A 56431-nucleotide genomic window follows, 5' to 3' on the forward strand; every position below is an offset into this window, starting at 1 on the left:
ATGGAGGGGGCGGGGCGGTCATGCCGCCAAGGATATCACCGGCCCCACCGGGTTTTTACTTATAGAACGCGTGATAGCTCCAGAACACGGCAATCACCAGCACCACCAGCGCCCAGGACCAGCGGGAGTTCGACAGGCCGCGCGGCTCGGGCTCGGGCGGCGGCGGGGGCGGCGCCAGCCGCGGCTGGGCCGCCATGTAGTCGATGAAGGCGGTGAAGAATTTCTCGATGATCTTTTCGCCGGCCTTCAGGATGAGGCCTTCGCCGCATTCGGCCAGTTTGCCGCCTGTCATGCCGGCGACCGTGTAGGCGACCCGCGTGCCTTCGTCTTTGGTCGACAAGTTGACCTGTGCGGTGCCGATGGCCAGGCAGGCGGCGCGGCCCTTGCCTTCGAACACCAAGGTGCAACTGTTGGGCGGATCGACGTCCGAGAGCAGGATCTCGCCTTCGTAGTCGGTATCCAGGCCGGCGACCTTGGCCCGCAGCGTGACGGCGTACTCAGTGGGACTGCGCTGGGTGACTTCGACGCAGCCGGGGATGCAACGCTGCAGCACGGCGGGATCGGTCAACGCATCCCAAGTCTGGTGCTGGGTTGAAGGAATCCACTGGGCATCTGCAATGCGCATGGTTGTCTCCTTTTGTCGGAATCCTTGTCCTTATTGTGGTTCCAAACCCTTTGATTGGCTACTGCTGAATTCCGATAAGCCCGATTCGTGGCAAATTTGTGAATAAATGATATTGATAATTAATTGAGGTTACGGGGGGCCCCGTTCATTGCATCGGCGCGATCTCGCCTGGCATCCGGTCCTGATCACGCGTGAATGGGGGCGAGAAATGGGGCCAATTAGGGCGTTGCCATTCTTAGGGAACGACCGTCAATCTGGATACAATGCGACTTTCGCTCAGAAAGAAAAGGGCATTCTCATGAAGCTTGCTGGTTCTAAGATTCTCGTCATCGGCGGTGCCGGTTTTATTGGCAGTTTTGTCGTCGCTGAACTCCTTAAGCACAATGTGGCTGAAGTCGTCATTTACGACAACTTCGCACGCGGGAAACACAGCAATATTGCTGAGTATCTCAAGGACCCCCGTTGCCGCATGTACCCCAACGGCGGCGACATTCGGGATATCGACCTGCTCAACGACGCCATGTATGGCATGGACGGCGTGGTTCACCTGGCCGCGATGTGGTTGCTGCACTGCAAGGACTTCCCGCGCACCGCGTTCCACGTGAACATCGAAGGCACCTTCAACGTGCTGGAAGCTTGTGTTCGCAACAACATCAAGCGCCTGGTCTACTCGTCGTCGGCTTCGGTGTACGGCGACGCCGTCGAGGTGCCGATGACCGAGGCTCATCCTTTCAACAACCGCAACTTCTACGGGGCCAGCAAGATTGCCGGTGAAGCCATGTGCCACGCGTTCCACGACCGCTATGGCCTGAGCTACGTTGGCTTGCGCTACATGAACGTGTACGGCCCGCACCAGGACCAGACCGCCGCGTACACGGGCGTGATTCCCATCATGCTCAACAAGATCGACGCCAACGAAGCGCCCGTGATCAACGGCGACGGCACGCAGGCGTATGACTTCATCTCGGTGGAAGACGTGGCCCGCTGCAACGTCCTGGCACTGGAGTCGGAAGCAACCGATGAGTTCTACAACGTCGGCACCGGCGTCCAGACCAGCATCAAGGAATTGTGCGACACGATTCTGGACATGAAGCAGTCCGACCTGAAGGTGGAATACCGTCCCTACAGCGCCGACGATGCGCGTCGCATGGTGCAGAACCGCATCGGCTGCCCGAAGAAGGCCGAGCAGGATTTGGGCTTCAAGTACAAGTTCGAACTGCGTGAAGGCCTGCAATCGCTGATCGACTGGCGTCAAAAGCACGGGGGCGAAGCTTAATCGTGTGTGGAATCGCCGGGTTTTTGAATCTTGACGGCGCCCCCGCGGCACCGGAACTCGTCAAGCGGATGACCGATGCCATTGCGCACAGAGGTCCGGATGGCGAGGGTTGTTGGACCGAGGGCCCCGTTGGATTGGGACACCGGCGATTGGCGATCATCGATTTGTCGCCGAGTGGACATCAGCCCATGCGCTCGGGAGATGGCCGCTATTCGCTCACTTATAACGGTGAGCTGTACAACTATCGAGAGCTGCGTGAGGAGCTCGAGGCGAAGGGGTATCGCTTCGGCTCCACCAGCGATACCGAGGTCGTGCTCTATGCCCTGGCGGCATGGGGCAAGGCCGCGCTGACGCGCTTCAACGGCATGTTCGCATTCGCCCTCTGGGATGGGCGTGAACGCCGCATGCTCCTGGCGCGCGATCGCTACGGCATCAAGCCGTTGTATTACTCCAAGGCCGAACAGTCGTTTCTGTTCGGCTCCGAAGCCAAGGCCATTCTTGCGCATCCAGCGTTGCGCGCGAAAATGAACCTGCCTGGCTTGCTGGAGTACTTCACCTTTCAGAATTTCTTCACCGACCAGACACTGTTTGAAGGCGTATCGATCCTGCCGGCGGGTTGCTCGGTGGAAGTCGATGCCGTCAAGGGTGTCGGGGCGATCGAACGTTACTGGGACTACTGCTTCCAGGAGCCGGAGAATCCCAAGTCGGATGCCGAGTACATGGAGGAACTGGACTTCCTCTTTCAACGGGCAGTCAAGCGCCAGTTGGTCTCGGATGTCGATGTGGGCGCCTATCTGTCGGGCGGCATGGATTCGGGCTCGATTACCGCGTTGGCCGCAAAACAGGTGCCGTATATGCGGACGTTCACCTGCGGCTTCGACATGACTTCGGCCTCAGGCGTCGAATTGAACTTCGACGAACGGCAGGCCGCGGAACGCATGTCCTACCTGTTCAAGACCGAGCATTATGAAATGGTGCTCAAGGCGGGGGACATGGAACGCATCATGCCGGCCATGGCTTGGCATCTCGAAGAACCCCGGGTCGGCCAAAGCTATCCCAATTATTACGCGGCCAAGCTGGCCAGCAAGTTCAACAAGGTCGTGCTGGCTGGCACAGGGGGTGATGAGATTTTCGGCGGCTATCCGTGGCGTTATTACCGCGCAGTGGTCAACGATGATTTCGAGCATTACATCGACAAATACTACGCCTATTGGCAGCGCCTGATTCCGAACACGCAGATTCGCGAAGTGTTTGCCCCGGTCTGGGGGGATGTCAAGCAGGTCTGGACGCGGGATATTTTCCGTGACGTGTTTGCCTCGCATGCCAGTACGCTGACCCGACCGGAAGACTACGTCAACCACTCGCTGTATATGGAGGCCAAGACTTTCCTGCACGGTCTGCTGGTGGTCGAGGACAAGCTCTCCATGGCGCACGGCCTGGAATCGCGCGTGCCGTTCCTTGATAACGACCTGGTCGACTTTGCCATGAAGTTGCCGACCCGCCTGAAGCTGGGACATCTCGAAGATGTGGTGCAGCTCAACGAAAACGAGCCGGGCAGCAAAACCGCGCGCTACTTTCAGAAAACGCGCGATGGCAAACTGCTACTGCGCAAAATGATGGCCCGGCACGTGCCACAGGATATCGTCGAACGCGAGAAGCAGGGTTTTTCAGCGCCGGACGCCAGCTGGTTCAAGGGCGAGAGCATGGACTATGTGCGTCGACAGCTCTTTTCCAGCAATGCGCGTATTTATGATTTTCTCGATCGCGGCACGGTGCAGAAGCTGGTGGATCAGCATTTGAACGGTGAGCAAAATCGCCGTTTGTTGATCTGGTCGTTGTTGAACGTCGAGAGTTTCTGTCAAGCTTATCTGGGCAAATAGCAATGCTGCTTACCGCACTGAATCCGGTCGCCAATTACAAGGCGGTGCGGCGGATCGTGGCGCTGTATGTCAAACAACGCCACCTGTTGATCGAGATGGTGAAGCGGGATATTCTGGACCCTCATGCAGGCCATGTGCTGGGCGGAGTCTGGACGTTCCTCCATCCGCTGTTCATGATGGGCGTCTACATGTTCCTGTTCGGCGTCGTCATGAAGGCGCGCGTCAACCAGTCGCATGAAATGCCGCTGGATTATTCCGCATACATTCTCAGCGGCATGGTCCCCTGGCTCGCCATCCAGCTCGCCATGGCGAAATCGGCGTCGGCGATCATCTCGAATGCGAATCTGGTCAAACAGACCATTTTCCCCATCGAAGTCCTGCCGGCGCGTGCGGTAATCGCTGCCATGGTGCCGCAGGCCATCTCGCTTGGGGTGCTGATCATCTATGTGCTGGCCACGCACGGCAGCCTGTTCTGGACCTATCTGCTGTTGCTGCCATTGCTGTTCATGCATCTGGCGCTGATGCTCGGCATCGCTTTCGTGCTGTCCGCAGTTTCGGTGATCGTGCGGGACATGAAAGAGTTCGTGCAGGTCTTTTCACTGGTCGGTATCTTTCTCGTTCCCGTCGTGTTTCTTCCGGATTGGGTGCCGTCGGTATTCAAACCGGTTATTTACGCCAATCCGTTCAGCTACTTGATCTGGTGCTACCAGGATGTGCTGTATTTCGGTCGAATAGCCCATCCGCTGGCCTGGGCGGTCACGTTCGTATTCGCCATTGTGTCGTTGGCCATGGGCAGCCGGTTGTTCGCTCGCTTCAAGGGCTTTTTCGGAGATGCGCTATGAGCACCGATATCGCCATCAGCGTCCGCAACCTGTCCAAGTGCTACCGGATCTACAGCAGTCCGGCGAACATGGTGCGTGAGATGCTTACCGGCAAGCCGCGTCATGCCGAGAAATGGGCGTTGCGCGATGTGTCGTTCGATGTGGCGCGCGGCGAAGTCCTTGGCATCATCGGATCGAATGGCGCGGGCAAAAGCACGTTGTTGAAGATCTTGACCGGGACGCTCGAGCATACCGGAGGCGAGGTACACATCAATGGCAAGGTGTCCGCCATTCTTGAACTGGGCACCGGCTTCAATCCGCAGTATTCGGGCCGTGAGAACGTCATCATGGGCGCGATGTGCATGGGAATGACGCTGCAGGAGATCCAGGCCAAAATGGATTGGGTCATCGATTTCAGCGAGTTGGGCGACGTGATCGACCAGCCGTTTCACACTTATTCGAGCGGTATGCAGGCGCGGTTGACGTTTTCGACGGCGATCTGCGTTGACCCGGATCTGCTTATCGTGGACGAGGCCCTTGCCGCCGGCGACGCCAGCTTCGTGCACAAATGCATGCGGCGCATGCGCGAGATTTGCGCCAGCGGGTCCACGGTGCTGTTCGTCAGCCACTCCGAAGCGACGGTCATGGAATTGTGCGACCGCGCGATCTGGATCGATGGTGGCAGGGTACGCATCGACGGGCCAGCCGAGCCGGTCTGCAAAGCTTATTCCCAAAGCGTGTGGGAAGTGGTGGACGAGCGCAACCGCCGTGAATCGTCGGCGGCGTTCGACCGCGTGAAAGAAACCGTGGAAGCGAATGGCAAGTACGAGCTTGCCGGCCAGGATGTCCGCATTACGGGCGTGCGCTTGCTGAATGCGGCAGGTGAAGAAGCAACGGTATTCACCGCCGGCAATCCGCTCACGCTAGCGATCGATTGGGAGGGCAGGACGGATCACCCGCAGGTCTATTGCAATTTCCGCATCGACGGCGAGACCACTCAGGCCGTGTCGGGTTATGACGCCGCCGATTTCAAGGTATTCATCAATAACGGTCAGCCCTTGAGGGGGCGGGGAACCGTGCATTACCGTATCGAGAGCCTGGATCTTGGCCTCGGGCGCTATTACCTCAGTGTCGGCTTGCGGTTCTACATGATCCCCAAGAACAAGACCGATGTATTGCATTATGTCGAGAAGGCTGCGATTTTTTCTGTCAAGCGCAAGGTGCTTTGGAATCAGAGTTTTCTGTATGAACCGACGGTTCATGCGACGTTTACATACGTCGAAGACACGGATACTGGCGGTGGATCGGCACTCAATGTGCATGCCGGGATAGATGATAGGGATACGAAATGAACTGGAAGGATGAGGCTCGGCAGTTTTTTTCCCACCGCGCCAAGGTCGTGGGTGAGCGGCCGGCCCTGCACGATCTTTGCTACGTGAGCGGGCGGGATCCCCGCGTGTGGGCCGATCAGTCGCGCTACGACGACATGATGGACAGTATTGTGCGCACTATCGGCGCCAACGCGTCCTCGCGGGTGCTGGAGGTCGGTTGTGCCGCGGGTTTCATTGCCTGCGGCGTCGCGCCCAAGATCGGCCAATATGTTGGTGTCGATGTAGCGGAAGGTGCAATCGAATGCGCTAGCAGCTTGAATCTGCCCAACGCGACCTTCCGGGTGGGCGATGGCGGTGCATTGCCTTTCGATAGTGGGGCGTTCGACAGTGTGTACTGTTATGACGTCCTGACCAACTTTCCGACGTTCGACAGCGTGAAAGGCCTGGTCCAAGATATGGTCAGAGTGGTGCGCCCCGGCGGCAAGGTTCTGTTGGGCTCCATTCCCGATGCCAGCAATGTCGATGCGTTTCTCGACGCCGTTGCACGATTTCAAGCTGAGCTTGCCCAACAAGCTCCGGCGACCGAGCCAGCTGTGACGCCTGTTTCCTCCGCTGCGAAGCCTGCCGCTCCGACATTATGGACGAAGGTGTGCGCAATTTTCGGAGGCGGACCCAAGACGGTGGCTTCTTCGGAACCAGCCCCGGCTCCTGCGTCTGTTCCGAGCGACCAAGGCGGTATTACCTGTTTCTATTTCGCGAAACAGGATTTCGAGTCCTTCGCCAAGGAGCTGGGTGTGGATTGCGTCATTGAAGAAGTGCATCTTCGCCATCCTTTCTACGGCTATCGCTATAACGTCGTGTTGACGAAACCGGCATGAGGCTGGTCGCATATCGCGATATCCCAAGTCATGACTGGGACGCTGTGTGTGATGCCTCCGGGCAGGCCTGGTTGTTTCATCGTAGCGACTGGATAGCCATCGAAGAGCGCTATTTCTCTGGGGAGAATCTCTCCGTCGGTTTTGAAAGCAAGGGCCGGCTGGTTGCGGTGCTGCCGCTCTATTTTTCAGATACCAGCAACGGTGCTGCCCAGGAAAACCTGCTCCATTCAGGCATACACCGGCACGCCGGTCTAGCGTGCGTGCCTGGACTAGATGCTGCCAGCCTAGCCGCTCTCAAGGCGCTGATGCGCAATTATATGTTTGAGCAGGCAGTGGCTAGGCAATGCCACCGGATTCAGCTTGCTTTCCAGAGCCTGGCGCCGGAAAGTCTGGATGGCGCACGCGGCCTGGAGGTTCCGTTCTGGGTGAGCGATTGGGGCTTTTTCCATGGTCTGGCTTTTGGCCCAGGAGGGATGTATCCGGCCCCCGCAATGAGCACGGTTGCCTGCGATCAGGTAGTCATGCTGGATGACGGCGACGAAGATGCCCTGTTCTCACGCCTGGCCGAAGCGTGCCGCCGCAATGTGCGAAAGGCACTCAAGTCGGGTGTCGAGATTCAGCGTGTGCAGGAGCCCGACGCGATCAATCTCTATTACGAGATGGCCAAGGTTTCGTCGCAGCGCACGGGCGAGTCCCTGGCGCCACTGTCGTACTACCGCGATATCTGGAATGCGCTGCATCCGTCGAATCGTTGCTGGCTGTTGGCGGCTTTGCACGATGGTGAAGCCGTCGCGATGTTGTTGGCCCTGATCGACAAGGGAGGCGCCAGTTATCTCGCAGGCGTGTCCACCGCCAGAGGCCTGGATCTTCGCGCGAACGACATGGTGCACTGGGGCTTGATCCGGACACTGAAGCGGGAAGGGCTGCGTTGTTATCGCCTGGGACCGGCGTTCCCGGGACTCCCCGATGATTGGCCGATCGTCCGCGTGTCGCGGTTCAAGACAAAATTCGGCGCGCGTTTTGTGCCATTGACGACGGGCAGCTATTTTCTGAAGCCCGGGCACTATCGAGAACGTGCGATTGAACTCGTCCGCTTGTTGTCCGCATCGTCGGAAGTGGAAAGGGAGTCCGCGGTCGTGGCGCCGGAGGTAGCCGAATCGTCGGCGGCGCGAAGCCGGGGGCTGCTGCGCAGGGCATGCCGCTATGCGATTGGCTTACTGGGTAGAAGATGAATTCCATCAACAGCACATATTTGGCGCGTGATGTCATCGCGCATCATCTTCGTTTGTTTGGCATCCGTGGCGCCCAGGCGCCCCGTATCCTGGTGGCGCCGCATGCCGAGGAACTGGCGCAGCTCGATCCTGACGGGGTGCTTGTCATTGTGCAGCCGCAGGAGAGCGCCTGTGCCGTGCTAGGCGTGCACCGGAAGATCGTGACAGGTATTGTGCCGCGGGTTTTTGTTGGATATCAAGGATTGCCCGCTGCAGCCCGGCTGCGTTCACTCCATGATTTTCATGCCTATGAGGCGGCCGGTGATGTGTTGCTGAGCGATGCGCAACATGGTCCTGTCTGGCTCGTGCTTCGGCATGGCCGGTCAACGGTGATTCTGGTCGGTACGGAATTGGCGGCCGACCTGATCCGGTATCGGCAGGGCGATCCGGCGCAAGTGATGGGGGACCGCGGTGGCGATCTATGGGGCATCGCGGGGGAGCGCCCGGTCTATCTCTATGCCGCGCAGCGCGAGGGCGAAGATGACCATTGCCGGCACGCAGATTATTGGGCGCTCTTGTTGGCGACTGCGCTGGAGCGCCACACTCAACTCGTGCGTGAACCGATGTTTCCCTGCAATGCGCCTGGCGCCGTTGTGGTCACCGGTGACGACGACCAGGCATTTCTCGACAAGTATGCGGAACAGCAACGGGTGCTGGGCGATACGCCAATCACCTATTTGCTACATCCCCTGACCAAGCACACCCGCAAGACGCTGCGACAGATGCGGCGCGCGAATCCGCGCGTCGACCTGGGTATTCATCCTGATGCGTTGGAAACGCCGGACGAATATGGCGACAGGCTGCAAGAGCAGGTTGAGTGGTATCGCGGCCTTGTTGGCGAGCAGCCGGAGTCAGTGCGCAATCATGGTTTCCTGAATGATGGCTATTGGGGACATTTGCCCTCCTGGGAGCGGGAGGGCATTGTCTTCAGTTCCAATTTGCCCGGCGTCGGCGGCACCGTCCTGAATGGGTCGCTTTTGCCGGCGCGCATGGCCATGCCTGAGGGGCTGACCGGGCACTGGTCGCTTCTGACGACATTCGGCGACGGGATGTGCTCGATCTACGGCTGGTCCCAAGAAGAGGCCAGGCAGCGCATATTGAAATACGGGCAGGCTGTGCGCGATAGCGGCTTGCCGGGAATCCTGGTTTTCAATCTACATCCTCAGAACATCAGCGAGATGCCGGGCCTGCACCAGGCAGTGCATGACCTAATCGCCGAAGGGTTCCTGGCATGGAACATGCGAGATTGCCTGGACTGGGCATTGGCCGCTGATGGTCAGGCCCCGCGCCGGCGGGCGCGCCAAGGAGGTCTCTCGCGGTTGCTGGCCGGACTGAAATTCTGGGAAGCCAGGGGTAAATAGGTTTGGGATGTCTATAAAGAAATTGCTCGCGATATTTAAGCGGCAGCGGCCCGCCCCCGCGTTCCGGGAGGCTTGGCATAGCTGGGATCCGCATCCCTGGAAGCACCCTTGGCTGACATCGAGGAACCTGCGCAAGATGCGTGACTACAGCCACGAGTTTTTCGAACGCGAGATTCGGAAAACGGTTGGTATGGATTCGCGCAAGCTGAAGATCGGCTTCTGTGGCAATTTGGCGAACAATCTGTACCTTCGGGCACGTGCGCTTCGTCGAGAGGGACTCGATATCGATATTTTCCTCCATCCAGATGACAAATTTGTGATGGGGCAGCCAGCTTGGGAGGAGTTTGACGGCATCCTCGAAGGCCCGGCCACTGTCGAAGAGCTGGATGCTGCTGGCGTGTGCTTGGGAAAGGTACCCGGGGTGTATGCACGGTTGCCGGACGAAGCGGATACATCGCTTCCACTTCCTTTCCTGCGCGATTACGACAAAAGCCATTTCCTGCCTTACGTGGAGGGGCCATATCGGGCCACGCTGCGGGCGTTGCACGGCAAAGATGTGCTGTGGGGAGCGCAGTCGACTTATTTGTCATACTTGGCGAACCGGCCTTATGTCGTGTCCCAGACCGGGGGCGATATCTGGTTGGAAGCGGCGCGTGATGACATGCTGGGCCATCTGCAACGGTTGGCGTATGCCAATGCACGGGTGTTCGTGGTTTCCAATCCCTGGAGCTACGCGCATGCCCGCCGATACGGCTTCAGGAATCTTATCTACCTGCCCATGACGCTGGACCAGACGCAGTATCGTCCTGGCCATGGAGATTCCCGTCAGGGTTGGGAGGCGCGCAGTGGCGGCAACTTCTTCGTACTCACCACCTCGCGGCTGGACGAAAAGAATAAAGGCTCGTCCCTCGCGATTGAAGGTTTTGCCGAATTTGCGAAACACTGTCCGGGAGCCCGGCTCGTTGCTCCCAGCTGGGGCAATGACCGTGAGCTCGCGGAAGACGCCCTTACCAAGTTGGGTATCGCTGATCGCATGGTCTGGTTGCCGCTGTCCGGCAAGGAGAAAGTACGGGATTACTTGCGCAGTGCCGATGTGTTCATAGACCAGTTTGTCCTGGGTTACTTCGGGGCGGCCGGGCTGGAGGCCATGGCGACGGGGCTTCCAGTAATCGGACGCACGGAAGTGGCCCAATATGAGGCGCTATGCGAAACGGGTGCGCCGCCGATCCTGCAGGCGATTAACGCCGAGGAGGTCGCGCAAGCGTTGCTCGGGCTGCAGTCCAATCCGGCCATGCGCAAGCAGGCCGGCGAAATTTCGCGAAAGTGGTTCTTGGAAAACCACGGGTCCGATCTGTGGTTTCCACAATACCAAGCGTTGCTCAACGCCACCGCCGCCAATCATCGGGTGAGCTGGCGGCGCTCTCCCTTGAATGCCCCTCTTGGCGGGGAAGAGCTCGAGTACCATCGCGCCGGACTCGCTACCGCACCGCCATTTCCCAACTATCAGTGGTAGCATCTGCCGTCGTGACAAGCACTTAGCCAGAACATATTTCCGTACGTTAAACGCCAATCGCGTTCGGCATTCCCAATGCCGAATCGAGCAGGAGAATGAGGAAATGGGTGGTCGCTGGACGCAGGGATTCAAATCAAGGATCGGACAAGCGATACGCCGCCGGCTGTATCGCGTCAGGGACCGCATCATGGGTCCGGACCCGGCAGTGGCGGCGGCAGTGCAAAGCGAGGTCCATACTCTGGAAGAGCGCCTCGCGGAACGACTCACCTATCTCCAGAACGAGATAAGCGAAGCGAGACAGTATCTTCGATTCCTATTGGGTGAATCCGAGCGGTATCACCAATGGATGAGCCAGACCCGGGCCAGTTTCAATACGCAATGGGATATCCTGCCTGAGGGAGCCCATCTGGTCACCGATGAAGCTTTTGTGACCAATGCCAGCCAGTTGATCGAAACCTACACGCAGCTGCCGGCTGCATGGTTCAAGGGTAAATCGATCCTGGATGCGGGTTGCGGCAATGGCCGATGGGCTTATGCATTTTCCAGACTGGGGGCCAACGTCATGGCCGTAGACCAGTCGGAACATGGGCTGCAGAACGTGCGGCGCCTGTGCGAAGAATTCCCAGGTTTTCGCCATCAGGCGGTGAATCTGCTGGAACCCCTTCCGTTCGATGACCAGTTCGATCTGGTGTGGTCATACGGCGTTTTGCACCACACCGGAGACACCAAGCGGGCCTTCGACAATATCGTTCCCGCCGTGAAGTCCGACGGCTCGATGTTCCTTATGCTCTACGGCGAGCCATTTCGGCCCGGAGAATACGGCGAGATCAACACGTACGTGCAACATCGTCGCGCTACGGTTGCGATGACCTTTTCCGAAAAGGTGGATTACCTGAAAGGTATCTACCCAGCGGAGTTGGTACACGGATACTTCGACGCGATCAGTCCCGCCATCAACGATTTATATCGGTATGACGAAATCCTCGACTGGTTGAACCTGTGCGGTTTTTCCCGTGTAACCCGTACGTTGGACAATCGCAATCTGCATATCATGGCGCATCGGAAACAGGTCTGACACGACTGGAGCGGTGCATCTTTCGCAGGTTCCGTCAGCGCCCGGGCTAGTGAGGGGCGGGGAGGCGTTCCAGTTGCTTCAGCAAGGTGGCGGCCAACGCCATCGCCTGCATGCGGAGCTCGGGCACCGCGGTGGTCTCCCACAGCCGCCCTTTCATGGGGGGGCCGATTGTGAACAATGCGGGTGAAGCTTGCCCGGTGGCATCGATCAGGGCGCCCGAGGCGTTCGTGGCAAGGCCAAAGCCGACGGGATTGGTTTGTACCCGGCCTTCCGCGAACAACTGTCGGAGCAGGGGGACATCAAGCTTCTGGAGATCGGGTTCGGGGCCTGTGCAATAGACAATCCGATCGACCTCCAGCTGCCGGGGCGGCAGGCCACAGCCCCGGAGCGTGGCAGTGACTCCGCCCGTAGCGCTGACCTCGTATCCCGTCACGCGTGCGCGGTGCAGGAGGATCGATCCGTCCGTCATCGCAGCGCGAAAGATGTCATCGATCGGCGCGGCGGTTCGATGCCGATGGTTATCCCAGTAGGGCCGGACATGCCGCATGAATGTCCTTCGATCGGACAGGGAGAGGGACAGCCAAAGGCGGGCACTGTGTGGCCGCATCGCGTCGATGACGCTGCGCCAGTCGCCACCCTTATCCATTTGGGTGGCGATACGCTGACGAACTTCGCGCACGAGCGCGCGCAGATTACCGCCTTTCAATGCGTCATGGTCCAGCACGGCGGTCTGTCCGTAAGCGCGATGGCGCTGCGGAGTCAGGCCGCGCCGTGAAACAATGTGAATTTTTCCGGCGTAGCGATTCGTGCGCAGCGCGACAACCAAATCCAATGTAGTCAGGCCGGAGCCAACCAACAGGCATTGTCGGGTCTTCAGCAGGGTTTCGAGTACGTCGGGCGCCCATGGGTTGCGGTGGCACACGGGAGGGTCGGCAGGGCGCATCTGGGCAAAATTGCCCAGGGCGAGCACACAGAGCTCGGTGTGCCACCACGCGCCGAGGCGCGTCCGAACATCGTAGCCTTCACCTGACGGCGTGACGGAGGTGACTTCGTCCGTCAGAATTTCAATGGCATGTCGGCCCTGGGCGGCGGTGATGGCATCGCGCAAGACCTGGGCCAGGTAGAGGCCATACCAGGCCCTGGGCAGAAAAGCCGTTGGAGAGATCTCTGGCACCCAGGGAGCTTCGGCGCGGCAGTTGGCCCGGGCCCAGTTGAGAAAATGGTCAGGCTCGTCTGGAAACGCGCTCATAGAGCCGGCAGGTACGTTGAGCAAATGGCAGGTCTGCGTGGTGTTGTAGGCTAGGCCCTTTGCAACTTGGTTTGCCGCTTGCTCGATCAGGCGAATGTGCAGCGGTATGGGGGCACCGCGTAGCAGGTGCACCGCCGTCAATGAGCCGCTGAAGCCGGCCCCTACAATCGTGATTTGCTTCATGGTAAAGGGGGTGCCGCTTTGCGAGGCGAAGATGTGATGGTCGCAATTTGCAAATTTCTTGGATATTCTACGCGAAATATAAAGATCAAGCGGTTGTTTTGGTAAGATAGAGAAAAATTTCGCATATTGCGACAGGATTGGCGGAAAATGGTGACAGACAATTTGATGGGCCTGGATGCGATCCAGGTCTGGGACACCGACCAGGCATTCCATCATTTGAAGGGGCAAGGACAAGCGGCCACCAAGCGCACGGCCGAACGTCGGCTGCATGAACTGGGAATCCTGCCGCCTGCCCTGACCGTCGAAGCCCTGCGGAGCGACGGTGGGGAGCCGCCCCTGCCCCAGGTGTTGGCACAAGAACTGGAGCGTGCTCGCGCCAAGCGCAAGTTGGTCCTGTTCGCCCAATTGTCGAACTTGCCGAATCAGCGAGCCTGCTTGCATGCCAACGACGCGCGCGGCGCGCACTATTGGGTGCCACTGGAGGCTATCGGCAAGCCGAGCCAGGCCGACGTGGACGGCGGCTTGCACCGTCTTGGCCTGTATGTCGGCAAGCCCGTTGTCGTCTTTCCGCACGGATGGTTGTTGCCCTATTGCCGGGCATTCAGGCCCACTGGGCAGCTGGAAGTCAGCGTGCTGAGCTATCCGTCTCCGCTGATCTTGAGCGGACAGCGGGGACATGGCGGTCAGGCCGGGGAGCATCGGCAATCAATGCCGCATCTTGACCAACTCGAAGCCGAGAGCATTCATATCATCCGCGAAGCGTTTGCCGAGTCGGAGCACCCTGCGATGTTGTATTCAGTGGGCAAGGACAGCACGGTCATGCTGCACCTTGCCCGCAAGGCGTTCTATCCCGCGCCGCCACCCTTTCCGCTGCTGCACGTCGATACCCGCTGGAAGTTCCGGGAGATGTACCAGTTCCGCGACCACATGGCGCGCGAGAGTGGCATTGAGCTGCTCGTCCATACCAACCCTGAAGCCATCGCGAAGGACATCAATCCTTTTGACCACGGGTCGGCGCTGCATACGGACATCACCAAGACCGAAGGCCTGAAGCAGGCGTTGGACAAATTCCAGTTCGATATGGTGTTTGGAGGCGCCCGCCGAGACGAAGAGAAGTCGCGCGCAAAAGAACGAATTTTCTCGTTCCGCACGCAGACGCATCAGTGGGATCCGAAGAACCAGCGGCCCGAACTCTGGAATCTCTACAATGCGCGCAAACGCAAGGGTGAGAGCATCCGCGTATTTCCTCTATCGAACTGGACCGAACTGGATATCTGGCAGTACATCTACCGCGAGAACATCCCGGTGGTGCCGCTGTACTTTGCCAAGGAACGTCCGGTGGTCGTGCGCAATGGCATGCTGCTGATGGTTGATGATGCCCGCATGAAGCTGTTGCCCGGCGAAGTCGTGGAGAAGCGCAAAGTACGTTTTCGCACCCTCGGCTGCTATCCGTTGACGGGTGCGATCGAATCCGATGCAGAATCGCTGTCCGAGATCATCCTTGAGTTGATCGGCGCGCGCAGTTCGGAACGGCAGGGGCGGGCCATTGATGCCGACGCCTCGGCCAGCATGGAAAAGAAAAAGCAGGAAGGATATTTCTGATGCCCCGCAAAATACCATCTGCCCAAGCGTCGCGCGCTCCCGCAGTGACCATGGAGGAGTTCCTGGCGTCGCAGCAAAACCAGGACACGCTCAGATTCATTACCTGCGGCAGCGTCGACGATGGCAAGAGTACCCTAATCGGACGGTTGCTCTGGGACTCCCAGCAATTGTTCGACGACCAGTTGGCGACGCTCAGGAGCGAGTCGCTCAAGTATGGCACGCAAGGCGAGGGCATCGACTTTGCGTTACTGGTCGACGGCCTAGCGGCAGAGCGGGAGCAGGGCATCACCATCGATGTCGCCTATCGGTATTTCGCGACCCGGCAGCGCAAGTTCATCGTCGCAGACACCCCGGGGCACGAGCAGTACACCCGGAATATGGTGACGGGAGCCTCGACAGCCGATGTGGCCATCTTGCTGGTCGATGCGCGTCAGGGCGTGCTTACACAGACGCAGCGGCACAGCTATCTGGTGTCCCTCATGGGCATACGGCACGTGGTGTTGGCGGTGAACAAGATGGATCTGGTCGACTACGACCAATCGGTGTTTCAGCGCATTGTGGAGCGCTTCAAGGCATTTGCGGAACCGTTGGAGTTCGAACAGATCGTCGCCGTGCCGTTGTCCGCATTGAAGGGCGACAATGTCGCGCAACGGTCAGCGCAAATGTCTTGGTACGGGGGGCCGACACTGATCAGCTACCTGGAGACCGTCAAGGTGCGCCATGCGCAGTCCTCGCGCCTGGTGTTTCCCGTGCAGTGGGTGAACCGGCCCGACTCTGCATTCCGCGGGTTCTGCGGCACCGTGGCCGAAGGGGTCGTCAAGGTTGATGACGAGATCCGGGTGACCGCGTCGGGCCAGACCGCGAAGGTCGCGGAGATCGTCACGATGGACGCCTCATTGCCAATGGCACGGGCCGGACAGGCGATTACATTGCGGTTGGATCGAGAAATCGACGCTTCCCGGGGCGATGTCATTGCGGCCGCGGACCAGCCGCTGGAGATGACAGATCAGTTTGAAGCGACGCTCGTCTGGATGGGCAATGAGGCGGGCCTGGTCGGGCGCAGCTATGACATCAAATTGGCTACTACGTGGACTACGGCGTCCATCACGGCGATCAAGTACCGCGTGGACGTCAATACGCTCACGCACGATGCCGCCAAAGCGCTGGACCTGAACGATATCTGCGTGGTGAATATCGCCACGAGCAAGCCACTGGTCTTTGATCAATACACGACCTCGAAAACACTGGGAAGCTTCATACTCGTCGATCGCTACACGCACGCGACCGTTGGCGCAGGAATCATCCGGCACACATTGCGCCGGGCGCAGAACGTGCATCGGCAGGCGCTATCCATTTCCCGTCAGGACCGTGAACGATTGAACGGCCATCGCGGGAAGGTGATTTGGTTTACCGGACTGTCCGGATCGGGCAAGTCCACACTCGCCAATGCACTGGAAATCGCGCTATTCGAAAGAGGCCGGAGGACTTATATATTGGACGGCGACAACGTCCGCCAGGGGCTGAACCGGGACCTGGGCTTCACCGAAGCCGATCGGGTCGAGAACATCCGGCGTATTGCTGAAGTGGCCAAGTTGATGATGGATGCGGGCCTGATTGTGTTGACCGCGTTCATTTCGCCCTTTCGCCAGGAACGGGATATGGCTCGTGAATTGATTGGAACGGACAACTTCATCGAGATCTATGTCAGCACGCCCCTGGAGGTGTGTGAGCAGCGCGACCCCAAAGGCTTGTACAAGAAGGCTCGTTCCGGGCAATTGCCGAATATGTCGGGCATCGGTAGCGCCTACGAGCCGCCAGTCGATCCTGACATATCGGTAAATAGTGTCGACACGCGGCAGATCCATGCACTGACAGCGGATGTCCTGGCGTGGCTGGACAAGGAAGCCAGCGAATCAGGCGTGCCGTAGCGAATCAAGCCTGGCTTTCCACACGAACACGGAAGGCGGGATAGTCCTCGAGCGCTCGCTCCAGCAGACGCCATTCGGCGGCCTGCAATCGGCGCACATCCGTGCTTTCGAACGCTTCCGGGCAGGTGCGCTCCAGCTTCAGCCTGGCGCCGGCGCTCTCACATCGTTCCACGACCTCGGCGACGATCCGCCGAGGTTCGGCGCACAGGCGCTCGTAGGGAGCGTGAACAAGTCGATGTGGCGCGATCAGGCGCAGTTCGTCGTCCATCTCGCGCTGGATCTCGAGCGCCTGGAAGACGACCTGCTGCTGCGGGGAGTACTGGATGATGGTCTCATAGGTCGACGGACGCACGGACCACCATTGCCTTTCGTCGCCATAGCGCTCGCGCCGCGCCATCAGTATGGACTGCGCGATGAACAACGGATTGCGTCTGCAGACCACGAAGAGCGAGGTGGGCAGTGTGCGCGCAAGATAGGCGGCCTGCAGCGTGCACCAGGTATTGTTCTTGAAAACGAAAGGCAGGTGCCGGACGGCCTCCAAGGCTCCCAGGGACCGAAGCATGGCGGCGGCATCTATCTGCGCAAGTTCCGCCGGCGCGAGCCGATGGGTCGTCTGGCCGCGGTCGAACCAGGACGACCAGTAATAACCGAATTCGTGGGAATTGCTCCAGCCCTTGGTCACGCCGTGCGTGGAGGAGAAATCGATGCCGTCGTTCTCACGTATTTTCAACGCCTGTTCGATGATGGCGCCGACTGCGGGCGTCTGCCAGAATCGGGCCAGGAAGTTGCTGGCGTAGGCGAAACCGCCGGTCGCCGCGAGCATCTGGCCGGCGAGGGTCGTACCCGCACGGGGCGCGCCGATGACAAGGACGATGGGTTGCGCCGGCTGGGGGGCATGCTGCTCCAGGCTCGCCTGAGCGGGACGCAACAACTCGTTCATCTGGGCGATGCGTTGCTCATCGAGCGGGCGTTTGGCGTACTTCTCTGTGCGTTGCACGTCATCCATGTCTTGAAACCTAACTGTGAGAAAAAACGGCGTGCGCCGCACTCAGTACCACATCGAGATCGTCGTCCGACAAGGCAGGATACAACGGCAGGGAGATGGTTCGGTCGTACAACGCCTGCGCCATGGGAAACGTGGCCGTCGTCGGGCGGATGTGGTGCAACAGGCTGTCGACGGGGCGGCGAACCGCCACGCCGTGGCGCGCGAACGCCGTGATGGCCTGTGCCACCTCGAACCCTGCCGGCAGCTGTACCGCAAAGCGGAAATACATGCCGTGCTCGATGCGCTGCGCTGGCACGATAACGGGCGTGTCGGCCAGCCCCGCGATATACCGCTGCGCCAGCATCTGTCGCCGCTCCCAGGTCTTGCTCAGGCGTTCGAGTTGGGATAGGGCCAGGGTGGCCTGCAAGTCTGACAAAGGATAGAGGTTGAGCTTGTAGGGTGATGACGCGATGCGCTTGGCTTGCACCAGGCGTTGTGCCAATTCAGGCGTGCGCGCCATTGCCATGCCCCCCTCTCCGGCGGCCACGACTTTGGTGGCCTCGAACGAGAATACCTGGATGTCCCCCTTGAATGCGCGCACGGGCCCTAGCCATTGGGCCAAGTCTTCAATGATGGGAACGCCGTGCGTGCGCAGGGGTTCGATATCGGTCCGGATGCCCATGACGTACGGGACGATGATTGCGCGGGTTCGCGGCGTAATTGCTGCAGCGGTGGCATTGGCGTTGATCAGATAGTCGTCGGCGATGTCGACGAGCCTGGCGGTCGCTCCGAGTGACTCCACAACGCCCAGAACTTCCGCGCAGACGTAAGTCGGGAGGATCACCTCGGCGCCGGCTCCGACCTCGAGCGCGCGCAAGGCCAGCAACAGGGCCTGGCTGCCGGAACCGGTAGCCACCGCAGTACCGCCGCCGCTGGCATGCTCGAACCACTGTTCCAGCCTACGAGTCGCGGCGCCCTCGTTCAGCATGCCGGATCTAAGGACCGCGACGACGGCCTCGCAGTCCTCGTCGGTAATCCAGGGGCGGCTATGCGGGATCATGGTTCAGCTGGTCGAATGGATAGACGTAATAGAACGGGAATGCGGATGCCACCTTGGCGGCATCCGACCTGAGGGTGGCCAGTCCGGTGTCCGACGCGCAGACGACATAGGTATAAGGCCAGTCCGCCGCACCCCAGCCAGCCTTGAAATGGTGTAGCGAATGCTGGGAGTGCCAGGTACCGCCCCAGTTCCAATGACGGTAGCCGGATCTGACGGCATCCAGCATTCCCTGCATGATCAGGAACGACAGAGGCTGCCGCGATCGGTGCTCCACCTTGATAACAGGGGTTATGTACTCGATTGTGTCATTGAAGCCGGCAAGCAACATGGCGGCGGCGGGCTGCCCGTCAAGCATCGCTACCGAAAGGCGGCGCCGGCCCGGTGCGAGATGGACGCGGAATGCGTCGAAGTGTTCACGGGGCTTGGCCTTGCCGCCGACGGCGGCCATGTTCTCGACATGTACATCATGCAGGAATTGCCAGGCCCAATCTTCGTCGCTCACGATTTCTTCAAAACCCTGCTTGCATGCCTTGCGCGCCAGGTTGCGCGTTTTTTGCGCAAAGCAGAATTCCAGGTCATGCAGCAGGTTGGGGCCGTCTGGCGGTAGTGCGGTGATCTGGCCATTGCGGGGATCCAGCACGCGTGGCTGGAGCGCGTCGATATATTCCTGGCGATAGGACTCCTCGACCGGCGTCAGGATAACCGTGGCGCTGATGACGTCGGGGGTGGCAGCGATGCGATTTCCGAACGCGGCCAGTAGCGCGCGGCGCACCTGCGGGTCGGGCTGCGTATCCAGCAGGCATGCGCCATGGCTGCCGTACCAGGGCAGACTGTTGATAATGGTTCCGATTCCTGGCACGGTTTTGCTGAGATACCGGAAAGCGCCGGCAATGCGCCCGCCGCGCCGCGCGATCAGGGTTGTCGACACCCCACCACAGGCCGCCACGAGGAAGTCGAGAAATTCCTGTCCAGCGTATAGCAGGGCACTGGGAACCTGGCTGAGCCAAGCCTCGAGTTCCGTCGTATCGGCCTCGGAGGATTCGGTGACGGATATGCCGAGGTGATCGGAAATGGCAGGGGAATGGGCCGCGGGGAGCATGGGCTTATGAAAAAAGGAGTCGTCCGGGCGCCCGCGGTACGGCTTGCCTAGGCAATCAGGGTGCCAATCCCGCCGCACGGGGCTGATTGCGTGTGGCGTTTTCCACTATGGCGCCGCCAGTGCAGGGTAAAATTGTAAGTATCGCACTTTCATGCCTATACGTGTTCCGTTCGACGCTATCGCTGCGAGCCGACGCACCCTTCATTTGCCATCCGGAGTAGATAAGATAATGCAACTCGCTGCCCCCTCGTTCGACGAAAGCGAAATCGAAAGTGTGCGCCGCTGTCTCGCCAGCGGCTGGGTGACGCAAGGTCCGATGACGCGTCAATTCGAAGAGCTGCTCGCCAAGCGCCATGCTGCCCCGTACGCGCTGGCCACGACGTCTTGTACCGCCGCGTTGCACCTGGCCACGCTGGCCTTGGGACTGGGGCCGGGGGACGAGGTCATCGTGCCGGCGTTCACCTGGATCACCTCGGCCAACGCCGCGGAATACGTGGGCGCCAAGGCGGTTTTCGCGGACGTCAATCCGAACACGTTCAATCTGGATCCGGCAGCGTTTGAAGCCGCCATCACGCCGCGCACCAAGGCCGTCGTCGCAGTCCACCTGTTCGGCCTGGCCGCCGACATGGATCCCATCATGGCGATAGCCCGTAAGCACAATCTGGCGGTCATCGAAGATGCCGCATGTGCGATCGGCACCACCTACAAGGGAACGCCGATCGGCACCATCGGCGATCTGGGCTGTTTCTCGTTCCATCCCCGCAAAGTGATCACAACAGGTGAGGGCGGCGCTGTCACCATGCGGACCGAGGCCCTGGCCAAGCTGGTCAACAGTTTCCGCAACCACGGCTCCACGGGATTGCCGTCGGCGGAAATCGAGCCGCATGGCCCGTGGACGATGTCGACCTTCGACAATCTGGGATACAACCTGCGTCTGTCGGATATCCAGGCAGCGGTCGGCATTGCCCAGTTTGCGAAGCTGGAGCATCTGCTGGCCGAGCGTCGTTCGCGGGCAACGCGGTATTCCGAATTGTTGGCCTCGGTTTCCGATCTGGTACTGCCGACCGAAGCTGCCGACGTCGATGGCCATTCGTATCAGAGCTACGTGGTGCGCGTGCGTGAAGGTGGTCGTGACCGCCGCAACGCCGTAATGCGGGCCATGGATGAAAAAAGCATACAAACCCGGCCGGGTACGCATGCGGTGGTGCGCCTGGGCTATTACGCGAACAAGTACAAGCTGGACGCGACGGCGTTTCCCAACGCCATCCTGTGTGAAGACACCACGATCACGTTGCCGATCTTCCCTAATATGACCGATGCGGATCAAGCCTTGGTGGTACAAACCCTGACCGACGCGCTGCGTAGCGCCTGACCGCGCATGAAGGCTCGTGCGGGCAAGAAGCGCTCTCACGAGCCGTATTCAAGTTATGGGGAAGCTCCGGTGCAAAACGCACAGCATAAGGTAGACGACGGCGCGCGGCCGTTGCGCGTCCTGTTCATCGACAATATCGCCAATAACGCATATCTAAATGCCAAAGCCCTGCGCCGCCACGGCGTTGAGGTTGACGTGTATGTGGGAGGCTATTACCACATCATGGCATGCCCGGAATGGGAGGAGGGCGGGTTCACCAACTTTGCGGGAACGCATAACCAACCCGACTGGACTCGCACCGTTGGCTTGAATTACGTCCGCCCCGATTGGGTAATCCAGATGCGCGAGCCCTTTGGTTTGCGTTATCTGCTGGCCAAAACCGAAGGGCGCCGCTGGGCCGCGCGCTTCTGGTGGAAAGTGGGCAATCTCGACAGGGAAATCGATTGCAGCGATGGCGGCGTGGGCAAGCGGTTGCGCAGTGGCCTGGTGGGAGGATACAAGCTTGTTCGCAAGGGAGCGGCCGCCGCACGCAAACTGTACCGCCTGGGCAGGCTGTGCCTGCGGGTGGGATATCGACTGATCACCGAAGGACGCTTGCGCTCCGGGCGTAAGCCGACGATACCCGCCGCCGTCGATGCGCTGCCGATCGCCATCGAACCCATGCCGTCGGTCCCTATCGACCCGGACATGCCCAATGCTCTACGCGACATCGAGGCGACCGCACCGGCCTATCGCGAGTCCGTCAGGACATTGATGAGCCGATACGATATCGTGCAAGTCTATGGCGCCGGAGGCCGGTTGCCGCTCATCGCGGGTACGCCTTTCCTGGCATTCGAGCATGGCACGTTGCGCAGCCTGCCATTCGAGTCTTCCTATATGGGTCAGCTCACGTACCTGACCTATACCCGCGCCAGGCATGCCTTCATCACCAATGCGGATGTCCTGGGATCGGCGCAGCGACTGGAGCTGCCCAGCTACAGTTTCATTCCCCACCCCGTCAATGAAGACAGTCTGCATGAAACGCCGGAATCGCAGGCATTGCGCGCTTCGCTTTGTCGCGAGCTCGACACGGATTTCATCGTTTTTCATCCATCGCGCCAGCACTGGGAGCCGGAGGTGCGCAGTCCCAATTGGGAAAAGGGCAACGACATCTTCATTCGTGGCTTCGCGCGCTTCGTCAAGGACGTCAATCCCCGCGCGTCGGCCGTGATGGTTGATTGGGGGTTGTCGGTGCCGGCTTCGCGCGCCTTGCTCGAGGAACTGGGCGTGGCCGACCGGGTGCGGTGGATTCCACCGGTTCCCAATGCGTTGATGTGCCGCTACATCGCGGCGACGGATCTGCTGGCGGACCAGTTCTGGTTGGGGTCGTTCGGCAGCACGGCGCCGAAGGCCTGGGGCTGCGGCAAGCCGGCCATGTTCTACTTGAATGAAGACCAGCATCGCTGGTGCTTCCCCGAGTTGCCGCCCGTCCTGAATGTGCGCTCTCCTGAAGATGTATTCGAATCGCTGCGCCGCCTGCATCAGGATCCCGTGTACATGCGCGCCGTTTCGCAGGATTCGAAGCGCTGGTATCAGGCTTACCATTCAAACGAACTAATAACGCAGAAGCTCCTCGACGTGTATCGAGGCCAAGCACAGACGTGATGACCATTGCCATGAAATCTCCTGATTCCAATCCCCTTTCCGGCCGACAGCGTATCCTCCTGACCGGCGCCACGGGTTTTGTGGGCCGTCATCTTGTCCAACAGCTCGTCGCGGGACATGAGGTGCTCGCCTTGAGTCGCCGCGAAGTCCCGGAGCTCACCCGGCTCGGCGTACGTTGCGTGCTGGCTGATCTCGGAGCCAATGCCGATCTCGCTGCCGTCCTGCCGGCCAGCGGCGTGGACCGGATCATTCACCTTGCCCAATCCGACGGCTACCGGGATTTTCCGGGATCGGCGATGGACATGTTCCAGGTCAACGTCGCCAGCACGGCGGCCCTGCTGGACTATGCGGCCAAATCGGGCGTGAAAGGCTTTGTGCTGGCGTCCACCGGAAGTGTCTATGAGCCCTATGCCAAGCCGATGGACGAAGCCTCGGCGCAGGCGCCGGAAAGCCACTACGCGCGAACCAAGCTGGCTGCGGAGCTTCTGGCGCAGTCCTATTCGAAGCTGTTCAATGTGTGCGCATTGAGGCTGTTTTTCCCCTACGGCCCGCAACAGACCGGCCGTCTCGTGCCCAATCTTTTCCAACGGGTGCAGGCCGGGGAAAAAGTCTCCCTGGATGGGGACGAAGGCGGCATGGTGTTCACGCCCACGCATATCGACGATGTCACCGCCGTGCTGCGTACCGCCGCGGTCTCGGGCTGGCAAGGGGCCATCAATGTGGCAACGTCCGAGGCCCTGAGCATCAAGGATGTTGCGCAGGCGATCGGCCGAATCATCGGTCGTGAGCCGACCTTCGAGCGTACGGGCAAGGCCGGGCAATTGACGATCGTGCCACCTACCGCAGTCCTCGCGGGTCTCATGCCGGACTTCCGGTTCAGGTCGTTCGAGGACGGCGCGCGATTCTTCGGTCAGGCCTAGGCCGCGGAACAACGAGAGGAAACGCGGGATGTCCGCCTTGCTCAAACCGTTGCTCAGGACGCTGTTGGACGTGCTTGTCCTGGTGGCCGGACTGCCGTTCCTGGTGGCTGGCTATCTGCGCCATGTGTTATCCGCGCGCTCCGCCACGGAGCGCCCACGCCTGGTTTGGCAATCCACGCCGATCAAGTCGTTGTCCTATATGGCGCGTGCAATGGCTGAACGCGGCTATCTGAGCGAAACTGCGGTGACGGAGCTGTACGCGATCAACCGCAGGGAAGATTTCGACCATCTGGTGTTTCCAGCGGTCTCTCGTGGCAAGCTGGCCGACTACCTGTGCTCCGGCTGGATGGCATATCGCTTTTTCGGGCATTCGCTGTCGCGCTATGACGTGTTTTTTATGTATTTCGACGGGGGGGTGCTGCGAGATACCTTGCTTGCCCCGCTTGAACTGAAACTGTTGCGCCTGGCTGGCAAGAAAATCGTGGTCATGCCCTACGGCAGCGATGCCTTCGTCTACGATCAGATGGGCGACCCGCTTTGGCGCCATGGGTTGATGATGAGCTATCCCGCCATGGGCAACCATGCCGGCCGCGTGCAAAAGCGTATCCGCCGCATGACGCATGATGCCGATGTTGTCGTGGGCTGCCTGGTGCATTTCACCAGCCTGCCTCGATGGGACATCCTGCCCCTGACCTGCTATCCGGTCGATACGCAGCGTATCCGACCGTTCGCGGCCCCGCAGACCAGTGGCCCGATACGCATTGCGCATGCCGCCAATCATCGCGGCGTGAAAGGCACGGAGTTCCTGGTGCAGGCCGTGCAGACGCTACGCGCGGAAGGCGTGGATATCCACCTGGACCTGATCGAGCGCGTGCCAAACCACGAGGCGCTCGAACGTATCGGACGGGCCGATATCTACGTTGACCAATTGGTCATGGGATATGCGCTGGCCGCCCTGGAGGGACTGGCTCTGGGGCGCGTGGTAGTCAGCCCCGTGGACGGCTTGCCGGCGACGGACCTGTTCCGCACATACTCCTACCTGGATGAATGTCCTATCGTATCCGCCGGGCAGCGCACCATCGAGGGGGTGCTGCGTGACCTGATTGCGCGGCGCGCCGAGTGGCCGCAGATTTCGGCCCGGTCGCGAGCGTTTGTCGAGAAACGTCATTCTTTCGCGGCGAGCGCCCAGATGTTCTCGGCCATTCTGGATCGAGTGTGGTTCGGCAAGCCCGTGGATCTGATCAATTTCTACCATCCCTTGCTCGAACGGGCCAAGGACGGTGAGCAGGCGTCCTCTTGAAATGACGCCGTTCCGCGTCCTGCACTTGCCCACTTCGGTCGGCGGCAATCCCCAAGGCTTGAGCGCCGCGCTGCGCCAGGAGGGCGTGGGCAGCGACACATTGACCACGGAGCAGAATTATCTGCAGTATCCGGTCGACATTGTGGTCAATCCGGACGACGCGGGGCCACTGCGCCGAGAATGGCGGCGGTGGCGAACCCTGTGGCGCGACGTGCCGGGTTATGACGTCCTGCATTTCAATTTCGGTACCACCTTGGCAAGACCGCACGCTTGGTCGGCCAGTCCGGGCTCGGGTCTGGCCAAGCGCCTGGCGTACCCGTTGCGTGCAGCCTACCTTTGGTTGTTGCAAGGCATCGAGCTGGCCCGCGCGAAGCGCCAAGGCGTGCCCATGTTTGTGACCTATCAGGGGGACGATGCCCGGCAGGGGGACTATTCACGGGCCCATTTTCAGATCTGCATTGCCCGGCAGGTCGGCCCTGACTACTACAATGCGGCCAGCGACGCCTTCAAGCGCCGGCAGATTAGCCGTCTGGACCAATACTGCGACCGGATTTATTCCGTGAATCCGGATCTGTTGAGAGTATTGCCGGCTCGCGCGGAGTTCGTGCCTTATTCGCACATCTTCCTGGACGAATGGTTGCCGAGCTATACCCAAGGAGAGCCGAGGCCCTTGCGCATCGCCCATGCGCCGAGCAACCGGCAGGTAAAGGGCACCGATTATATCCTCGCGGCGCTGGAGAACCTGCGTGTGCGGGGCTTCGAGTTCGAGCTTATCCTTGTCGAAGGCATGAGCCATGCCCAGGCGCGCCAGGAATACGAGCGCGCCGACGTGCTGATTGATCAGTTGTTCGCCGGTTGGTACGGCGGCCTGGCCGTGGAACTGATGGCGTTGGGCAAGCCTGTGCTGTCGTATATCCGGCAGGAGGATCTGTCATTCCTGCCGCCCGATATGGCGCGCGAGCTGCCTGTGTTGCAGGTGACCGAGGCAACAGTGGAGCAGTCGCTGGAGCAGGTATTGACGATGCCGCGATCTGAGCTGGTTGCCTGGGCGCGGCGTAGCCGGGCCTATGTTGAACGGTGGCACGATCCGCATGCCATCGCTCGCAGGATCAAGTCGGACTATGAAGAGGCGCTTGCGCGCCGGCGATCCTAGGACGCCTTGACGCTCAAAGGAGCGTCGAGGCGGATCGGTCGCCAGGCTGAGCGTGCTCGCCGCCGGGTAGCTGTGCCACCCTAGTCCTTGATCTGGTTGAGTTGGACCCAGCGCTGGAAATTGATCCATCGCCAGATCTGCCAGCTGAACGGACGCCGCCCTTCGATGACCGCGTCGAAATGCTGCAACATCTGCGCGTTGTCCAGCAAGGAAGATCCCTGTCCGGGCGCCAGCCATTGCCGGACCTGTGGAGCAAGTTTGCGCAGCCACGCAAGCTCCGGTGTTTCGAAACCGATCTTGTCCCTGCGGGCCAGGATGGATGCGGGTACGATGCCCTGCATGGCGGTGCGAAAGATGTGCTTGGTTTCGCCCTGCAGCGATACGAGATAGTCCTCGGGCAGGCCCATCAGAAAATCCGCGAGATCCGGCGTCAGGAAAGGAACCCGGCTTTCGATCGAGAATCGCATGGAATTGCGGTCTCCGTGGCGCAAGAGCCAGCCCAGCCCGCGCTGCGTCAGCGATATCGCCATCTCAGCCATGGCGCGCCGGCCGCCACTGCTTCCAGGCCAGCTCGCGCGGGGATATTCCATCCGCACACCGGCGCCCCTCAGCGCGTCGATATCCAGCCAGGCCGGGCGGGGATCGCGCCCTGACAGCGCACGCAGTCGCTGGTACAGCGGGTCCCCGGCCATGACGCTGATGGCTTCCTGCAGTGTTGCCTTGAGACTGCGCCCAGGCCAGTTGCGCTGGCCCCGCAGGTGACGCAGCGCCGATGGCAGGTGGCCGCGTTCTAGCAGGCTGACCAATCGTTGAGCGGGGTAGCCGTTATAGCCGGCCAGCAGTTCGTCCGCACCCTGACCCTCCAGCATGACGGTGACATCGGCTTCCCGTGCCGCCTTGAAGACACGATATTGGGCGTAGATACTGGTGCTGCCGAAGGGTTCTCCTTGGGCCAGGATCAGGTCGTCGATATCGTTGGCCAGTTCATCCGCCGTGACGCGGATCTTGTGTGCGATGGCGTTGGATCCGACGTTGACGATGTCGACCCATTGCTCCTCGGAGCGGTCCGCAGATTGGGAGATGAAGCTGAAAGTGCGCAATGGCAAATCGGGTTCGACATGCCGCATCGCACACACGATGGCGGACGAGTCAACGCCGCCGGACAGGGCCGCGCCCAGGGTGACGTCGCTGCGCAAGTGCAGTCGGATGCTGTCCAGGAACCGGTCTCGGAGTTCCGCGGCCGCGTCGGCATAGGCCGGGGTGGGTCTACGCTCGGCGATTACCGGAGCCCACCAGCGTTGGGGGACGTCAGCCTGGCCTGTGCGGATGGAAAGGGTAAGGGTGTGTGCCGGAGGCAGAGTGCACAGGTCTTTGACGAAACTGCGCTCTGTATGGTCGTAGTGCCCGTGGACCAGATAGTCGTAAGCAGCCTGAAAGTCCAACTCCCGAGAGGCGTGGTCCAGCGTCATGAGCGCTCGCGGCTCGGACGCGAAAGCGAGCGACTCAGAGGTGCGGCGGTAGTAAAGGGGTTTGATGCCAAAGGCATCTCTCGCCAGTGTCAGCGTCTGACTGCGCCGGTCCAGCATCGCAAACGCGAACATCCCAACGAAACGCCGCAATGCGGCGTTTCGCCATTGATACCAGGCGGCGAGTAAGACTTCGGTGTCGCTATCCGAGGAAAACTGATGGCCGAGCGCTTTCAGTTCCGCGCGCAATTCCCGGTAGTTGTAGATCTCGCCGTTGAACACGACCGTGAGGGCACCATCGTGGGTGGACATCGGTTGATGTCCGCCTGTGGATAGGTCGATGATTGACAGGCGAGTCTGTCCGAGCGCCACTTTGCCGATGGCGCCGTCGGCGAGTTCGCTACCTTGGTCGTTGGGCCCTCTGTGGCGCAATCGCACCAGGCCTCGTCCCAGCCGGTTCTCCAGATCTTCCGGTGGCGAGGCCCACCACCCGCCAAGAATTCCGCACATGGGTAGAGTTGGATCCTGAATTGTTATGGGGGCGTGATCTTGGCGTAGGCGCTGACGAGCTTGGCCTCTTCGTTTCGCCAATTGTAAGTGGTTTGAACCGCTGTACGGCATGCCGCGCGTATGCGTTCCAACTGGTCGACTGGCGTGGCCAGCATCGCGTTGATGGCTTGGGCGATCGAGGTCGTATCGAGGGGGTTGACACACCTGCCCGTACCCGACGATTCAAGGATCTCCCGCCAAAGCGGGAAGTCCGAAGCCAATACAGGAACTCCCGCGGCCATGTACTCGAACATCTTGACTGGCAGGGCATCCAGGTAGTTTGGTATAGGATGCAGGAGCACCAAGCCAAGCTGAGCTTCCGACAACGCCTGTCGAATGCCGGGCCGATCCAATACCCCGCGATAGTCGACCTTGCTCCAGGCGGGCATCGCGCGTAGCGAGGTGTGGAACGCTTCGCTTTCCATGGGGCCGGCCAGAATGAGTCGGGCATCCGCATGTTCCAGTGCCTGGACCATTTCCACCGCGCCACGGATCCGGGCGATGCCACCGATGTAGCAGATCGTCCGGTCCACGCGTGGGGCCAACCCGGTCGTTTCCTGGGTCGCAGGGCCGTCCAGCTCGCCAGGGATGGGGTAATTGTTGACGTCGATGCTGTTGGCGCCTTGCGCCGCATAGCGCTGTGCGATATGCGGCGTCGCGCATATGACCACGGCGCAACGACGTGCAACGAAATTCTCGAATCGTTCGAAAGGCCAGGCGATGGCCTGGCGGATCCAAGGCCGGATCCAAGGCTTGCTGAGAATCTGCCGGGGGACGTCTTCGTGCGCGTCGTAGATTATGGTGCGCCCCATGCACTTGAGCATCAGTGCGATGGGTAACAGCTCCGGATCATGGATATGAATGATCTGGGCATCCGTTTTTCGTACCCGGTTCCAGACTGTCCAGGTCTTCCCGAGCATTCGGCTGACGCGGCCGGTCGGTGGCCCGACGTCGAAAATCGAGACTCCGTCGCGCTGCCCATCGCCGCCGCCATCCGCGACATACAGATCAACCTGATACCCCTGGCGAGCCAGGCTGCGGCATTCCTTGTGGAATATCCGGACGTCGAAACGTGGATGGGCAGTGGTGAGATGCGCGATCCGTACCGTCATTGTGCCAAGGTAAGGGATTGATGACAGGGCTCACCGGCCGCCTGTGGAGTGTATTCGGCGACGAGTGCTGCGATAGCTTCGACCATCTGGTTGCGGTCGTAGGTACTCAGAGTCTGTTCAAGCTTGGCAAGTCCCGCCGTCAAGATTTCATGAGGCAGATCATTTTCCCGGGCCTGCATGATGCGCGGGTGTTGCGTGGATTTGACGTCACCGCCAATCAGTAGCTCTTCATAGAGTTTCTCGCCAGGTCGCAGGCCGACTACACGGAGTTCAATGTCACCGTCCGGATCGGACGCGTCGCGTATGGTCAAGCCGCACAGTCGGATCATGCGCTCCGCCAAGTCTCGAATGCGGACAGGCTCCCCCATGTCCAGGACAAACACCGAACCGGAAGCGCCCATCGCGCCGGCCTGCAGCACGAGCTGCGCCGCTTCAGGAATGGTCATGAAGTAACGTGTGATGTCCGAGTGCGTCAGCGTTACGGGGCCGCCAGCCAAAATCTGACGATGGAACAACGGCACGACGCTGCCGGAACTTCCCAGTACGTTGCCAAATCGCACTATGGAGAACCGGGTGACCGCCTGTTGTTGCGACAGGGATTGCAGGATCAGTTCAGCGAGGCGTTTGCTGGCGCCCATGATATTGGTGGGACGGACTGCCTTGTCCGTCGAGATCAATACGAAATCGCTGACGTTGGCGGCGATCGCGGCTCGCGCCAGGGACTGCGTACCCAACGCGTTGGTTGCCACACCCTCCGCAATATTCTGCTCCACCATCGGCACGTGCTTGTAGGCTGCGGCATGATAGATCGTCTGGATGGAGTACTGCTGGATGCGGTTCAGCGTGTGAGCGTGATCACGTACTGAACCGAGCGTCGCGATGAGTTCGATCGGCCGGTTTCCGATGAGTTGGATAAGCTCCTGCTCGATAGCGTACAGGGCGGGTTCGGACATCTCGAATAGCACCAGGCGCTTCGGTTCGAGCGCGACGATCTGGCGGCACAGTTCCGAGCCGATGGATCCGCCGGCACCGGTCACTAGAACGTTGCGACCGCTTACGCAGCGGCCCAGTAACTCAGGTATCGGGGCGACGGGGTCTCTGCCCAGCAGATCTTCTACCTGGACGTCGCGTAGTCGGAGTCCGTTGGAATCGACCAGTTCACGCAGGCTCGGCACCAGCCGAATGCGCAGCCGGTACTGTTCCGCGGACTCGACAATCTGGCGCAGCCGTGCCCGGCCCGCGGTGGGCATGGCGATGAGCAACTGACGCACAGAGTACCGCTCCACCAGCTTGGGCAGGTGCTGTGGAGGGTGTATCCGCAGACCCGATACCATCAGGCCGTGCTTGCGCCGGTCGTCGTCCAGCATGGCGATCGGCTTGTAATGGGGGCCCGCGCGCAGGGCGGTGGCCAATTGGGAGCCCGCACCGCCCGCGCCATAGATCACAACCGGTATGCGCAGATCGCTGACGTCTTTGGCGTCGGTGAACAGCACCCGGCGGCCAATCCAGCGTGAAGCGACCAGTCCGGCGATCGCCAGGGATCCGTAGATGACAAGTACGGCGCGCGACAGCCCGATCAACTGCAGGAAGGTGTTGGCGGCCGTGACCACCATGACCGATACCGCCACGCCTGCGGTGATCCCGAGGATCACCCGCTCGTTCATGTAGCGCAGGATGTAGTTGTAGACCCGAAACCCCGCCATGGCGAGAATGCCGCCCGCACAGGCGGCGAGAGACAGCGCCGCGTACGAGGTATTAAGGAAGAAAAGCTCGAAACGCAACCACAGCGCGAGGTAAAACGAAATCAGGAGAATTGTTGCGTCAAGCACCACGGCCAGCGCCTGCTTGGCCGGACGAGGCAAATTTACAAAAAGACGCCGGATGGCAAGGGGAAGGATCATGAGAGGGCGTCGATGAGGCGTATGTCTTTTATATGTATGGCGGATTTTACAGGCCTTGGCGCGTAACTAGATTTATTGTGTCAAACCGAGGGCCAAGCCGTCAGTGCTGGTCGACAGCGCGCTGGGATATCGCCGGGCGCTTTGTGGGCAAAGTGGCCGCCAGCACACCCAGGAATATCCAGAATGGCTGGAAATAGACCATGGAACTGGGGGCGAGACCGGCGATGCCGGCGACCAGCAAGCTGATCCGGCCTCGCCAGTCCAGCCGCCACATCAGCCAGCCCAGCAACAGGAACCAGCCCAGCCCGACATGAAAGAACATTTCCAGCCAGAAGAAATGAGGCGACGCCCACGGCGCCTTGTTGCCGGGCCAGATAAGGTTCAATTGTCCGGCGCCCAGGCCGGTGAGCCATTGCCACCAGGGCATTGCCCGCCATTCCGCCACCATGTCCATGGTGAGCCTGGCGCGGAAGGCGGAGGATTCATCTCCATCCTGCGCCTTGATGCTGACGTTCGCAGTCGGCGCAGGCGGTGGTGCATGGTGGGTCTCGGGCAGCGGCGCCGGTGCGACATGAGTGCCGGCACCCGGCGGGGGCGCCAACGTCGGGGCCGGGGGCTGGGTTTGTCCTATGCCGGAGGCAGGCGCCGGTGGCGTCTCCGTCATGGCGGGCTGCGCCGCCATGACGGGGGGAGCAACATGGGTTGGCGGGATTCCGCCGGGGGACGGGACGGCAGGCGGGGCCGTCGCCTGGATGGTTGGCAGGGAAACCAGATGCAGGGGTTCGCTCTGCAGCGGGAGCGCGGCCAGCGTCGCCAGCACACAGGTGGCCAGGAATTTCAGGCGTTCCCGCAGCCGGTCGCCGTCCACGAGCCACACCAGGTACATGATGCCCAGCACCAGGGCGGCGGCCATGTCTGCCCGTCGATTGAGCAACAGTGCGTAGAACCAGCACGCGCCGAACAGCAGTAACGAAAGGCGTCGGCGACAGAGCAACCAGATGAGGTTGGCGAATACCAGCGCGGTGGCCATGTCGTTGATGTTGTTCCATACGCCGCCGGTCAGCAGGTAGCGCGGCCGGAACCGCTGCGCTTCGGTCCAGGTGTCGAAGGCGGGAAAGTAGGCGGTGATGAACCAGTAAGCCAACAGCCCGGGGAACAGGAACAGAAACGGTTTGGGTCGGCGTGCGATCGTTTCGCCCAGTATGGCGGAAGCCGCGCCAATCAGGAGGTACATGGTGTATCGGGTGTAGCGGTCGTCCGCCATGACCCAAAGCGATTGCAGTGCCAGGAGAAGCACGAGAATGAGCACCGGCAGCTTCAGGCGGGTATGCCACGCCGCAATGCGCCAGGATGGAGCGATGGCCAGGGCCACGACGAAAAACGCCAACCCCCAATGGAATGGGCGCAGGGGATAGGGCACATAGATCGACGAGCCGGCCAGGCACAGCGCGAAGGCGGCCAGCACGAGCCGGTCGGTCAGGCGAGTTGTCCTGGTGTCAGCCGAGCGCATTGCCCAGGCTCCAGAACAGCGTTGGCGCCAGGATGCCGACTGCCAGCAGGCGGCCCGTCAGCATGGCCTGTACCGCATGGTAGACGTCGTGGGTGGGATGGTCGTCCACGATCGTGGCGATGCGGGGCTCGAGCACGAACGTGAGCAGCACGGTGGCGAATCCGTTCACGATGCCGGAGAGTTGCGAAATGGTGCTGCGGTAGTCGTGAAACACCAGGGCAAAGTAGTACGACACGAGCACGCCAACCGCATAGCAGAGGAACACTGCCGCCGCCAGTACGATGATGCGCGCGCGAGGGAACCTGGAGGGCGTTTCCAGCTGCTTGCGCACGTCGGCGGTGCGCAGCTTCGGTTTGCCGCTGCGCCGCTGGATGAAATTCGCCAGCAGGGTGATCCAGTGGAAACGGATGAAGAATGCGAGCAGCGAGAGTACCGTGGCGCCGGCCAGCGCGCCCAGTCCCATCATCTGGTAGGTGACAACCGGGATCTGCTTGTCGATCAGGAATCCCAGCAGGGGCATCAGCGCCAGATAGAAGAAGCGCGTGATCGTGGTCGTGGCGTTCTGAACGGCGTACCCCGTGACCGGCTTGCCCGCGAGCCGGCCGGCGATGCGGGCGTAATAGCTGAGGTACTCGAGCAGGTGAATGGTCGAGAAACTCAGGATGACGAGGGCGATCAGCAGCGTCATGACGCGCCGTGCGCCGTGGGGCCGTGGTGGATGCGCAAGGTTTCCCGGTAGGCCAACTGCATCAGGTCGAGGCTGTGATCCCAGCTGTAGCGGTCGCGCACGCGTTCGCGGCCGGCCGCGCCCATCCGGGCGCGCAGCGGCGCATCCAGGACCAGGGTTTCGAGCTTGCGGGCGGCGGCATCGGCATCTTCGATCGGCACGACGAAGCCCGTCACGCCATCGAGCACGACCTCGGCGGGGCCATCCGCATCGGACACGACGACGGGTAGCCCGCTCGAGCAGGCTTCCAGGATTGCCACCCCAAAACTGTCGCGGCGGCTCAACGCCACATAGATGTCCAGCTGGCCCAGCGCGGATGGTACGTCGGCATGCGGAATCTGCCCCTTGAGTTCGACGCAATCCGTGAGCCCGAGGCTTTCGGCCATCGATGCAAGCATGTGGAACTGGCTGCCGCCGCCATAGATCCGCAGCATCAGCCGATCAGCCAGATCGGGGTGCGTCATGGCAAGCCGGACCTTGAGCTTTGCGAACGCCTGGATCAAGGTGTCGATCCCATAAATCGCCTCCAGTGTCTTCACCGTGCCGATGACAATGTGGTCTGACGGATTCCTTACAAGCCTGGGTGTGAATTGGTGCTCGTCGATGCCGAAGGGCGTGACAAAAATGGGGGTGCTGGACAACTCACGCATTTTAATCGCCATGGCGTGGCTGGTCGCACCGAGCGCCGTTGCGCGGTCCAGGGTCTTGCCCAGTGCGGCATGGTGCCAGCGGCTCTTGTTCGGGAAGTCGTAGATATCGCTGCCCCAGGCCGACAGCAGGTTCGGCAGGAAGCCCGACAGTCGCGCCAGCAGGCCGTAGCCGGTCGCGTAGTGAGTGTTGAGCAGGTCGGGCTTGATCCGGGAGAGCAGTTGACGCAGCTTGAAAACAGCCAGGAAGTATCCCCAGGGGGAGCCACAGGGCAATTTGTATTGATGGACTGCTGCCGCGATGTCCGAGGAAGGATCGTCAAGCGACAGCAGATGCACGTCGTAGCCGCGTTCGCTCAGGCCATTGGCCCATCGTACGGTATGTATGCTTCGCGTCGCGCCCAGAAGCGCGACTCTCAGTGATGATGCGGTGCCGGTCTGGAATGCGGAATCTGCCGCTGACGAGGGTTCGGAATGGGTAGTCAATCTGATGCCGGATTTTTTATATATTGAGTCAGACGGCAGTCTAGCAACAGCCTAACACAGCCGATATTTCGGTCACGTTTCTCGGACTGAATCAATATGTATCAATGAGTCCGATTTCGTGATTGGCACACGTATTCGGACACATATTTACCGCCTGAAAATGGCGGAGAAAGTCGCGACAAGGATTTTCATGTCGCCGATGAAGGAGCGCGTGCGCACATATTCACTCTGGAGCCGCAGTTTTTCGGGCAGGATCTGTTCGCGGTAGGCCTGTTCCGGATCGCTGGCGCGCGCCAGCAGCTCGTTCTCATGCCGGAACTGGATGGATGCCAAGTCGGTAATGCCTGGTTTCACTGACAGCACGACGCGTCGTTGCGCGTCGGGATAGAGCGCGACATACCGGGGCACTTCAGGACGTGGACCCACCACGCTCATGCTGCCGGCCAGTACGTCGATGAGCTGAGGCAGTTCATCCAGCTTCCAGTGGCGGATCCAGGCTCCCGTGCGCGTGATGCGGGCGTCACCGCCAACGGTGATCTCTTTCGAATTGCCAGCGGTGCTGACCGTCATGCTGCGGAACTTGTGGATCCGGAAGGTCCGGCCGTCCTTGCCTACACGCACCTGGCGGAAAAACACCGGGCCGGGCGAGTCGCGCTTGATGGCCACCGCGATGACCAGGAACAGTGGTGACAGGACGATCAGGCCCAGCAGGGAAACGACAAAGTCGAACAACCGTTTCATCGGCGGCGAAGCAGCGTCTCGACGGCACTGATGACACGCGCGACTTCATCATCGGTCATGCGTGAATAGATCGGCAGGCTCACCATGCATTCGTAGGCCCGTTGCGAATGCGGGAACATGCCGGGCTGAAGGCCGTAGCGGTCACGCCAATAGGGCTGCAGATGCAACGGTACGTAGTGCACGCTGCAACCGACCCCGGCTTCCGTCATGCGCACGATGAAATCATCCCGGCCGATCGGCGCGTCCGCGGACAGGCGCAATACATACAGGTGCCATGCGTGTGTGTCGCTGACGTCGTAGCCGCGAGCGGCCAGCCGTTCGGGACTTGGCGGCAAGGTGAGCGGCAGATCGGCGAATGCGTTGTCGTAGCATGCGGCGATGGCGGCGCGGCGGTCGCGCATTTCTCGCACCCGCGCCAGCTGTATGCGGCCCATCGCCGCGGCGGTGTCCGGCAGGTTGTACTTGAATCCGGGAGCCACGATTTCGTAGTACCACGCCGGCTTTTTCGACGTGAAGCGATCAAAGGCATCGCGGTCGATGCCATGCAGCCGCATGACGCGGCAACGCTTGGCCAGTGCCGGATCGCGCGTGACCACCATGCCGCCTTCGCCGGTGGCGAGGGTCTTGGTGGCGTAGAAGCTATAGACCGTGATGTCGCTGGCCAGGCCGCCGATCAGTTCGCCTTTCCAGGTGCAGGGTAGGGCGTGCGCCGCGTCTTCGATGACGCGCAGTCCGTGGCGGCGGGCGATGTCGAGGATGGCGGTCATGTCACAGGACAGGCCACCGTAGTGCACCGGGATGATCGCCTTGGTGCGCGGCGTGATGGCACGCTCCACGGCCTCGGGGCTGACACAAAAGGTATCAGGATCGATGTCCACCAGCACGGGTTCAGCCCCAAGGTAGCGGGCAACTTCGGCGCTGGCGGTGAAGGTGTGAGTGGTGGTGATGACTTCGTCGCCCTCGCCCACGCCGATGGCTTCCAGGGCCAGGTGCAGGCCGGCGGTTGCCGAGTTCACCGCCACGGCTTCCACGCCACTGCCGATGAAGGCCGCGAATTCCTGCTCGAACGCTCGGGCGTTGGGCCCCGTAGTGAGCCACCCCGACTTCATGGCTTCAGTGACGGCCGTGATTTCGGCGTCGCCAATGTCAGGTAGTGCGAAGGGAATGAAAGACATGTTCGTGGCCTGGCGGCTAAGGACGTTGCGAAACCGGGATTGTAGTGGAGCCATGCACGGCATCGCCAAGCGACTCGAGGAATTGGCGAGCCAGGAAGGGGTAGCTGTGGCGTTGCTGCACAAAGGCCTTTCCACGTGCCCCCAATGCTTGACGTTCAGTTTTTGGTAAGTTGGCCAGGTCGCTGATTGCGCCGGCGATGGCCGGCACGTCATCCGCGGGGACGCTGATACCGCAATCCGCGTCGCTCACCAGGTCGTAAGGGGAACTCGTGGCGTGAACGACGGGCAGTCCCGCCAGCATGTAGTCGAACAATTTGTTGGGGCTGGTCCCGAACTGGTAGAGCGGGCTGTCGTGCCAACCGATGTAGGCAATGTCAGCGAGGGACAGCAGGGTCGGGATCGTGGGTTTTTCCACCGGATCCAGGAACAGGATGTTCTTCAGGCCCAATGATTGAGCCCGCTGCATCAAGCGTGCCTTCTCTACGCCTTTGCCGACCAGCAGGTATCCCACGTTCGCGGATTCCGGTCTTGCCGCGGCCTCGATCATCGGATCCAGCGCATTCGATACGGCGTGGCCGCCGGCATAGACGCAGGTGGCCTTGAATTGGCGCGTGAATTCGGTGATGCGCGCTTCGACGGGGGGAGGCAGCGCACGAGCGGTTTCGGCGGGATCGAATCCGTTGGGGATGTAGCCGAACTTGTCCGGGGCCATGCCGCGGCCTTGCAGATGCGGCGCGGTGCCAGGCAACAGGGAGATGACCTTGTCGGCATGCCGGCAGGCGTAGTCTTCCGCCAGCTGCATGGAGAAGATCATGGGATGCCGTTCGGAAAAACCGCCCAGCAGCCGCGGCGTCAATGGCCAGAGGTCATGGACTTCGTAGACGAGTTTGGCCCCGGCGATGCGGGCGATTTTCGCGGCGGGCCAGATGTCATAAGGATAGGTCGACGAGGCGATGACGACATCGGGAAGGTCCGCGGCCAGTTCGCGAGCCATGCCGCGGACCTTTGCCGTGAACTGCAGCATATTGAGCAGGCGCTTGGCGCCATTGCCGGCGTAGGGGTGGGTGCGCAACCAGAGATAATCGACGCCGTCGATCTGTTCACGTGTGACGGGGGATGAAACGGCGGGATTCTGCTGGCGCAGGTGCGAGACGCTGCTGGCGACGATGGTGACGCGATGGCCTTGTCGCACCCATTCGCGGGCCAGATAATACGGCCGGAATTCCATTCCGTGCCGGGGCGAACCGGCGTAATGGTTGATAAGCAGGATATTCATGCCGACATCGTAGCGTGTCGCCGCCAGGGGTGTGGCGGTGTGTCTGGCACGGCGCCGCGGTGGGCACCGTGCCAGCAGGACATCAGCCCAGTGCTGCGCGCAGCGCGGCGACGATCTGATCCTGGGTCGCTTCATCCAGGTCCGGGTGCATCGGCAGGCTCATGACGGTGGCGGCGAGGGTGTCGGACACCGGCGTGGCGCCTTCGGCCGCGGCGAATGCGGCATAGGCCGGTTGAGCGTGGATGGGCCGCGGGTAGTGGATTGCCGTCGGGATGCCGGCTTCCTTCAGGTGCGCGATCACGGCTTCGCGATTGGGCACCATGACCGTGAACTGGGCCCAGACACTGTCGCGATCCGGACGCACCGTGACCGTGCGGGCACCGCCCGGCAGGTCGGCCAGCAACTGCTGGTAGCGCGCGCCGATCTTGATGCGCTGTTCCACTTCCCATTCGAAGCGCTCCAGCTTGCCCAGCACCACGGCGCATTGCAGCGTGTCCATGCGGCCACCCACCCCGATGCGGGTGTGGTAATAGCGGGCCGATTGGCCATGCACGCGGATTTCACGCATGGCCTGGGCCAGCTCGTCGTCGTTGGTGAACAGCGCACCCCCGTCGCCGTAGCAGCCCAGGGGCTTGCTCGGGAAGAAACTGGTGCAGCCGATCTTGGACAGGTTGCAGCTCTTCTTGCCTTTGTAGGTGGCGCCGAAGCTCTGCGCGGCGTCTTCGATGACGGTGATGCCGTGCTTGTCGGCGATGGCATTGACCTCGTCCATGTCGCCGCACTGGCCGTACAGCGACACCGGGATGATGGCCTTGGTGCGAGGCGTGATCTTGGCCTCGATTTCCGAAACCTTGATGTTGCAGGTATCAGGCTCGACATCCACGAACACCGGCACGGCGCCCAGCAGCACGATGACTTCCGCCGTCGCCACGAACGTGAACGAGGTGGTGATGACTTCGTCGCCGGCCTTCACCCCCAGGGCCATCAGCGCGATCAGCAGCGCTTCGGTGCCGGAGGCGACCGTAATGCAGTGCTTGGCGCCCGTATAGGCGCACAGCGCGGCTTCCAGCTCCTTGACCTCGGGACCCATGATGTACTGGCCATGATCCAGCACGGCCTGGATACGTGCATTGATCGGGTCGCGCAGGACTTGGTACTGCTTCTTCAGGTCAATGAATTGCATGTTGTCTCACACCAGTTGGCAGACGCCGTCTTTGAGTACGTATTGGTCGCCGGTTGCCGGGCAGGTGGTCTGCCCGCTGCCGGTCAGCGGCAGGTCCAGCTGTTCGCCATGGCGGCTCATCCAGCCGATCTGGCGGGCGGGCACGCCTACCACCAGGGCGAAATCGGGCACGTCGCGGTTGACCACGGCGCCGGCGCCGACAAAGGCGTAGCGGCCCACGGTCGAGCCGCACACGATGGTGCAGTTGGCGCCCAGCGTGGCGCCCTGGCGCACGACCGTATCGCGGTATTCATTCTTGCGTTCGATGGCCGCGCGCGGGTTGTACACATTGGTGAACACCATGCTGGGGCCGCAGAACACGTCATCCTCGAGCGTCACGTTGTCGTAGACGGAGACGTTGTTCTGGATCTTGACGCGATTGCCGATCTTGACGCGATTGCCGACGTAGACGTTCTGGCCCAGCGAACAGGCCTCGCCGATGACGGCGCCGCCCGAAACGTGGACCCAGTGCCAGACGCGGGTGCCGGCGCCGATCTGCGCGCCGTCGTCGACGATAGCGGTGGAATGGATGCTCATGATGCTCAGTCCAGCGGCAGCGGTACGCGCAGGCCGTCGCGCGCGGAGCGGTAGATGGCGGTCAGCAGGGCCAGCGACTGCAGGCCTTCGCGTCCGTCGGTCTCGGGTTCGCATTCACCACGCAGCACGCGGATGACGTTGTCGTAATAGAGCGGATGGCCAAAGCCGTAGACCGACGTGGTCTCGTAGTTGGCTTCACGGATCTTGGCGTCGTCGGGATGCTCGTCGGCGAATTTCCATTCGTCGATGCGGTTGACGGCGACCCCGCCCACGCGCACGGTGCCCTTTTCGCCCAGGATGGTGATGGAGCCTTCCAGGTTCTGCGGGTAGGTCAGCATGGTGACGTTGATCGAGCCCATGGCGCCATGGCGCCAGCGGATCGCGGCCACGCCGGTGTCTTCGGCTTCGATGCGGCGAGCCAGCGTGGCGGTGTAGGCGTACACGCTTTCCACGGGACCCACCAGCCAATCGAGCAGGTCGACGTAATGGCTCGCCTGGTTCATGAAGGCGCCGCCATCCCACTCCCACTTGCCGCGCCAGCGGGCGGCATCGTAATAGTCTTGGGGACGGGTCCAGAAAACGTTGACCGTCACCATATAGATACGGCCGAAGCGGCCGCTGTCGATGGCCTTCTTGAGCAGCTGCAGCGTTGCGTTGCGGCGGTTCTGCTTGACGACGAACAGGCGCACGTTTGCGTCGTCGCACGCCTTCACCATGCGCTTGGCATCTTCCCAGCGGGTGGCCATGGGTTTTTCGCTGACCACATGGCGGCCGGATTGCGCGACTTCAATGGCCTGCCAGGGGTGTAGACCCGATGGCGTGGCCAGAATGACCGCGTCCGCCGTAGTATGGGCCAGCAATTCCGTCAGTGAGGCAAAGGGACGCGCACCGGTGGCTTCCGCGGCGGCTTTCAGCGCGGCGGGATTGGTGTCACAGACATCCACCAGCTCCGCACGGTCGCTGTGCTGAGCAATGGCTCCGATGTGGTTCTTGGAAATACGCCCACACCCTACCAGGGCGAAACGAACCTTGCGGTCGGTAACTGGATTAGCGGTCATCGGGAGAATAGGTTGTTTTGTTGTAAATTGCCGGGATAATTCGACAGCCCCTCCCGGAATAGAGCGTAATAATACTTGAAGACCGGGCTGCGTTACGAGCGCACAACCCGCCTTTTCCAATCGATGCCAACTCGCATTCTCATTGTCCGTACGTCGTCATTAGGCGATCTGGTGCACATGCTGCCCGCCATTTCCGACATCGCCCGCCACGTGCCGGACGCTGAAATCGACTGGATCGCCGAAGAAGCCTTCGCTGAAATCCCCGCGTGGCACCCCGCTGTCAACGAGGTCATCAAGGTGGCCCACCGAAGGTGGCGCAAGGCCTGGTGGTCGAGCCAGGTGCGGGCCGAACGCCAGGCGCTGAAAGAGCGCCTGCGCTCGAAGCGGTACGACATCGTGCTGGATATGCAGGCTTTGCTGAAATCCGCCTGGCTGGTGCGCCAGGCGCAAGGCGTGCGCCATGGCCTGGATTGGCGTTCCGCGCGGGAACCGCTGGCATCGCTGTTCTACAACGTCCGCCATCGGGTGGAGTTCTGGCAGCCCGCGGTCATTCGTCAGCGCAAACTGGCGTCGCTGACCTTTGGATACCAATATGGTGGTCAACCCGATTTCGGGCTGCAGGCGTTTTCCCGCGCGTCCGGGCTGGGGCGCGACAACGCCGACGCCGTCCACGAAATCTCCAGCGAAGGCCTGGATGCGACGGAATTGCCACGCCTGCATCATCTGGATACCGACCGCGGCTACGCGGTGATCATGCCGTCGGCCAGCCGCGACGACAAACTGTGGCCCGAGGATGATTGGCGCGCCGTCTTCCGCCGGCTGCGCGACGCCGGCTGTGCGCTCAAGTTGCTGGCGGGCAACGAGCAGGAGGCCGAGCGCGCGCGTCTGCTGGTGGCTGGCATGGAAGACGTCGAGGTGATGCCACGCATGGACCTGACGTCGGTGGCCCGGCTGCTGGCCGGTTCACGCCTGATGGTCGGGCTGGACAGCGGACTGACACACTTGTCGGCCGCGCTTGGGCGCCCCACTATCGGCATCTACCGGGCTTCCACGCCGGTGCGCACGCCGTTGGTCGGCTCGAACTACACGGCCAGCCTGGGCGACCGCGGCGCGTCGCCATCGCGCGAGGCCGTGATGGCATCGGTCGAGCAGGCGCTGGCTGCTCACTGATGAACCGGGCCGTCTATACCCTGGGGTTGCGGGCGCTCGCGCCCCTGGTCTGGCTATGGATGGCCCGCCGCGCCAAACGCGCGGGAGGCGAATGGGAAATCTTCTCGCCAGAGCGGTTCGGCAAGATCCGGTCGGCCCGCGCCGCCGATGCGCCGGTCTGGGTGCATGCCGTCAGCCTGGGCGAGACGCGCGCCGCGCAGCCGTTGCTGCAAGCGCTGCTGGACCGCGGCCTGCCAGTGCTGCTGACTCATATCACCGCAACCGGCCGGGCCGAAGGTGCGCGTCTGTTCGCGGATGCGATCGCCCGGGGCCAATTGCGACAGGCCTGGCTGCCCTATGATTTTCCGGGCGCGACGCGGCGTTTCATGGCCGCCACGGCGCCCCGTTGCGGCATTCTCGTGGAACGCGAAATCTGGCCCAACCTTTTGGCCGCGGCGCGGCGCGCGGCGGTACCGATGGCGTTGGTCAGCGCCCGCTTTTCGGCGTCTTCGCTACGTCAGTCCGGCCGGATGGGCGGCGTCATGCGCGAGGCATTGGCGGGCCTGGACATGGTGCTGGCGCAGACCGCGGCGGACGCCGGGCGGCTGGCCCGGGCCGGCGTGTCCCGCCCTCGCGTATCCGGCAACCTGAAGTTCGATCTGTCGCTGCCCGAGGCGCAAGTGCGGGCGGGGCAGGCCTGGCGGGCCAGCCTGGGCCGGCCGGTGATCGCCCTGGCCAGCACCCGCGAAGGCGAGGATGCACCCTTCATCGATGCGCTCAAGCATCGCGCCGGCCTGCCCGGTGGACCGCTGTTCCTGCTGATTCCGCGCCACCCGCAGCGGTTCGATGCCGCGGCGGCGCTGCTGGAGCAGGCCGGCGTGGCTTATGTCAGGCGGTCGTCCGGACAGGTGCCTGGACCGGACACGGTCGTGGTATTGGGGGACTCCCTTGGGGAAATGGCATTCCATTACGCCGCGGCCGACGTGGCCGTGGTCGCCGGCAGTTTTGCGCCGTTGGGCGGGCAGAACCTGATCGAGGCCTGCGCCGCCGGCGTGCCGGTGATCGTGGGACCGCACACTTTCAATTTCGAGCAGGCCGCCAGCGATGCCATCGAGGCTGGTGCCGCGCAGCGCCAGCCGGACCCCGACCAGGCCGTGGCGGCGGCGCTGGCGCTGCTGGAGGACCCCGCCGCGCGGCAGGCTGCCAGTCAGGCGGCGCGGGCATGGTTCGCCAGCCATTCGGGCGCCACGGCGCGGACCATGGACGCATTGGCGCCCTGGCTGGGTTGACGCCGGGCGGGTCAGGCAGGATTGCGCGGCACCAGCGTAACCGCGCCCGGGTTCAATTCCTGGCTGAAACGCCGCGTGTCGCGCCCTTCGTCTTCGGGCCGAGCGCCCAGCCACCCCTGGCCCAGCGCATAGACGCCGAGATTGGCCAGCAGGATCAGGATGAAGAGCACGCGCATGCCGTGGCCTTTGGATCAGGCGCCCGTGGCCGGGTTGGCGCGCGCCATGGCCGCCAATCCGTCGAGGACGGGATGGTTCAGGTAGGTCGGCACCGGCGCGGCGCCGAATGCGCCGCCGGCATCCGCCAGCAGGCGTTCGATTTCCTGGTGGACTTCCGGCCAACCACCGCCCGCGGCGAAGATCTGCGGCACCTGTCCATAGCGTTGCCGGCCGGCGAGCCACTGGCGCACCACCGCGCCGGCCTGGGCGGCGGCGATGCCGGAGGCGATGGCTTCGTGGGTATCGGTGGGATAGGGTACGACCTGGCCTTCCGCGATCGGCAGGTTGGCGGTGCCGTGCGCCAACGCGTTGCGCATCATGGCCGGGCCCGGCAGGATCAGGCCGCCGGCGAAAACGTTGTCCGGCCCCACGGTGTCGATGGTGGTGGCGGTGCCGAAGCTGGCCAGCAGGAAGGGCGGATGGGCGCCAGGCAGATGCGACAGCACGCCCAACAACGAGGCCCAGCGGTCCGCGCCCAGTTGCGACGGTGTTTTGTAGCGGTTGACCAATCCCAGCGTGGTTGCCTGCGACGTGGCCCAGGTGACCGGGCAGCCATGGCGTTGCAGCACGGCGGCGATGGCGGCGCCGCGTTCTGCACCCGCCACGTTCACGCCCAGCGCCCGTGACGGCCGTCGCGGCAGGGCGCCGAGCCAGCGGTCCAGCGCGTCCAGGTCCAGGCCATCGAAGGCGACCGCGGCCGGTTCGCGCGGCATGTCGGGGCTGCCGGGATCCAGCCAACCCACTTTGAGACGGCTGTTGCCTGAGTCGATGAGGATGATCATGCTTGGCGTCGAATCGAGATTTCACCGACCGAGATCGGCATGGCGCCCTGGGGCGTTTGCACCAGCAGGCGGCCCTGGCCGTCGACGCCACAGGCGGTGCCGCTGAGGATCACGTCGCCCTTGTCGAGCACGTTGATCGCGCGGCCGGCGAGCGCGTCGACCTTGTCGAAGCGCCGCGCGAAGGCGTCGAAGCCGTCGCGTTCGAGGGTGCGGACGGCTTCATGCCAGGCCGTTGCCGCGGCGCAGACCAGGTCGGCGGCGGTGGCGGCGTGGCCGGGGGCGTGGCCCGTGACACAGGTCCAGTCGGCGACCTGGCGGCCCAGCGCCTGCGACAAGGCGTCGGCGTCGACCAGGTTCACGCCCATGCCGATGACGACGGTATAGCCGGTTTCGCGGCTTCCGGGGTTGCGGGTGGTCTCGACCAGCACGCCGGCCAGCTTGGCGTCGTGCCACTGCACGTCGTTGGGCCATTTCATGCACAGGCCGTCGGCGCCGGGCCCGGCCACGGCGCGCAGCGCCTCGCAGGCGGCCAGGCCAGCCAGCGGCGACAGGGCCGGCAATTGCGCGGCCGGCAGGTGCACATCGAATGCACACGAGAACATCAGCGCCGCGCCCACGCGATTCTGCCAGGGACGGCCGGCGCGGCCGCGCCCGGTTTCCTGCAGATGGGTGCCCAGCAGCCAGGGTTTGCCGACGCCGGCGCCCGTGCGGGCGCGCGCCAGCAGGTCGGCATTGGTCGAGCCGGTGCTGGCGGTCCAGGCGATGTCTTGGAAGGCGGGCAGGCGCGAACCCAGCATCCGGGCCAGATCGTCTGGCGCGGGCAGGTCGGTGGGGCGGACGTGAACGGGCATGGCGGCGATTGTAGGGCACGCGCGGGCCGCGCTCGCGGCCTGTCGTCCCCAGCGTATATGATTGTGGATACATTTTGCATCGGTATTCCGCTACATGCCGCATTCCGCTCCGTCCGCACCCCGCGCCGCGCCGCCCTTCCGCCAGGAAGCCGGCGTGTGCCATGTCGGGGGCGACTGGAGCGTGCTGGCGCTGGCCGAGCCGGGCGAAGTCGAGCGCCGCCGCGCCGCAATGGCGAAGGCCGCCGACGCCGGGGCGCGCTGGGACCTGCAGGGCATCAGCCGGCTCGACACCATCGGCGCGCTGCTGATCTGGCAGGCCTGGGGCGAGAAATTGCCCGAACGCGTGCGGTGGTCCGCCGGCCAGCAGGACGTGTTCACCGCCCTGGCGACGAACAAGGGCGGCAAGCAGGCGCCGCCGCGTCCCGAGCCGGCCTGGGGCTGGCTGCGCGCCCTGGGCGGCGCTGTGCTGCAGGCGGGCGAGAACGGCCGCGCCCTGCTGACCATGCTGGGGCAGCTGGTCCTGGATCTCTTTGGCATGTTGAGCCGGCCGTCGCGCGGGCCGTGGCGCGAGATCTCGGCCCAGGTCTACCGCACCGGCGCGCAGGCGCTGGGCATTACGGCGCTAGTGGGCTTTCTGATCGGCGTCGTGCTGTCGTACCTGTCCGCGCAGCAATTGCAGATGATCGGCGCCGACCGCTTCATCGTCCGGCTGCTGGGCGTGTCGATCGTGCGCGAGCTGGGGCCGGTGCTCGCCGCCATCCTGGTGGCCGGGCGCTCCGGGTCGGCCATCACTGCGCAGATCGGCGTCATGCGAGTCACGCAGGAACTGGATGCGATGCTGGTGATGGGTATCTCGCACGGCCAGCGGTTGATCCTGCCGCGGGTGGTGGCGCTGGCCGTGACCATGCCGCTGTTGGTGCTGTGGACCGACGCCATGGCGATCCTGGGCGGGATGCTGGCGGCGCAGGTGCAGCTGGGCGTGTCGGCGCAGTGGTTCCTGCAGTCCCTGCCGGACGCCATTTCCCTGACCAATTACTGGATCGGCATCCTCAAGGGCGTGACCTTCGGCATCCTGATCGCGCTGATCGCCTGCCATTTCGGCCTGCGCATCCAGCCCAACACGGAAAGCCTGGGGCGCGGCACCACGACCTCCGTGGTCACCTCGATCACCGGCGTGATCCTGCTGGACGCGCTGTACGCCGTCATTTTCAGTTCGGTGGGCATCTGATGGCCGGCGCCGCACAGCATCGCCTGTTTACCGAGGAGAACATCACGGTCGCGCCCGTGATCACCGTGCGCGGGCTGCGCACGGCCTTCGGCGACCACGTGGTGCACGACAACCTGGACCTGACCGTCTTTCCCGGCGAGATCCTGGTGCTGGTAGGCGGCTCGGGCACGGGCAAGACAGTGCTGTTGCGGCAGATCATCGGGCTGGACCAGCCGGCCGCCGGTACCATCCAGGTGTTGGGCAATACCTTGTCCGAACTGACGCCAGGCGAGCGCCGGCGCCTGTCCTACCGCTGGGGCATGCTGTTCCAGGCGGGCGCGTTGTTCTCGGCGCTGTCGGTGTACGACAACGTCGCGTTGCCGCTGCGGGAGTTGCGCACGGTGCCGGAGGACCTGGTGCACGACGTGGTGATGTGCCGCCTGGCCATGGTCGGCCTGTCGGCGCAGGATGCCGGCAAGCGGCCGTCGGATCTTTCCGGCGGTATGGTCAAGCGCGTGGCGCTGGCGCGCGCGCTGTCGCTGGACCCGGAGCTGGTGTTCCTGGACGAACCCACGGCAGGGCTGGACCCGCTGCGTTCGGATGAATTCGTGGACCTGGTGCGCAGCCTGCACCGGCAGTTGGGATTTACCGTTGTCATGGTGACGCACGATCTGGACACGCTGCTTGCGCTGGCCACGCGTGTCGCCGTGCTGGCGGACAAGCGGGTGATCGTGTGCGACACGGTGCCGGAAGTGCTGAAGGTCGATCACCCGTTCATTCATACATTCTTCCTGGGCGAGCGCGGCTTGCGCGCGCTCGGGGACATGGCGCCGAAGGGAACGCATCATGGAAAACCGTAGTCACGCGCTCATGGCCGGCATCTTCACGCTGGTGCTGCTGGCCGCCGCTGCGCTGGTGGCCGTCTGGATCGGCCGCGACCGGACCAAACTGCAAACCTATGAAATCATCTCGGCAACGGCCGTCAGCGGGCTCAATCCGCAGTCGACCGTGCGCTACCAGGGCGTGCCGGTGGGCAAGGTGCAGTCGCTGGCGCTGAACCCCGACAAGCCCGGCCAGGTGCGTATCCGCATCGGTGTCGCGCCGAACACGCCCATCACCGAGTCGACCTGGGCCGAGCTGGGTGTGCAGGGCGTCACGGGCATGGCCAACGTGGAACTGCGCGACGATGGCAGTTCGTTCAAGCGGCTGGCGTCGAGCGCCGCCAACCCGGCCGCGATCCCGCTGCGCCCGGGTTTCCTGGACCGCATCGAGCAGCGCGGCGGGCGTCTCATTTCCAACGTCGAGGACGCCACCGAGCAGCTGCGGCGCCTCTTGAGCGAGCAGAACGTGCAGGCGCTGACCGCCAGCCTGCAGAACGCCACCGACATCACCCACTCGCTCAAGGAAGCCAGCCGCGACCTCGGGCCGGCGCTGGCCAAGCTGGGGCCCCTGGTCGATTCGCTGGGCAGCACCTCGCGGCAGGCGGATCGCGCGGCGCGCGAGGTGGCCGACCTGGCCCAGCAGGCGCGCCAGTCGCTGGCGCGCCTGAATGCGCCGGACGGCGCGCTGGCCGCGGCCACGCGCAGCTTGAACGACATTGCCTTTGCCGCCTCACGCCTGGATGGCGAGACGCTGCCGGCCGTCACCAGCATGGCGGCCAGCGTCAGCGAGGCCGCGCGCGGGGCCACCTTCACATTGCGTCGCGTGGACAACACGCCACAATCGCTATTGTTCGGACCGCCGCCGGCCGCGCCCGGTCCCGGCGAGGCCGGGTTCGCCGGATTTGGGAGACAGCAGAAATGAAGATGCGCAGTGCGATTCAGGCCCTGGCCCTGGCTTTGACGCTGGCGTTGACCGGCTGCGGCGTGGGCCGCGTGGGCGCGCCACCCGCCGTGTTCGACCTGGGGCTGGATGCCCGCCCGGCGCCGCAACTGCCGGCCCGCGAGCCGATGGCGCTGGTGTTCTCGGCGGTGCCGGCGTTGTCCGGCACCGGCGTCATCTGGCGCGTTGGCGACAGCGCCGCGCCGCAATCCTATGCCACTTATCGCTGGGCCTCGTCGCCGTCCGACCTGGTGCGCCAGCGCCTGATCGAGCGGCTGTCGCGCCAGGGGCCGGTGTTGGCCGAGCGCGCCAGCGGCCAGACGCCGCAGTTGCAGGTCTACCTGTCGCAGTTCGAGCAGGTGTTCACGCCGGATGGTTCCGCCAGCGAAGGCCGCGTGCTGCTGCAGGCGGTATTGCTGAATGGCCGCAACGTGGTTGGCCAGGTGCGCATCGCGACACAGGCGCCGGCGCCCACGCAGGACGCCGCCGGCGGCGTGGCCGCGTTGCGCCAGGCCACCGACGATGCCGCCGACCAGCTGGCGCAATGGCTGGCCAGCCAGCCCAAGGCCGCGGCCCGGGCCGGCGGTTAACATTCTTCCTTTTCAAGCAGCACGAGTCCGATATGCCCGCAAGCACAGAAACCCACGCCTTTACCGGAGCCGCCGGCCGCATCGACTGCGCCGTGGATTGGCCTGACGGCACGCCGCGGGGCTGGGCCCTGGTGCTGCATCCGCACCCGTTGCAGGGCGGCGCGCGCGAGAACAAGGTGGTGACCACGCTGTCGCGCGCCTGCGTCCAGCACGGCCTGGTGGCGGTGCGCCCCAATTTCCGCGGCGTCGGGCTGTCCGAAGGCGAATTCGACAAGTCCGTGGGCGAGACCCAGGACATGCTGGCGGTGGTCGCGCAAATGCGCGAGCGTCATCCGGAACTGACGGACGCGCCGTGGGTGCTGGCCGGCTTTTCCTTCGGCACCGCGGTTGCCGCGCAGACCTACGCCGCGCTGGCCGACCAGGGCGACACGGTACTGCCCAGCGCGCTGATGCTGATGGGGCCGGCCGTCAACCGCTTCCAGTCGCATGAGGTCCAGGTGCCCGGCGACACGCTGATGGTGCACGGCGAAGAGGACGAGGTGGTGCCACTGTCCGAGGCCATGGACTGGGCCCGTCCGCGTTCGATCCCGGTGGTGGTGATCCCCGGCGCCTCGCATTTTTTCCACGGCAAGCTGCTGGTGCTGCGCCAGCTGGTGCAGGCGCACCTGAAGGTCAAGTTTGACTGAATGGCGCGCCGCGCAATGCGGCGCGTTGCATCAGGTTGCATGTTTTAGCTGCCCGAGGAACCCATCGCGGGCCGGACGGGTCTCATCGACTGCCTATAATTGTCAGCCACTTGCCCCGCGCCAGCGGGCGTCTTTCCTGGACCCACGTTGCCGATGAAGAATTTGCCTCACTCCGTTCACTCCCCCGTTGTCTTTGCTCGTCGCGCCCTCGCCGGCGCGGTGCTGTCGGCGATGCTCGCGGCCTCGCTGCCGGCCTGGGCCCAGCAGGCGCCCGCCGCGGCGCCGGCAGCCGCGGGCGCCACGGCCCCCGCGCCGACGGCGGCGGGCGTGGTGCCGGTGGGCGACGTGTCGGCGGTGCCCGCGCCGACCATCGCGGCCAAGGCCTGGATCGTGATCGACGTGAACAGCGGCCAGACCCTGGCGGCGTCGAACCCCGACATGAAGGTCGAGCCGGCCTCGCTCACCAAGATCATGACGGCCTACGTCGTGTTCAATGCGCTCGAGGAAAAGCGCCTGACGCTGGAGCAGACCGTGCCCGTGTCCGAGCACGCCTGGCGCACCGGCGGTTCGCGCATGTTCATCGAGCCGCGCAAGCCGGTCACTGTCGATGAGCTGAACCAGGGCATGATCGTGCAGTCGGGCAACGACGCCTCGGTGGCGCTGGCCGAAGCGGTCGGCGGCAGCGAAGCCGCGTTCGCCACGCTCATGAACCAGGAGGCCGAGCGCCTGGGCATGCGCAACACCCACTTCATGAACGCCACCGGGCTGCCCGATCCGCAGCACATGACGTCCACGCGCGACCTGGCCACGCTGTCGGCGCACCTGATCACCGATCATCCGCAGTTCTTCCACTACTACAAGCAGAAGAGCTTCACCTACAACAAGATCACCCAGCCCAACCGCAACCGCCTGCTGTGGGCCGACCCGTCGGTCGACGGCATGAAGACGGGCCACACCGATTCGGCCGGCTACTGCCTGGTGTCGACCGCGGTGCGCGGCGACCGCCGCATCCTGGTGGTGGTGGTGGGCACCGACAGCGAAGCCACCCGCGCCGAGGAAAGCCTGAAGCTGCTGAACTGGAGCTTCCAGAACTTCGACACGGTCAAGCTGTTCGACAAGAGCCAGCCCGGCATCGACGCCCGCGTCTGGGAAGGCACCGCCGAGAACGTCAAGCTCGGCCCGCCCAACCCGGTCTCGATCGCGGTGCCGCGTGGCAAGGCCGGCGACCTCAAGCCGGTGGCGCAGCGCACCGATCCCCTGATCGCCCCGCTGACCAAGGGCCAGCAGGTCGGCACGCTGCAGTTCACGCTCGACGGCAAGGTGCTGCGCACCGAGCCGCTGGTGGTGCAGGACGCCGTCGAACGCGCCGGCTTCTTCGGTCGCATGGTCGACACCGTCAAGCGCTGGTTCCAGTAAGCGGACCCGCCGCGGGCGCGGCCGCGGGTGTAAGCTAGCAACGGGCGTTTCGTGCGCGAAACGCCCGTTTTGCATTCTTCCGGGGCGGGCCGGCGGCGCGCCCCTGTTCCATTTCAAATTCAGGAGTGCGTCATGATTCCGGGCGTGCCGGGCGAAAGCCAGGTGTATCTCAACGGTGAGTTTCTGCGCGTGGACGAGGCCAAGGTCTCCGTGCTGGATCGCGGCTTCATTTTCGGCGACGGCATCTACGAAGTCGTCCCGGTGTACCAGGGCAATGCCTTCCGCATGGCCGAACACCTCGACCGCCTCGATCGCAGCCTGGCCGCCTTGCGCATCGCGCAACCGTTCGACCGCAGCGGCTGGATCAACCTGATCCAGCAATTGCTGGAGCGGACCAACCTGGACACCTGCATCGTCTATCTCCAGGTGACGCGCGGCGTGGCCAAGCGTGACCACCAGTTCCCGGCCGAGCCGGTCAAGCCGACGGTGTTCGGCATGATCTCGGCATGGGCGCCGCCCGGGGCCGCGGTGCGCGCGCAGGGGCTGTCCGCCATTTCCATCCCCGACGAACGCTGGCTGCACTGCGAGATCAAGTCGGTGTCGCTGCTGGGCAACGTGCTGGCCAAGCAGCAGGCGGTTGACGCCCATGTCGACGAGGTGTTGCAGTTCCGCGACGGCTTCCTCACCGAGGGTTCGTCCACCAACATCTGGGTGGTCTCCGGTGGCAAGCTGCTGGCGCCGCCCAAGAACAACCTGATCCTGGAAGGCATCCGCTACGGCCTGATGGGCGAATTGGCGGCCGAGGCCGGCATTGCGTTCGAGGCGCGCCGCCTGACCCAGGACGAGGTGGCGCAGGCCGACGAGCTGATGCTGTCCTCGGCCACCAAGGAAGTGCTGCCGATCGTTTCGCTGGACGGCCGTCCGGTGGGAGCCGGCAAGCCCGGCCCCGTTTATGAGCAATTGCGTGCGGGTTATGATGCCCGCATCGCCGCGCTCTAGGCCCCGCGGGGCGGCCCTGGCGGCCGCCCGCGCCGCGCGCCCCGGCGGCGGGCCTTGCCTGCTCGATGCCTGCCCCCATATAGATGTATTGACGCCCCAGGCCATCCATCATGCATATTCCGCCCGAAGAATCCCTCATCGAGTATCCCAGCGACTTCCCCATCAAGGTCATGGGCAAGCATCATCCCGACTTCGCGCAGACGCTGACCGAAGTCGTGCTGCGCTTCGATCCGGGCTTCGATGCCGCCACGGTCGAGATGCGGCCCAGCAAGGGTGGCAATTACATGGGCCTGACCTTCACGGTGCGCGCCACCTCGCGCGAACAGCTCGACAGCCTTTACCAGGCCCTGCACGGCCACCCGATGGTGTCGATCGTCCTGTAAGGCCAGCGGTTGTGATCAAGTGGCTCGCGCGGCCGGCGGACTACCTGTCCGTGTGGCGGGACATGCAGGCGTACACCGACCAGCGGTCGGCCGAGACGCCCGATGAAATCTGGCTGTGCGAGCATGCGCCGGTCTATACCCTGGGGCAGGCGGGCCTGCCCGAGCACGTGCTCAACCCGGGCGCCATCCCGCTGGTCCAGTGCGATCGCGGCGGCCAGGTCACCTATCATGGCCCGGGCCAGGTGATGGCGTATGCGCTGTTCGACCTGCGCCGCGTCGACATGTACGTGAAGGAATACGTGGCCCTGCTGGAAACGGCGGTGATCGATACGCTCGATGCGATGGGCGTGGCCGGCGCCTGCCGCAAGCCCGGCGCGCCGGGCGTCTATGTGCCCGACCCCGACGGCGGCCGCGAATTGGCCAAGATCGCCGCGCTGGGCATCAAGATCCGCAATGGCCGCGCCTATCACGGCGTATCGCTCAACGTGGCGATGGACCTGGCGCCGTTCCTGGGCATCAATCCCTGCGGCTATGCCGGCCTGCGCACGGTCGACATGGCGTCCTGTAGCGTGCGGCGCGATCCCACCGAGGTGGGCGACGCGCTGGCCCGCAACCTGGCCCGCTTGTGGCGCCAGGCAAGGACAACACCCGCATGAAGACAAGCTTTACGCCGGCCGAAGTGGCCGCGACCACGCCCGAGCAACTGGCCGCCCTGCGCGCCGGGCCGGCGCCGCAGTATGCCGCCTGGATCCGCGCGGCGGCCGAAATGGGCCTGGTCGAGGCGCAGACCATCTTCGGCCAGATGCTGCTCGATGGCGTTGGCGTGCCACAGGATCAGGCCGAAGGGTTGGCCTGGTTCAAGCGCGCCGCCAATGCCGACCATCTCATGGCCATCAACATGATCGGCCGCTGCTATGAAAACGGCTGGGGCGTGCCCGCGGACGATACCGTGGCGGCGTACTGGTTCCGGCTGGCCGCCGACCGCGGGTTGGACTGGGGCATGTACAACTACGCCCACATGCTCAAGAGCGGCCGCGGCGGCGTGACGCAGAACCGCGCGGCGGCGCTGGCGCTGTACCAGCAGGCCGCGCAGGGCGGTCACGTCAAATCCATCGGTGTGGTCGGTCGCTTCTACGAAACGGGCGACGTGGTCGAACAGGACCTGGAACGCGCGTTCGACTGCTACCGGCGCTGCGCCGAAGGCGGCGATTTCCGCGGCATGTTCCACCTGGGCCGCATGCTGTTGCTGCGCGGCCGCAAGGAAGAGGCAGTGCAATGGCTGGTGCGCGTGCCGGAGACGTCCACGCCGGCCTTCCTGCGCGAGGCCGACGCCATGCTGCGCGACTGCGGCTTTCCAGCGTTGTACGAGACTGGCGCCTGAGCGGCGTCCGGGGCCGCGCCGCACGCCCGACCCCATCGATTCCTGGCCCGGCCGCGCGCGCCGGTCAGGTACTCAAGCGTGCCTCGAACACCGTATCCAGCGTCAGCCGCGTGCCGGCCGGCTGCTCGCCATCGAGCCGGTCCAGCAGCAGTTGTCCCGCGCGCCGGCCCAGCTCGGCCGCGTCCACGCCCAGCGTCGTCAGTCCCTGGACCCATTGCGGCGCGCTGCCGTCCTCGGTGAAGCCCAGCACCGCCAGGTCCTGCGGCACGTGGAGGTCGCGGTTGTGGGCCTCCGACACCGTGGCGGCGGCCAGCAAGTCCGAGGTACAGAACACCGCATCGAAGATCGTATTAGTGGCCAGCAGGCGCAGGAACGCCATGCGGCCGTCGTTCAGCTGCTGTGCCTCGGGTTGCACGATGTCGGCGACCACGGCCAGCCCCAGCGCGGCCGCGCTGCCGAGGAAGCCTTCGCGGCGGGCCCGTTCCCACGGGGTGTCGGCGCTGACACAGGCGACACGGGCATGGTCCTTTTCGGCCAGATGGCGGGCGGCCAGGCGGCCCGCCTCGGTATTGTCGATCGTCACCAGGCTGTCCAGCGGGGTGGCGGGCAGGCTCCAGGTCTCCACCACCGGGATTTCCAGCGCCGTTACGGCGGCGCGCAGTTGCGGGTCGTCGAGCGGGCCGATGACCAGCGCCGCGGCCGGGGCCAGTTGGGCCAGTAGCGGTAGCAGGGACGCATCACGCCACGGGCCGGCGGCCAGGTAGTAGCCGGCGGGCGCCAGCCGTTCGGCGCATGCCTGCACGGCACGGGTGGCTGGCGCAAGATCCAGCCGGGGGGCGATCAGGACGATAGGGCGGAGCGGGGACAGGGTGGACATGAGGGGAGGCGGCGCGAATTCGTCAGGCGTGACGATAACCCGGCGCGACCCGGTGCCGGGTCTTTCGGGGTGGATTCGGGCACAGGGGGTAAAATGTCCTCTTTTGTCTCAGACCGCAACGCCCTGCGCGCCGGTCGTGAAGGTGTTCCATGTCCACGCTTGCCGAGTCGTCTGTGCCCTCGAACGAAGCCGCCGCCGCGCCCGCGGAAACGGCGTACGATCCGACGCAGAAACAGAAATCCCAGGCCAAGACGGCGCGCATCCCGATCAAGATCGTTCCCGCCGAGCGCCTGAAGAAGCCGGAATGGATCCGCGTCAAGGCGGCCCAGCCGGGGTCGCGCTTCTACGACATCAAGCGCATCCTGCGCGAGCACAATCTGCACACGGTGTGCGAGGAAGCGTCCTGCCCGAACATCGGCGAATGCTTCGGCAAGGGCACGGCCACGTTCATGATCATGGGCGACAAGTGCACCCGCCGCTGCCCGTTCTGTGACGTGGGCCATGGCCGCCCCGACCCGCTCGACACCAAGGAACCGGAAAACCTCGCGCGCACCATCGCCGCGATGAAGCTGTCGTACGTGGTGATCACCTCGGTCGACCGCGACGACCTGCGCGATGGCGGCGCCGGCCATTTCGTCGACTGCATCACCCACATCCGCGAACTGTCGCCCAGCACGCGCATCGAGGTGCTGGTGCCCGATTTCCGCGGCCGCCTGGATCGCGCCCTGACCATCCTGAACGCCGGCCCTCCGGACGTCATGAACCACAACCTGGAAACCGTGCCGCGCCTGTACAAGCAGGCCCGCCCGGGTTCGGATTACATACACTCGCTCAAGTTGCTGGCCGAGTTCAAGAAGCTGCACCCCGACGTGCCGACCAAGTCGGGCCTGATGCTCGGCCTGGGCGAGACCGACGAGGAAATCCTGCAGGTGATGCGCGACATGCGCGAGCACAACGTCGACATGCTCACCATCGGCCAGTACCTGCAGCCGTCGGAACACCACCTGCCAGTGCTGCGCTACGTGCATCCCGACACCTTCGCGATGTTCGAGCGCGAAGCCTATGCGATGGGCTTCTCGCACGCGGCGGTGGGCGCCATGGTGCGTTCGTCGTACCACGCCGACGAGCAGGCGCATGCGGCGGGCGTGCCCAACTGAGGGCCGCATCATCGCCACGCCAGAATGAAAAATGCCCCGCGAGGGGCATTTTTCATTCCGTGGCCTGGCGCGACACCCGGCTGGTCCAGAACACGTCGGGCCGCCCCGCCTCGCGGTTCAGATAGCGCGCCAGCACGAACATCAGGTCCGACAGCCGGTTCAGGTATTGCCGCACAGGGGCGTTCACCGCTTCCTCGCGCGCCAGCGCCACCACGGCGCGTTCGGCGCGGCGGCAGGCGGTGCGCGCCAGGTGGGCCTGCGCCGCCGCGCGCGAGCCGCCCGGCAGGATGAATTCGCGCAGCGGCGGCAGGGCCGTGTTGTAATGCGCCAGCCGCGTATCCAGGTGCGCCACCTGGGCGTCTTCCAGCGCGACATGGCCGGGAATGCACAATTCGGCACCCATATCGAACAAATCGTGTTGGATCGTCAGCAGATCGGCGGCCACGTCGGCCGGCATGGGCTCGGTCAGCAGCAGGCCGATGACGCTGTTCAGTTCGTCCACGTCGCCCAGCGCGGCGATGCGGGCCGCGTCCTTGGGCACGCGCGACCCGTCCCCCAGTCCGGTGCTGCCGTCGTCTCCGGTGCGGGTGGCGATGACTGAAAGGCGATTGGCCATGAAACGTCCTTTGCAAACAACCGTCAGAATTGTTGCGTTATTGCGGGGAAACTATTGCACGAGGACGGTATCCTAGCA

Annotated in this window: 51 protein-coding genes; 29 read left to right on the top strand and 22 right to left on the bottom strand. The window is 63.2% G+C overall.

Going from position 1 to position 56431, the window contains the following annotated elements; translation table 11 throughout:
- Positions 1–55 precede the first annotated feature (55 nt).
- The gene (locus DK459_RS00005) at positions 56–625 is read right to left on the bottom strand and encodes a carbon monoxide dehydrogenase subunit G (protein WP_006389695.1); all 570 of its coding nucleotides are present in this window, start codon (positions 623–625) and stop codon (positions 56–58) included.
- Between the two features lie 298 nt (positions 626–923).
- On the opposite strand from DK459_RS00005, the gene DK459_RS00010 reads away from it, so the two are divergent.
- The 9 genes from DK459_RS00010 to DK459_RS00050 all read left to right on the top strand — a co-directional run bounded on the left by DK459_RS00010 (position 924) and on the right by DK459_RS00050 (position 12031).
- Entirely contained in the window at positions 924–1901 is a 978-nt protein-coding gene (locus DK459_RS00010; protein ID WP_006389696.1) for an NAD-dependent epimerase/dehydratase family protein, read from the top strand.
- A gap of 2 nt (positions 1902–1903) precedes the next feature.
- Positions 1904–3781: an asparagine synthase (glutamine-hydrolyzing) gene (gene asnB / locus DK459_RS00015; protein ID WP_006389697.1), complete on the top strand. Its 1878-nt coding sequence runs from the start codon at positions 1904–1906 to the stop codon at positions 3779–3781.
- A gap of 2 nt (positions 3782–3783) precedes the next feature.
- Complete coding sequence (locus tag DK459_RS00020) at positions 3784–4623, top strand: ABC transporter permease (protein ID WP_006389698.1); 840 nt, start codon at positions 3784–3786, stop codon at positions 4621–4623.
- The gene (locus tag DK459_RS00025; RefSeq protein ID WP_006389699.1) at positions 4620–5954 is read left to right on the top strand and encodes an ABC transporter ATP-binding protein; all 1335 of its coding nucleotides are present in this window, start codon (positions 4620–4622) and stop codon (positions 5952–5954) included. The genes DK459_RS00020 and DK459_RS00025 overlap by 4 nt, the downstream gene beginning before the upstream one ends.
- Complete coding sequence (locus DK459_RS00030) at positions 5951–6811, top strand: class I SAM-dependent methyltransferase (RefSeq protein WP_006389700.1); 861 nt, start codon at positions 5951–5953, stop codon at positions 6809–6811. Before DK459_RS00025 ends, DK459_RS00030 begins: the two co-directional genes overlap by 4 nt.
- Entirely contained in the window at positions 6808–8043 is a 1236-nt protein-coding gene (locus DK459_RS00035) for a GNAT family N-acetyltransferase (protein WP_054499598.1), read from the top strand. Before DK459_RS00030 ends, DK459_RS00035 begins: the two co-directional genes overlap by 4 nt.
- The gene (locus DK459_RS00040) at positions 8040–9443 is read left to right on the top strand and encodes a hypothetical protein (protein ID WP_054443623.1); all 1404 of its coding nucleotides are present in this window, start codon (positions 8040–8042) and stop codon (positions 9441–9443) included. Before DK459_RS00035 ends, DK459_RS00040 begins: the two co-directional genes overlap by 4 nt.
- A 136-nt stretch (positions 9444–9579) precedes the next feature.
- Complete coding sequence (locus tag DK459_RS00045; RefSeq protein WP_006389703.1) at positions 9580–10956, top strand: glycosyltransferase; 1377 nt, start codon at positions 9580–9582, stop codon at positions 10954–10956.
- Positions 10957–11059: 103 nt separating this feature from the next.
- Positions 11060–12031, top strand: coding sequence for a bifunctional 2-polyprenyl-6-hydroxyphenol methylase/3-demethylubiquinol 3-O-methyltransferase UbiG (locus tag DK459_RS00050; RefSeq protein ID WP_050807772.1), 972 nt, complete (start codon positions 11060–11062; stop codon positions 12029–12031).
- A 46-nt stretch (positions 12032–12077) separates the two neighbouring features.
- Here the strand turns inward: DK459_RS00050 and DK459_RS00055 are convergent, their stop codons facing one another.
- Entirely contained in the window at positions 12078–13679 is a 1602-nt protein-coding gene (locus DK459_RS00055) for an FAD/NAD(P)-binding protein (RefSeq protein ID WP_082387832.1), read from the bottom strand.
- A 441-nt stretch (positions 13680–14120) separates the two neighbouring features.
- Between DK459_RS00055 and cysD the strand changes: the two genes are divergently transcribed.
- Complete coding sequence (gene cysD / locus DK459_RS31085) at positions 14121–15065, top strand: sulfate adenylyltransferase subunit CysD (protein ID WP_277401486.1); 945 nt, start codon at positions 14121–14123, stop codon at positions 15063–15065.
- Entirely contained in the window at positions 15065–16993 is a 1929-nt protein-coding gene (gene cysN, locus DK459_RS00065; RefSeq protein WP_050807773.1) for a sulfate adenylyltransferase subunit CysN, read from the top strand. Before cysD ends, cysN begins: the two co-directional genes overlap by 1 nt.
- 4 nt (positions 16994–16997) lie before the next feature.
- Here cysN and DK459_RS00070 read toward each other — a convergent pair whose 3' ends face one another.
- From DK459_RS00070 to DK459_RS00080, 3 genes are read right to left on the bottom strand one after another with little or no spacing between them, the layout of a single operon-like run.
- A complete protein-coding gene (locus DK459_RS00070) occupies positions 16998–17999 on the bottom strand; it encodes a sulfotransferase (RefSeq protein WP_006389708.1) in 1002 nt (333 codons plus the stop codon).
- Positions 18000–18009: 10 nt separating this feature from the next.
- A complete protein-coding gene (locus tag DK459_RS00075) occupies positions 18010–19038 on the bottom strand; it encodes a DegT/DnrJ/EryC1/StrS aminotransferase family protein (RefSeq protein ID WP_054499596.1) in 1029 nt (342 codons plus the stop codon).
- Complete coding sequence (locus DK459_RS00080; RefSeq protein ID WP_081247831.1) at positions 19025–20137, bottom strand: GNAT family N-acetyltransferase; 1113 nt, start codon at positions 20135–20137, stop codon at positions 19025–19027. The genes DK459_RS00075 and DK459_RS00080 overlap by 14 nt, the downstream gene beginning before the upstream one ends.
- Positions 20138–20366: 229 nt before the next feature.
- On the opposite strand from DK459_RS00080, the gene DK459_RS00085 reads away from it, so the two are divergent.
- Genes DK459_RS00085 through DK459_RS00105 form a run of 5 tightly spaced genes read left to right on the top strand, consistent with a single transcriptional unit; the run spans position 20367 to position 26526 of the window.
- Entirely contained in the window at positions 20367–21509 is a 1143-nt protein-coding gene (locus DK459_RS00085) for a DegT/DnrJ/EryC1/StrS aminotransferase family protein (RefSeq protein WP_006389711.1), read from the top strand.
- 6 nt (positions 21510–21515) lie between these two features.
- Positions 21516–23153, top strand: coding sequence for a hypothetical protein (locus DK459_RS00090; RefSeq protein ID WP_006389712.1), 1638 nt, complete (start codon positions 21516–21518; stop codon positions 23151–23153).
- On the top strand, positions 23153–24073 hold the full coding sequence (locus DK459_RS00095) for an NAD(P)-dependent oxidoreductase (protein WP_006389713.1): 921 nt from the start codon (positions 23153–23155) through the stop codon (positions 24071–24073). Before DK459_RS00090 ends, DK459_RS00095 begins: the two co-directional genes overlap by 1 nt.
- Positions 24074–24101: 28 nt before the next feature.
- Positions 24102–25373, top strand: coding sequence for a hypothetical protein (locus DK459_RS00100; protein WP_006389714.1), 1272 nt, complete (start codon positions 24102–24104; stop codon positions 25371–25373).
- Between the two features lies 1 nt (position 25374).
- Positions 25375–26526, top strand: coding sequence for a glycosyltransferase (locus DK459_RS00105; protein WP_006389715.1), 1152 nt, complete (start codon positions 25375–25377; stop codon positions 26524–26526).
- A gap of 80 nt (positions 26527–26606) precedes the next feature.
- On the opposite strand, the gene asnB (DK459_RS00110) is transcribed toward DK459_RS00105, so the two are convergent.
- From asnB (DK459_RS00110) to DK459_RS00165, 12 genes are all read right to left on the bottom strand, one after another.
- Entirely contained in the window at positions 26607–28502 is a 1896-nt protein-coding gene (gene asnB, locus DK459_RS00110; protein ID WP_110134344.1) for an asparagine synthase (glutamine-hydrolyzing), read from the bottom strand.
- A 23-nt stretch (positions 28503–28525) separates the two neighbouring features.
- Positions 28526–29653: a glycosyltransferase gene (locus tag DK459_RS00115; RefSeq protein ID WP_006389717.1), complete on the bottom strand. Its 1128-nt coding sequence runs from the start codon at positions 29651–29653 to the stop codon at positions 28526–28528.
- On the bottom strand, positions 29650–31554 hold the full coding sequence (locus tag DK459_RS00120) for a nucleoside-diphosphate sugar epimerase/dehydratase (RefSeq protein WP_006389720.1): 1905 nt from the start codon (positions 31552–31554) through the stop codon (positions 29650–29652). The genes DK459_RS00115 and DK459_RS00120 overlap by 4 nt, the downstream gene beginning before the upstream one ends.
- 100 nt (positions 31555–31654) lie before the next feature.
- Entirely contained in the window at positions 31655–33064 is a 1410-nt protein-coding gene (locus DK459_RS00125) for a hypothetical protein (RefSeq protein WP_110134345.1), read from the bottom strand.
- Positions 33051–33752 (bottom strand): lipid II flippase family protein, encoded by a 702-nt coding sequence (locus DK459_RS00130; RefSeq protein WP_006389723.1) that lies wholly within the window; start codon positions 33750–33752, stop codon positions 33051–33053. Before DK459_RS00130 ends, DK459_RS00125 begins: the two co-directional genes overlap by 14 nt.
- Complete coding sequence (locus tag DK459_RS00135; RefSeq protein ID WP_006389724.1) at positions 33749–34924, bottom strand: glycosyltransferase family 4 protein; 1176 nt, start codon at positions 34922–34924, stop codon at positions 33749–33751. Before DK459_RS00135 ends, DK459_RS00130 begins: the two co-directional genes overlap by 4 nt.
- 147 nt (positions 34925–35071) lie before the next feature.
- Positions 35072–35665, bottom strand: coding sequence for a sugar transferase (locus DK459_RS00140; protein ID WP_054499592.1), 594 nt, complete (start codon positions 35663–35665; stop codon positions 35072–35074).
- Positions 35662–36840 (bottom strand): DegT/DnrJ/EryC1/StrS aminotransferase family protein, encoded by a 1179-nt coding sequence (locus tag DK459_RS00145; RefSeq protein WP_047993143.1) that lies wholly within the window; start codon positions 36838–36840, stop codon positions 35662–35664. Before DK459_RS00145 ends, DK459_RS00140 begins: the two co-directional genes overlap by 4 nt.
- Before the next feature lie 16 nt (positions 36841–36856).
- Positions 36857–38116 carry a glycosyltransferase family 4 protein gene (locus DK459_RS00150; RefSeq protein ID WP_054499591.1) on the bottom strand — a complete coding sequence of 420 codons (1260 nt, stop codon included), beginning with the start codon at positions 38114–38116 and terminating at the stop codon, positions 36857–36859.
- An 82-nt stretch (positions 38117–38198) separates the two neighbouring features.
- Complete coding sequence (locus tag DK459_RS00155; RefSeq protein WP_006389728.1) at positions 38199–39299, bottom strand: DegT/DnrJ/EryC1/StrS aminotransferase family protein; 1101 nt, start codon at positions 39297–39299, stop codon at positions 38199–38201.
- A gap of 6 nt (positions 39300–39305) precedes the next feature.
- Positions 39306–39875: an acyltransferase gene (locus DK459_RS00160; protein ID WP_006389729.1), complete on the bottom strand. Its 570-nt coding sequence runs from the start codon at positions 39873–39875 to the stop codon at positions 39306–39308.
- A 5-nt stretch (positions 39876–39880) separates the two neighbouring features.
- Complete coding sequence (locus DK459_RS00165; RefSeq protein WP_006389730.1) at positions 39881–40933, bottom strand: Gfo/Idh/MocA family protein; 1053 nt, start codon at positions 40931–40933, stop codon at positions 39881–39883.
- Positions 40934–41056: 123 nt separating this feature from the next.
- Here DK459_RS00165 and waaC point away from each other — a divergent pair, with 123 nt between their 5' ends.
- Both waaC and DK459_RS00175 read left to right on the top strand, forming a co-directional pair.
- Complete coding sequence (gene waaC, locus DK459_RS00170; protein ID WP_070543050.1) at positions 41057–42103, top strand: lipopolysaccharide heptosyltransferase I; 1047 nt, start codon at positions 41057–41059, stop codon at positions 42101–42103.
- Positions 42103–43371 (top strand): 3-deoxy-D-manno-octulosonic acid transferase, encoded by a 1269-nt coding sequence (locus tag DK459_RS00175; protein WP_006389732.1) that lies wholly within the window; start codon positions 42103–42105, stop codon positions 43369–43371. Before waaC ends, DK459_RS00175 begins: the two co-directional genes overlap by 1 nt.
- 11 nt (positions 43372–43382) lie before the next feature.
- On the opposite strand, the gene DK459_RS30680 is transcribed toward DK459_RS00175, so the two are convergent.
- The 3 genes from DK459_RS30680 to DK459_RS00185 are packed head-to-tail and all read right to left on the bottom strand — an operon-like array spanning position 43383 to position 45220.
- Positions 43383–43547, bottom strand: a complete 165-nt coding sequence (locus DK459_RS30680) for a hypothetical protein (protein WP_006389733.1) — start codon at positions 43545–43547, stop codon at positions 43383–43385.
- Positions 43548–43562: 15 nt separating this feature from the next.
- Entirely contained in the window at positions 43563–44369 is an 807-nt protein-coding gene (locus DK459_RS00180) for a type III pantothenate kinase (protein ID WP_006389734.1), read from the bottom strand.
- Positions 44366–45220, bottom strand: a complete 855-nt coding sequence (locus DK459_RS00185) for a biotin--[acetyl-CoA-carboxylase] ligase (RefSeq protein ID WP_054497989.1) — start codon at positions 45218–45220, stop codon at positions 44366–44368. Before DK459_RS00185 ends, DK459_RS00180 begins: the two co-directional genes overlap by 4 nt.
- A gap of 94 nt (positions 45221–45314) precedes the next feature.
- On the opposite strand from DK459_RS00185, the gene DK459_RS00190 reads away from it, so the two are divergent.
- The 10 genes from DK459_RS00190 to DK459_RS00235 all read left to right on the top strand — a co-directional run bounded on the left by DK459_RS00190 (position 45315) and on the right by DK459_RS00235 (position 53703).
- On the top strand, positions 45315–46448 hold the full coding sequence (locus DK459_RS00190; protein WP_026382053.1) for an ABC transporter permease: 1134 nt from the start codon (positions 45315–45317) through the stop codon (positions 46446–46448).
- Positions 46448–47287 (top strand): ABC transporter ATP-binding protein, encoded by an 840-nt coding sequence (locus DK459_RS00195; RefSeq protein WP_006389737.1) that lies wholly within the window; start codon positions 46448–46450, stop codon positions 47285–47287. Before DK459_RS00190 ends, DK459_RS00195 begins: the two co-directional genes overlap by 1 nt.
- Positions 47274–48230 carry an MlaD family protein gene (locus tag DK459_RS00200; protein ID WP_026382054.1) on the top strand — a complete coding sequence of 319 codons (957 nt, stop codon included), beginning with the start codon at positions 47274–47276 and terminating at the stop codon, positions 48228–48230. Before DK459_RS00195 ends, DK459_RS00200 begins: the two co-directional genes overlap by 14 nt.
- Positions 48227–48838 carry an ABC-type transport auxiliary lipoprotein family protein gene (locus tag DK459_RS00205; protein WP_070543041.1) on the top strand — a complete coding sequence of 204 codons (612 nt, stop codon included), beginning with the start codon at positions 48227–48229 and terminating at the stop codon, positions 48836–48838. The genes DK459_RS00200 and DK459_RS00205 overlap by 4 nt, the downstream gene beginning before the upstream one ends.
- A 32-nt stretch (positions 48839–48870) precedes the next feature.
- The gene (locus DK459_RS00210; RefSeq protein ID WP_070543044.1) at positions 48871–49524 is read left to right on the top strand and encodes an alpha/beta hydrolase; all 654 of its coding nucleotides are present in this window, start codon (positions 48871–48873) and stop codon (positions 49522–49524) included.
- 153 nt (positions 49525–49677) lie between these two features.
- On the top strand, positions 49678–50940 hold the full coding sequence (locus tag DK459_RS00215; protein ID WP_109421475.1) for a D-alanyl-D-alanine carboxypeptidase family protein: 1263 nt from the start codon (positions 49678–49680) through the stop codon (positions 50938–50940).
- Positions 50941–51072: 132 nt separating this feature from the next.
- A complete protein-coding gene (locus DK459_RS00220) occupies positions 51073–51939 on the top strand; it encodes a D-amino acid aminotransferase (RefSeq protein WP_006389742.1) in 867 nt (288 codons plus the stop codon).
- 110 nt (positions 51940–52049) lie between these two features.
- A complete protein-coding gene (locus DK459_RS00225) occupies positions 52050–52322 on the top strand; it encodes a YbeD family protein (RefSeq protein ID WP_047993153.1) in 273 nt (90 codons plus the stop codon).
- 11 nt (positions 52323–52333) lie between these two features.
- Positions 52334–52978 (top strand): lipoyl(octanoyl) transferase LipB, encoded by a 645-nt coding sequence (lipB, locus tag DK459_RS00230; protein WP_024070725.1) that lies wholly within the window; start codon positions 52334–52336, stop codon positions 52976–52978.
- Entirely contained in the window at positions 52975–53703 is a 729-nt protein-coding gene (locus tag DK459_RS00235; protein WP_049052006.1) for a tetratricopeptide repeat protein, read from the top strand. Before lipB ends, DK459_RS00235 begins: the two co-directional genes overlap by 4 nt.
- Before the next feature lie 64 nt (positions 53704–53767).
- On the opposite strand, the gene DK459_RS00240 is transcribed toward DK459_RS00235, so the two are convergent.
- Positions 53768–54580: a substrate-binding domain-containing protein gene (locus DK459_RS00240; protein WP_054443615.1), complete on the bottom strand. Its 813-nt coding sequence runs from the start codon at positions 54578–54580 to the stop codon at positions 53768–53770.
- 149 nt (positions 54581–54729) lie between these two features.
- On the opposite strand from DK459_RS00240, the gene lipA reads away from it, so the two are divergent.
- The gene (gene lipA / locus DK459_RS00245) at positions 54730–55737 is read left to right on the top strand and encodes a lipoyl synthase (protein ID WP_047993157.1); all 1008 of its coding nucleotides are present in this window, start codon (positions 54730–54732) and stop codon (positions 55735–55737) included.
- Positions 55738–55789: 52 nt separating this feature from the next.
- Here the strand turns inward: lipA and DK459_RS00250 are convergent, their stop codons facing one another.
- Positions 55790–56353 carry a cob(I)yrinic acid a,c-diamide adenosyltransferase gene (locus DK459_RS00250; protein WP_024070722.1) on the bottom strand — a complete coding sequence of 188 codons (564 nt, stop codon included), beginning with the start codon at positions 56351–56353 and terminating at the stop codon, positions 55790–55792.
- Positions 56354–56431 lie beyond the last annotated feature (78 nt).

Origin of the sequence: Achromobacter sp. RW408, assembly GCF_003184165.1 — a bacterium.
Taxonomy (GTDB): Bacteria; Pseudomonadota; Gammaproteobacteria; order Burkholderiales; family Burkholderiaceae_B; genus Achromobacter; species Achromobacter xylosoxidans.

What these genes read in the sequence shown, in the direction of transcription:
- DK459_RS00005 (WP_006389695.1), bottom strand. Translation starts at nt 625, where the DNA reads ATGCGCATTGCAGATGCCCAGTGGATTCCTTCAACCCAGCACCAGACT.
- DK459_RS00010 (WP_006389696.1), top strand. Translation starts at nt 924, where the DNA reads ATGAAGCTTGCTGGTTCTAAGATTCTCGTCATCGGCGGTGCCGGTTTT.
- DK459_RS00020 (WP_006389698.1), top strand. Translation starts at nt 3,784, where the DNA reads ATGCTGCTTACCGCACTGAATCCGGTCGCCAATTACAAGGCGGTGCGG.
- DK459_RS00025 (WP_006389699.1), top strand. Translation starts at nt 4,620, where the DNA reads ATGAGCACCGATATCGCCATCAGCGTCCGCAACCTGTCCAAGTGCTAC.
- DK459_RS00030 (WP_006389700.1), top strand. Translation starts at nt 5,951, where the DNA reads ATGAACTGGAAGGATGAGGCTCGGCAGTTTTTTTCCCACCGCGCCAAG.
- DK459_RS00035 (WP_054499598.1), top strand. Translation starts at nt 6,808, where the DNA reads ATGAGGCTGGTCGCATATCGCGATATCCCAAGTCATGACTGGGACGCT.
- DK459_RS00040 (WP_054443623.1), top strand. Translation starts at nt 8,040, where the DNA reads ATGAATTCCATCAACAGCACATATTTGGCGCGTGATGTCATCGCGCAT.
- DK459_RS00045 (WP_006389703.1), top strand. Translation starts at nt 9,580, where the DNA reads ATGCGTGACTACAGCCACGAGTTTTTCGAACGCGAGATTCGGAAAACG.
- DK459_RS00050 (WP_050807772.1), top strand. Translation starts at nt 11,060, where the DNA reads ATGGGTGGTCGCTGGACGCAGGGATTCAAATCAAGGATCGGACAAGCG.
- DK459_RS00055 (WP_082387832.1), bottom strand. Translation starts at nt 13,679, where the DNA reads ATGATGGAATGCCTGGTCGGTGTCCCAGACCTGGATCGCATCCAGGCC.
- cysN (WP_050807773.1), top strand. Translation starts at nt 15,065, where the DNA reads ATGCCCCGCAAAATACCATCTGCCCAAGCGTCGCGCGCTCCCGCAGTG.
- DK459_RS00070 (WP_006389708.1), bottom strand. Translation starts at nt 17,999, where the DNA reads ATGGATGACGTGCAACGCACAGAGAAGTACGCCAAACGCCCGCTCGAT.
- DK459_RS00075 (WP_054499596.1), bottom strand. Translation starts at nt 19,038, where the DNA reads ATGATCCCGCATAGCCGCCCCTGGATTACCGACGAGGACTGCGAGGCC.
- DK459_RS00080 (WP_081247831.1), bottom strand. Translation starts at nt 20,137, where the DNA reads ATGCTCCCCGCGGCCCATTCCCCTGCCATTTCCGATCACCTCGGCATA.
- DK459_RS00085 (WP_006389711.1), top strand. Translation starts at nt 20,367, where the DNA reads ATGCAACTCGCTGCCCCCTCGTTCGACGAAAGCGAAATCGAAAGTGTG.
- DK459_RS00090 (WP_006389712.1), top strand. Translation starts at nt 21,516, where the DNA reads ATGAAGGCTCGTGCGGGCAAGAAGCGCTCTCACGAGCCGTATTCAAGT.
- DK459_RS00095 (WP_006389713.1), top strand. Translation starts at nt 23,153, where the DNA reads ATGACCATTGCCATGAAATCTCCTGATTCCAATCCCCTTTCCGGCCGA.
- DK459_RS00100 (WP_006389714.1), top strand. Translation starts at nt 24,102, where the DNA reads ATGTCCGCCTTGCTCAAACCGTTGCTCAGGACGCTGTTGGACGTGCTT.
- DK459_RS00105 (WP_006389715.1), top strand. Translation starts at nt 25,375, where the DNA reads ATGACGCCGTTCCGCGTCCTGCACTTGCCCACTTCGGTCGGCGGCAAT.
- asnB (WP_110134344.1), bottom strand. Translation starts at nt 28,502, where the DNA reads ATGTGCGGAATTCTTGGCGGGTGGTGGGCCTCGCCACCGGAAGATCTG.
- DK459_RS00115 (WP_006389717.1), bottom strand. Translation starts at nt 29,653, where the DNA reads ATGACGGTACGGATCGCGCATCTCACCACTGCCCATCCACGTTTCGAC.
- DK459_RS00120 (WP_006389720.1), bottom strand. Translation starts at nt 31,554, where the DNA reads ATGATCCTTCCCCTTGCCATCCGGCGTCTTTTTGTAAATTTGCCTCGT.
- DK459_RS00125 (WP_110134345.1), bottom strand. Translation starts at nt 33,064, where the DNA reads ATGCGCTCGGCTGACACCAGGACAACTCGCCTGACCGACCGGCTCGTG.
- DK459_RS00130 (WP_006389723.1), bottom strand. Translation starts at nt 33,752, where the DNA reads ATGACGCTGCTGATCGCCCTCGTCATCCTGAGTTTCTCGACCATTCAC.
- DK459_RS00140 (WP_054499592.1), bottom strand. Translation starts at nt 35,665, where the DNA reads ATGAAACGGTTGTTCGACTTTGTCGTTTCCCTGCTGGGCCTGATCGTC.
- DK459_RS00145 (WP_047993143.1), bottom strand. Translation starts at nt 36,840, where the DNA reads ATGTCTTTCATTCCCTTCGCACTACCTGACATTGGCGACGCCGAAATC.
- DK459_RS00150 (WP_054499591.1), bottom strand. Translation starts at nt 38,116, where the DNA reads ATGAATATCCTGCTTATCAACCATTACGCCGGTTCGCCCCGGCACGGA.
- DK459_RS00155 (WP_006389728.1), bottom strand. Translation starts at nt 39,299, where the DNA reads ATGCAATTCATTGACCTGAAGAAGCAGTACCAAGTCCTGCGCGACCCG.
- DK459_RS00160 (WP_006389729.1), bottom strand. Translation starts at nt 39,875, where the DNA reads ATGAGCATCCATTCCACCGCTATCGTCGACGACGGCGCGCAGATCGGC.
- DK459_RS00165 (WP_006389730.1), bottom strand. Translation starts at nt 40,933, where the DNA reads ATGACCGCTAATCCAGTTACCGACCGCAAGGTTCGTTTCGCCCTGGTA.
- waaC (WP_070543050.1), top strand. Translation starts at nt 41,057, where the DNA reads ATGCCAACTCGCATTCTCATTGTCCGTACGTCGTCATTAGGCGATCTG.
- DK459_RS00175 (WP_006389732.1), top strand. Translation starts at nt 42,103, where the DNA reads ATGAACCGGGCCGTCTATACCCTGGGGTTGCGGGCGCTCGCGCCCCTG.
- DK459_RS30680 (WP_006389733.1), bottom strand. Translation starts at nt 43,547, where the DNA reads ATGCGCGTGCTCTTCATCCTGATCCTGCTGGCCAATCTCGGCGTCTAT.
- DK459_RS00180 (WP_006389734.1), bottom strand. Translation starts at nt 44,369, where the DNA reads ATGATCATCCTCATCGACTCAGGCAACAGCCGTCTCAAAGTGGGTTGG.
- DK459_RS00185 (WP_054497989.1), bottom strand. Translation starts at nt 45,220, where the DNA reads ATGCCCGTTCACGTCCGCCCCACCGACCTGCCCGCGCCAGACGATCTG.
- DK459_RS00190 (WP_026382053.1), top strand. Translation starts at nt 45,315, where the DNA reads ATGCCGCATTCCGCTCCGTCCGCACCCCGCGCCGCGCCGCCCTTCCGC.
- DK459_RS00195 (WP_006389737.1), top strand. Translation starts at nt 46,448, where the DNA reads ATGGCCGGCGCCGCACAGCATCGCCTGTTTACCGAGGAGAACATCACG.
- DK459_RS00200 (WP_026382054.1), top strand. Translation starts at nt 47,274, where the DNA reads ATGGAAAACCGTAGTCACGCGCTCATGGCCGGCATCTTCACGCTGGTG.
- DK459_RS00205 (WP_070543041.1), top strand. Translation starts at nt 48,227, where the DNA reads ATGAAGATGCGCAGTGCGATTCAGGCCCTGGCCCTGGCTTTGACGCTG.
- DK459_RS00210 (WP_070543044.1), top strand. Translation starts at nt 48,871, where the DNA reads ATGCCCGCAAGCACAGAAACCCACGCCTTTACCGGAGCCGCCGGCCGC.
- DK459_RS00215 (WP_109421475.1), top strand. Translation starts at nt 49,678, where the DNA reads ATGAAGAATTTGCCTCACTCCGTTCACTCCCCCGTTGTCTTTGCTCGT.
- DK459_RS00220 (WP_006389742.1), top strand. Translation starts at nt 51,073, where the DNA reads ATGATTCCGGGCGTGCCGGGCGAAAGCCAGGTGTATCTCAACGGTGAG.
- DK459_RS00225 (WP_047993153.1), top strand. Translation starts at nt 52,050, where the DNA reads ATGCATATTCCGCCCGAAGAATCCCTCATCGAGTATCCCAGCGACTTC.
- DK459_RS00235 (WP_049052006.1), top strand. Translation starts at nt 52,975, where the DNA reads ATGAAGACAAGCTTTACGCCGGCCGAAGTGGCCGCGACCACGCCCGAG.
- DK459_RS00240 (WP_054443615.1), bottom strand. Translation starts at nt 54,580, where the DNA reads ATGTCCACCCTGTCCCCGCTCCGCCCTATCGTCCTGATCGCCCCCCGG.
- lipA (WP_047993157.1), top strand. Translation starts at nt 54,730, where the DNA reads ATGTCCACGCTTGCCGAGTCGTCTGTGCCCTCGAACGAAGCCGCCGCC.
- DK459_RS00250 (WP_024070722.1), bottom strand. Translation starts at nt 56,353, where the DNA reads ATGGCCAATCGCCTTTCAGTCATCGCCACCCGCACCGGAGACGACGGC.